This window comes from Mycobacterium yunnanensis, assembly GCF_025823185.1.
Classification (GTDB): domain Bacteria; phylum Actinomycetota; class Actinomycetes; order Mycobacteriales; family Mycobacteriaceae; genus Mycobacterium; species Mycobacterium yunnanensis.
The window spans coordinates 1127097-1184160 of sequence record NZ_JACKVK010000008.1 but is presented as its reverse complement, the minus strand read 5'-3'; the positions used below and the strand labels follow the sequence as shown (position 1 = coordinate 1184160).

Annotated in this window: 54 protein-coding genes (1 of these 54 running past the window's edge); 28 read left to right on the top strand and 26 right to left on the bottom strand. The window is 68.2% G+C overall.

Features of this window, described 5'->3' with window-relative positions:
* The 4 genes from H7K45_RS15645 to H7K45_RS15630 all read right to left on the bottom strand — a co-directional run.
* Positions 1-683, bottom strand: partial view of an O-antigen ligase family protein gene (locus H7K45_RS15645; protein ID WP_263996708.1) — the 5' portion only. Its footprint begins 613 nt before the window's first position; the window shows 683 of its 1296 coding nt (coding positions 1-683); the start codon lies at positions 681-683; the stop codon falls past the left edge of the window.
* Positions 680-1459 (bottom strand): hypothetical protein, encoded by a 780-nt coding sequence (locus H7K45_RS15640; protein WP_263996707.1) that lies wholly within the window; start codon positions 1457-1459, stop codon positions 680-682. Before H7K45_RS15640 ends, H7K45_RS15645 begins: the two co-directional genes overlap by 4 nt.
* Complete coding sequence (locus H7K45_RS15635) at positions 1456-2070, bottom strand: YveK family protein (RefSeq protein ID WP_263996706.1); 615 nt, start codon at positions 2068-2070, stop codon at positions 1456-1458. The genes H7K45_RS15640 and H7K45_RS15635 overlap by 4 nt, the downstream gene beginning before the upstream one ends.
* Before the next feature lie 118 nt (positions 2071-2188).
* The gene (locus tag H7K45_RS15630) at positions 2189-3523 is read right to left on the bottom strand and encodes a glycosyltransferase family 4 protein (protein WP_263996704.1); all 1335 of its coding nucleotides are present in this window, start codon (positions 3521-3523) and stop codon (positions 2189-2191) included.
* A gap of 582 nt (positions 3524-4105) precedes the next feature.
* Between H7K45_RS15630 and H7K45_RS15625 the strand changes: the two genes are divergently transcribed.
* From H7K45_RS15625 to H7K45_RS15580, 10 genes are all read left to right on the top strand, one after another.
* Positions 4106-5731 carry an acyl-CoA carboxylase subunit beta gene (locus H7K45_RS15625; RefSeq protein ID WP_263996703.1) on the top strand — a complete coding sequence of 542 codons (1626 nt, stop codon included), beginning with the start codon at positions 4106-4108 and terminating at the stop codon, positions 5729-5731.
* A gap of 32 nt (positions 5732-5763) precedes the next feature.
* Complete coding sequence (locus H7K45_RS15620) at positions 5764-6045, top strand: acyl-CoA carboxylase subunit epsilon (RefSeq protein ID WP_263996702.1); 282 nt, start codon at positions 5764-5766, stop codon at positions 6043-6045.
* A 7-nt stretch (positions 6046-6052) separates the two neighbouring features.
* Positions 6053-6697: a Maf family protein gene (locus H7K45_RS15615; RefSeq protein WP_263996701.1), complete on the top strand. Its 645-nt coding sequence runs from the start codon at positions 6053-6055 to the stop codon at positions 6695-6697.
* Between the two features lie 258 nt (positions 6698-6955).
* Entirely contained in the window at positions 6956-7987 is a 1032-nt protein-coding gene (gene gmd / locus H7K45_RS15610) for a GDP-mannose 4,6-dehydratase (RefSeq protein ID WP_263996700.1), read from the top strand.
* 2 nt (positions 7988-7989) lie between these two features.
* Positions 7990-8961, top strand: coding sequence for a GDP-L-fucose synthase family protein (locus tag H7K45_RS15605; protein WP_308206414.1), 972 nt, complete (start codon positions 7990-7992; stop codon positions 8959-8961).
* Positions 8962-8992: 31 nt separating this feature from the next.
* Positions 8993-9889, top strand: coding sequence for a sulfurtransferase (locus tag H7K45_RS15600; protein ID WP_263996699.1), 897 nt, complete (start codon positions 8993-8995; stop codon positions 9887-9889).
* A 5-nt stretch (positions 9890-9894) separates the two neighbouring features.
* A complete protein-coding gene (locus H7K45_RS15595) occupies positions 9895-10305 on the top strand; it encodes a SufE family protein (RefSeq protein WP_263996698.1) in 411 nt (136 codons plus the stop codon).
* Between the two features lie 147 nt (positions 10306-10452).
* On the top strand, positions 10453-12255 hold the full coding sequence (locus H7K45_RS15590) for an acetyl/propionyl/methylcrotonyl-CoA carboxylase subunit alpha (protein WP_263996697.1): 1803 nt from the start codon (positions 10453-10455) through the stop codon (positions 12253-12255).
* A gap of 79 nt (positions 12256-12334) precedes the next feature.
* Positions 12335-12667 carry a hypothetical protein gene (locus H7K45_RS15585; RefSeq protein ID WP_263996696.1) on the top strand — a complete coding sequence of 111 codons (333 nt, stop codon included), beginning with the start codon at positions 12335-12337 and terminating at the stop codon, positions 12665-12667.
* Complete coding sequence (locus H7K45_RS15580; protein ID WP_263996695.1) at positions 12664-13710, top strand: malate dehydrogenase; 1047 nt, start codon at positions 12664-12666, stop codon at positions 13708-13710. The genes H7K45_RS15585 and H7K45_RS15580 overlap by 4 nt, the downstream gene beginning before the upstream one ends.
* Here the strand turns inward: H7K45_RS15580 and H7K45_RS15575 are convergent.
* Both H7K45_RS15575 and H7K45_RS15570 read right to left on the bottom strand, forming a co-directional pair.
* Complete coding sequence (locus H7K45_RS15575) at positions 13707-14054, bottom strand: histone-like nucleoid-structuring protein Lsr2 (protein WP_263996694.1); 348 nt, start codon at positions 14052-14054, stop codon at positions 13707-13709. The genes H7K45_RS15580 and H7K45_RS15575 overlap by 4 nt on opposite strands.
* Before the next feature lie 114 nt (positions 14055-14168).
* Complete coding sequence (locus H7K45_RS15570) at positions 14169-14714, bottom strand: nucleotidyltransferase family protein (RefSeq protein WP_263996693.1); 546 nt, start codon at positions 14712-14714, stop codon at positions 14169-14171.
* A gap of 81 nt (positions 14715-14795) precedes the next feature.
* Here H7K45_RS15570 and H7K45_RS15565 point away from each other — a divergent pair, with 81 nt between their 5' ends.
* The 4 genes from H7K45_RS15565 to pucL are packed head-to-tail and all read left to right on the top strand — an operon-like array spanning position 14796 to position 18423.
* The gene (locus tag H7K45_RS15565; RefSeq protein ID WP_263997029.1) at positions 14796-16664 is read left to right on the top strand and encodes a solute carrier family 23 protein; all 1869 of its coding nucleotides are present in this window, start codon (positions 14796-14798) and stop codon (positions 16662-16664) included.
* Positions 16665-17195: a 2-oxo-4-hydroxy-4-carboxy-5-ureidoimidazoline decarboxylase gene (gene uraD / locus H7K45_RS15560; protein ID WP_263996692.1), complete on the top strand. Its 531-nt coding sequence runs from the start codon at positions 16665-16667 to the stop codon at positions 17193-17195.
* A 4-nt stretch (positions 17196-17199) separates the two neighbouring features.
* A complete protein-coding gene (gene uraH, locus H7K45_RS15555) occupies positions 17200-17520 on the top strand; it encodes a hydroxyisourate hydrolase (protein WP_263996691.1) in 321 nt (106 codons plus the stop codon).
* Between the two features lie 3 nt (positions 17521-17523).
* Positions 17524-18423, top strand: a complete 900-nt coding sequence (gene pucL, locus H7K45_RS15550) for a factor-independent urate hydroxylase (RefSeq protein ID WP_263996690.1) — start codon at positions 17524-17526, stop codon at positions 18421-18423.
* Between the two features lie 4 nt (positions 18424-18427).
* Here the strand turns inward: pucL and H7K45_RS15545 are convergent, their stop codons facing one another.
* Positions 18428-19216: an RNA polymerase sigma factor SigF gene (locus tag H7K45_RS15545; RefSeq protein WP_263996689.1), complete on the bottom strand. Its 789-nt coding sequence runs from the start codon at positions 19214-19216 to the stop codon at positions 18428-18430.
* Complete coding sequence (locus H7K45_RS15540; protein WP_263996688.1) at positions 19213-19647, bottom strand: ATP-binding protein; 435 nt, start codon at positions 19645-19647, stop codon at positions 19213-19215. The genes H7K45_RS15545 and H7K45_RS15540 overlap by 4 nt, the downstream gene beginning before the upstream one ends.
* A 479-nt stretch (positions 19648-20126) precedes the next feature.
* On the opposite strand from H7K45_RS15540, the gene H7K45_RS15535 reads away from it, so the two are divergent.
* Genes H7K45_RS15535 through H7K45_RS15525 form a run of 3 tightly spaced genes read left to right on the top strand, consistent with a single transcriptional unit; the run spans position 20127 to position 24225 of the window.
* The gene (locus tag H7K45_RS15535) at positions 20127-20951 is read left to right on the top strand and encodes an FAD binding domain-containing protein (protein ID WP_263996687.1); all 825 of its coding nucleotides are present in this window, start codon (positions 20127-20129) and stop codon (positions 20949-20951) included.
* Complete coding sequence (locus H7K45_RS15530) at positions 20948-23617, top strand: molybdopterin-dependent oxidoreductase (protein ID WP_263996686.1); 2670 nt, start codon at positions 20948-20950, stop codon at positions 23615-23617. Before H7K45_RS15535 ends, H7K45_RS15530 begins: the two co-directional genes overlap by 4 nt.
* Positions 23618-23667: 50 nt before the next feature.
* On the top strand, positions 23668-24225 hold the full coding sequence (locus H7K45_RS15525; RefSeq protein ID WP_263996685.1) for a restriction endonuclease: 558 nt from the start codon (positions 23668-23670) through the stop codon (positions 24223-24225).
* Positions 24226-24231: 6 nt separating this feature from the next.
* Here the strand turns inward: H7K45_RS15525 and lat are convergent, their stop codons facing one another.
* Positions 24232-25605 carry an L-lysine 6-transaminase gene (gene lat, locus H7K45_RS15520; protein ID WP_263996684.1) on the bottom strand — a complete coding sequence of 458 codons (1374 nt, stop codon included), beginning with the start codon at positions 25603-25605 and terminating at the stop codon, positions 24232-24234.
* Positions 25606-25657: 52 nt separating this feature from the next.
* Positions 25658-26116 carry an Lrp/AsnC family transcriptional regulator gene (locus tag H7K45_RS15515; RefSeq protein ID WP_263996683.1) on the bottom strand — a complete coding sequence of 153 codons (459 nt, stop codon included), beginning with the start codon at positions 26114-26116 and terminating at the stop codon, positions 25658-25660.
* Positions 26117-26203: 87 nt separating this feature from the next.
* Between H7K45_RS15515 and hglS the strand changes: the two genes are divergently transcribed.
* The 4 genes from hglS to H7K45_RS15495 all read left to right on the top strand — a co-directional run bounded on the left by hglS (position 26204) and on the right by H7K45_RS15495 (position 31783).
* A complete protein-coding gene (hglS, locus tag H7K45_RS15510) occupies positions 26204-27430 on the top strand; it encodes a 2-oxoadipate dioxygenase/decarboxylase (RefSeq protein ID WP_263996682.1) in 1227 nt (408 codons plus the stop codon).
* Positions 27427-28962: an L-piperidine-6-carboxylate dehydrogenase gene (gene amaB, locus H7K45_RS15505; RefSeq protein WP_372512552.1), complete on the top strand. Its 1536-nt coding sequence runs from the start codon at positions 27427-27429 to the stop codon at positions 28960-28962. Before hglS ends, amaB begins: the two co-directional genes overlap by 4 nt.
* An 89-nt stretch (positions 28963-29051) precedes the next feature.
* Entirely contained in the window at positions 29052-30965 is a 1914-nt protein-coding gene (gene htpG, locus H7K45_RS15500; RefSeq protein ID WP_263996681.1) for a molecular chaperone HtpG, read from the top strand.
* Between the two features lie 11 nt (positions 30966-30976).
* Positions 30977-31783, top strand: coding sequence for an SDR family oxidoreductase (locus H7K45_RS15495; protein WP_263996680.1), 807 nt, complete (start codon positions 30977-30979; stop codon positions 31781-31783).
* A 14-nt stretch (positions 31784-31797) separates the two neighbouring features.
* On the opposite strand, the gene H7K45_RS15490 is transcribed toward H7K45_RS15495, so the two are convergent.
* The gene (locus tag H7K45_RS15490) at positions 31798-32406 is read right to left on the bottom strand and encodes a CoA-transferase (RefSeq protein ID WP_372512566.1); all 609 of its coding nucleotides are present in this window, start codon (positions 32404-32406) and stop codon (positions 31798-31800) included.
* A gap of 68 nt (positions 32407-32474) precedes the next feature.
* Entirely contained in the window at positions 32475-33170 is a 696-nt protein-coding gene (locus tag H7K45_RS15485) for a 3-oxoacid CoA-transferase subunit A (RefSeq protein WP_263996678.1), read from the bottom strand.
* Positions 33171-33246: 76 nt separating this feature from the next.
* On the opposite strand from H7K45_RS15485, the gene H7K45_RS15480 reads away from it, so the two are divergent.
* Entirely contained in the window at positions 33247-34131 is an 885-nt protein-coding gene (locus tag H7K45_RS15480; protein ID WP_263996677.1) for a LysR substrate-binding domain-containing protein, read from the top strand.
* Positions 34132-34160: 29 nt separating this feature from the next.
* Here H7K45_RS15480 and H7K45_RS15475 read toward each other — a convergent pair whose 3' ends face one another.
* From H7K45_RS15475 to H7K45_RS15465, 3 genes are all read right to left on the bottom strand, one after another.
* Positions 34161-35198, bottom strand: a complete 1038-nt coding sequence (locus tag H7K45_RS15475; RefSeq protein WP_263996676.1) for an LLM class F420-dependent oxidoreductase — start codon at positions 35196-35198, stop codon at positions 34161-34163.
* A gap of 62 nt (positions 35199-35260) precedes the next feature.
* Positions 35261-36472, bottom strand: coding sequence for an acyl-CoA dehydrogenase family protein (locus H7K45_RS15470; RefSeq protein WP_263996675.1), 1212 nt, complete (start codon positions 36470-36472; stop codon positions 35261-35263).
* 9 nt (positions 36473-36481) lie between these two features.
* Entirely contained in the window at positions 36482-36895 is a 414-nt protein-coding gene (locus H7K45_RS15465; RefSeq protein ID WP_263996674.1) for a nuclear transport factor 2 family protein, read from the bottom strand.
* Positions 36896-37009: 114 nt separating this feature from the next.
* Between H7K45_RS15465 and H7K45_RS15460 the strand changes: the two genes are divergently transcribed.
* Together H7K45_RS15460 and H7K45_RS15455 are read left to right on the top strand one after the other, a co-directional pair.
* Positions 37010-37579, top strand: a complete 570-nt coding sequence (locus H7K45_RS15460) for a PadR family transcriptional regulator (RefSeq protein WP_263996673.1) — start codon at positions 37010-37012, stop codon at positions 37577-37579.
* Between the two features lie 114 nt (positions 37580-37693).
* The gene (locus H7K45_RS15455) at positions 37694-42238 is read left to right on the top strand and encodes an ATP-dependent helicase (protein WP_263996672.1); all 4545 of its coding nucleotides are present in this window, start codon (positions 37694-37696) and stop codon (positions 42236-42238) included.
* A gap of 20 nt (positions 42239-42258) precedes the next feature.
* Here the strand turns inward: H7K45_RS15455 and H7K45_RS15450 are convergent, their stop codons facing one another.
* Entirely contained in the window at positions 42259-43698 is a 1440-nt protein-coding gene (locus H7K45_RS15450) for a DHA2 family efflux MFS transporter permease subunit (RefSeq protein ID WP_263996671.1), read from the bottom strand.
* The gene (locus tag H7K45_RS15445) at positions 43695-45191 is read right to left on the bottom strand and encodes an FAD-dependent monooxygenase (protein WP_276069892.1); all 1497 of its coding nucleotides are present in this window, start codon (positions 45189-45191) and stop codon (positions 43695-43697) included. The genes H7K45_RS15450 and H7K45_RS15445 overlap by 4 nt, the downstream gene beginning before the upstream one ends.
* 44 nt (positions 45192-45235) lie before the next feature.
* Between H7K45_RS15445 and H7K45_RS15440 the strand changes: the two genes are divergently transcribed.
* The 3 genes from H7K45_RS15440 to H7K45_RS15430 all read left to right on the top strand — a co-directional run bounded on the left by H7K45_RS15440 (position 45236) and on the right by H7K45_RS15430 (position 47527).
* Positions 45236-45958, top strand: coding sequence for a TetR/AcrR family transcriptional regulator (locus H7K45_RS15440; protein ID WP_263996669.1), 723 nt, complete (start codon positions 45236-45238; stop codon positions 45956-45958).
* A 63-nt stretch (positions 45959-46021) separates the two neighbouring features.
* Positions 46022-46513 (top strand): DUF2834 domain-containing protein, encoded by a 492-nt coding sequence (locus H7K45_RS15435; protein WP_263996668.1) that lies wholly within the window; start codon positions 46022-46024, stop codon positions 46511-46513.
* A 72-nt stretch (positions 46514-46585) separates the two neighbouring features.
* A complete protein-coding gene (locus H7K45_RS15430) occupies positions 46586-47527 on the top strand; it encodes an SDR family NAD(P)-dependent oxidoreductase (RefSeq protein WP_263996667.1) in 942 nt (313 codons plus the stop codon).
* Here H7K45_RS15430 and H7K45_RS15425 read toward each other — a convergent pair.
* From H7K45_RS15425 to H7K45_RS15390, 8 genes are read right to left on the bottom strand one after another with little or no spacing between them, the layout of a single operon-like run.
* Positions 47524-48618: an MSMEG_0565 family glycosyltransferase gene (locus tag H7K45_RS15425; protein WP_263996666.1), complete on the bottom strand. Its 1095-nt coding sequence runs from the start codon at positions 48616-48618 to the stop codon at positions 47524-47526. The genes H7K45_RS15430 and H7K45_RS15425 overlap by 4 nt on opposite strands.
* A 5-nt stretch (positions 48619-48623) precedes the next feature.
* A complete protein-coding gene (locus tag H7K45_RS15420; RefSeq protein ID WP_263996665.1) occupies positions 48624-49463 on the bottom strand; it encodes a carbon-nitrogen hydrolase family protein in 840 nt (279 codons plus the stop codon).
* 1 nt (position 49464) lies between these two features.
* The gene (locus H7K45_RS15415) at positions 49465-50868 is read right to left on the bottom strand and encodes an MSMEG_0567/sll0787 family protein (RefSeq protein WP_263997027.1); all 1404 of its coding nucleotides are present in this window, start codon (positions 50866-50868) and stop codon (positions 49465-49467) included.
* A 5-nt stretch (positions 50869-50873) separates the two neighbouring features.
* A complete protein-coding gene (locus H7K45_RS15410) occupies positions 50874-51929 on the bottom strand; it encodes an MSMEG_0568 family radical SAM protein (RefSeq protein WP_263996664.1) in 1056 nt (351 codons plus the stop codon).
* 13 nt (positions 51930-51942) lie between these two features.
* Positions 51943-53229, bottom strand: coding sequence for an MSMEG_0569 family flavin-dependent oxidoreductase (locus H7K45_RS15405; RefSeq protein ID WP_263996663.1), 1287 nt, complete (start codon positions 53227-53229; stop codon positions 51943-51945).
* A complete protein-coding gene (locus tag H7K45_RS15400; protein ID WP_263996662.1) occupies positions 53226-53525 on the bottom strand; it encodes an MSMEG_0570 family nitrogen starvation response protein in 300 nt (99 codons plus the stop codon). The genes H7K45_RS15405 and H7K45_RS15400 overlap by 4 nt, the downstream gene beginning before the upstream one ends.
* A complete protein-coding gene (locus tag H7K45_RS15395) occupies positions 53518-54408 on the bottom strand; it encodes a carbon-nitrogen hydrolase family protein (protein ID WP_263996661.1) in 891 nt (296 codons plus the stop codon). Before H7K45_RS15395 ends, H7K45_RS15400 begins: the two co-directional genes overlap by 8 nt.
* Positions 54409-54418: 10 nt before the next feature.
* On the bottom strand, positions 54419-54940 hold the full coding sequence (locus H7K45_RS15390; RefSeq protein WP_263996660.1) for an MSMEG_0572/Sll0783 family nitrogen starvation response protein: 522 nt from the start codon (positions 54938-54940) through the stop codon (positions 54419-54421).
* A 193-nt stretch (positions 54941-55133) separates the two neighbouring features.
* On the opposite strand from H7K45_RS15390, the gene nei2 reads away from it, so the two are divergent.
* Positions 55134-55904 (top strand): endonuclease VIII Nei2, encoded by a 771-nt coding sequence (nei2, locus tag H7K45_RS15385; protein WP_263996658.1) that lies wholly within the window; start codon positions 55134-55136, stop codon positions 55902-55904.
* A 73-nt stretch (positions 55905-55977) separates the two neighbouring features.
* On the opposite strand, the gene H7K45_RS15380 is transcribed toward nei2, so the two are convergent.
* A complete protein-coding gene (locus H7K45_RS15380; protein ID WP_263997025.1) occupies positions 55978-57018 on the bottom strand; it encodes a fatty acid desaturase family protein in 1041 nt (346 codons plus the stop codon).
* Positions 57019-57064: the final 46 nt, after the last annotated feature.

The window sequence follows — 57064 nt, the reverse complement described above, 5'->3', positions numbered from 1 at the left end:
AGGGTCGCCATCGCACCGCGAAGGTCGAGTTGCGCAACCGCAAAGGGCACGATCATGACTACGGCCAAGCCCAGGATGTTGCCATTGCCCGCGAACGGAGACGTCAGTGTTTGCCCCGCCAGGCTGCACTTGTCGATTCGACAGGGCTCGAGAACTCGACCGGGGTTGAGAACCACTGCCGCCAAGACCGAACCGGTGATGAGCAGCAAGCTGGCCCGGCAGCCCAATCCGACGACGATCGAGCCCCGAATCTCGGATGGCTTCACGAGGGTCACGAGTAGGAGGCCCATGGGTATGGCCAATTTCGCTACGTCAGAACGAGACATCGGCCCCAGGGCAATGAAGACCAGTGCGATCAACAGCGTCGAGTATTGAACCATCGCGGGTATGTCGAATCGCGTGGCCCTGGTGAATACGTGTCGACCGAAGTAGACGACGGCAAAGACGAATCCAGGGAGATACCACAGGGTTGGATACAGGAACCCAGCGCCTTCGGCGGTCGACCACATCTCGGGACCGACGAAGAACGTCCACACCTGAGGCCAACCGACGATCAGGACCACGTAGACGGCGACGTGCCGTTCGTGCGCACTGAAGTCACTCCACCCTGCGTTTCGGCCGAAGGCGTAGGCCGCCAACCCCACGGCGAGAGTTGCCATCAAGACCGGCAGGGAGGGCGTCATTTCTCCCACCCAGCCCAAATCTGCGTCAGCACCGCCGGTTTGATACCGGGGCCTTTCTCGTAGAGCTCCCAGGTTGCCCATTCACTGGACCACGACGCGATTCGAGGATCGCGGAAGTTGACGGACTCGCCGTTGGGCAGCGCGATCGAGACCTCGTCGTCTCGACGAATGACTTCGACGCTTCTCTCTCCCAGCAGCGGTGTCGCGAAGCGCCCGACACCGAGCACGTCCTGACCGCCCTGGTGGCGCCAGACCGACATGAACCACGTCTCGCTGTCGAAGACGAAGTGAATTGCCATGTTTGGTACTTCGGCAAGGAACTTGCTTGCGTCAGTGGACAAGGGCGAAGCCGACACGAGCAGAGCCACCTGACCTGTGGCGCCAGGGAGAGCGGGCTCGAAGTACGCCGTCGCGCCGATGCGGTTGACCGTGCCGGGCATGCGCCGCTGAAGATACGTGGCGGAATTCGTCTCCGAGGCCGTTCCCAGCGTGAGGCCACGCGACGTCAACGCCAGCGGCGACTCGTTACCCCCGTGACGCAGCACGTCGAATCCGTCGAGTGCCATGGCGATTCGTAGTTCGCCCGATCCGAACGTCCATCTGTCGATCGACCCACCGCCCGGCGTTCCCACGTTCAATCTCAAGAGCGACAGTGATGCGCAGAGTGACAACAGCACGAAGAAGGATGCCAGCGCCGCCCGAGTCGACCGGTGGCGCTCGACAGGGGCGCTGGCGGCCTCGATGAACTGCTTGCGGTGGACGCCGACGTAGCTCATCGAACCAACCTCGCCGTCTTCGGTACGCCGATATTGGCCAGGCCGATGGCCCCTAGCCCGCCCGCGATGAGCCCGAGTAGACCGCTCTGCAGCACGATTCGACGCATCTGCGGCTCCGCCGGTGCACGCGGGACGATGGCCGTCTCAGCGACGGTCGCCCGCATCGGCAGCAGTACCTCACGTTCGGGTATCACCTCGGTGAGCACCGTCGCCGTCGCGTTCGCCATGTCCGCCGCGAGCACGGCTGACCCACACTTCACCGTGATGTTGAGAATCGCGCTCTGCTTGGGTGAAGTGATCGTCAGGTCTCGACGCAACTCGTCGGCCGTGACGGGTAGGCGATTCGTATCGACGACGCGCTGCAGGAAGGATTGTGTCGTCGCAAAACTGGCGTACTCCAGGATCCGCGAGTCGACGAAACTGCCTGCGGCCAGTCCCCCCGAGGGACGAGTGTCTCCAGGGGTGCTGCTTCCCTCCGCCAACACCGGCACGACCCTCGCCGTAGCGACGTATACGGGAGTCGTGAGGAGGGCGCTGGCGACGCCCGAACCAGTTCCAATCATCAACGCGAACAGGAAGACGAGCCAGTAGCGCCGTGCAAGGAGACCCATGTCGGCGACATTCATCCGCGAGCGACCTCCGCCCGTTCTCCGGACAGCGCTGCCTGATTCGACGAGGCCACGGGAAGACGTCCCAAAGGCCCCGAGTATTGGCGAATGCGAAGGCTGTTCATGACGACGGATGGTGGTGGGTGAAGGGCAGCAGTGCGATGAGGCCACCGACGACCACCGCACCGACGGCGCGGAGTGAACGATCCGCCGACGACGACGGCATCCGAATCAAGACGTCCTCTATGAGAGTCGCCCACCGCCCAATCGCTGCTCGCTCGCTGAGAACGGCTTGTCTGTACAGCTGCCCACTTGCCCCGAAGTGCGCCGCCGCTTCCGCGTCCGTCCCGATTTTCAGGAGCGCGTCTAGCAGTGCCTTGGGATCGCCGGCCGGTACGACCATGCCTGCGCCGGACAGCGCAATCTCTTCGGCAGTCACACCGTTCGGGTCGGTGGCGGCGACCACGGGTCGCCCGGCGTGGAAGTAGGACGTCAGCTTGCTGGGCACCGCCATTGCAGTCACGCCCGGCATCTCGTTGACCACCAAGACATCGGCGGCGCAGAGCGCTCTGGGGTACTCGGCGTCGCTGAGCGGGTCGACGAAGCTCAGACGTTCTACGCCCCGTGCGCGCGCCGTCAATTTGTCCCGCTCGCAGCCATCACCGACCAGGATGAAGTGCACGGGCGCGTCGAGTTCGTCGGCGAGGCGCGCGGCGTCCACGACATTCTCCAGACCTTGTTTCACTCCCAAGTTCCCGGTGTGAACCGCCAGCATGACGTCGCTTGGCCAGCCCAGCACCTCCTTCGCCAAAGCTGCGTCGACCAGGGCGCTTGCCGGAAGATGGGCCCAATTCCTCACTACCACGATTTTTTTCGGGTCGATGCCGAGTTCGTCTACCGCATGACGTTGAAATCGGGGGTGGATCACCGCGACGCGATCAGCCGCTCGCAGAGTGCGCGACTCCACCCATCTCGTAATGGCGCCTGCCATTCCGGCCCCCTCTCCCGTCTCTGCCATGCCAAGCGCATAGAGATCCTGGACCCAGACGATGAACGGCGTGTCCCGTCGGGCGACGCGCATCCGTAGAGCGACCAGCGCAGTCGCGAATAGGGCAGGCGAGACGGCGACGACGGCGTCGGAGTCCCGCCACTTCGACGACACCAGCCTCAAGCCGAAACTCACCTCGGACAACAAGCGCCGGATTCCGTGTGGGTGGCGCGGGACGTAGTGCCGGTGACGGTGGACGTCGATTCCGTCGAGGTTCTCGCTCAATGTCCACTGGCCATAGCCCTTGTAGTGCGCCCACTGTGGATAGTGCGGTTGGGCGACCCGTGCCGTCACACCAAAGCCAAGGCGCTTCAAACCCGCCGCCAGCGCGCCGGCATACGGAGCCACCCCGGTCGGCTCAGGGGGATAGTTCACGCTGAAGAGCGCGATTCGTGGATGCAGTGTCATGGCTGGTCGGGGCGAGGTCCGCCGTGCGGACCGACTTCCCTTTCTCCGTTTCACTCCGTGTGGATCGTGACGTGAGCTCAATGCGAACGCTCGTGCGTCCCGGATGCTCGGCCCGAGACGTCAGAAGTTTGCCGCCGTTGGCGAATGGGTTGGGCACCCCGCTCGAGGGCCTGAACTGCGTTTTTCGGATATATATCCAGAGAACGCAAAGACGCGTTGATGATGAGGTTGGATAGCTAACTTTCGCCGGTTTCCCCCAATGCACATGTATTGCCAGCTCACGCCTAGGATTGCCATCGTCACGTCCTCACTCGACCTCGAGGTTCCCACCGATCAGTGCAGGTGAAGCCCAGATCGCGCCTCATATGTTGACACTTCACGGGGCATCGCGGGTAGAAATTTTGAAAGCCGTCTCAGTTAATTTCTTCTCACATCAGCTAATGGCATCCTGGGGAGACGACGACCCGCCTTCGCACGCCCTGCCGATCCCGGATTGGCGTGGTCGGCACGATCCGAGCCCGCGCCAGCGTGTCTAAGGGCTGCTTAAGAGATCGCCCGCGTCAGCCGCTACCATCGACCCCCATGACGAGCGTTTCGGATCCCTCTGCACCCGAGATCGACATCCACACCTCCGCAGGCAAGTTGGCCGACCTCCGCAGGCGCACCGCGGAGACACTGCACCCGGTAGGCGAAGCGGCCGTCGACAAGGTGCACGCCAAGGGCAAGCTCACCGCTCGCGAGCGCATCTACGCGCTGCTCGACGAGGGCACCTTCGTCGAACTCGACGCCCTCGCCAAGCACCGCAGCACCAACTTCGGCCTCGAGGCCAACCGACCCGTCGGCGACGGCGTGGTGACGGGCTACGGCACCATCGACGGTCGCGAGGTCTGCATCTTCAGCCAGGACGCCACCGTCTTCGGCGGCAGCCTTGGCGAGGTCTACGGCGAGAAGATCGTCAAGGTTCAGGAACTCTCGCTCAAGACCGGCCGTCCGCTGATCGGTATCAACGACGGGGCCGGCGCGCGCATCCAAGAGGGCGTGGTCTCACTTGGCCTGTACAGCAAGATCTTTCGCAACAACATCCTGGCCTCAGGCGTCATCCCCCAGATCTCGTTGATCATGGGCGCCGCCGCTGGCGGGCACGTCTACTCCCCCGCGCTCACCGACTTCGTCGTGATGGTCGACCAGACCAGCCAGATGTTCATCACCGGTCCCGACGTCATCAAGACCGTCACCGGTGAGGAAGTCACCATGGAGGAGCTGGGCGGCGCCCACACCCACATGGCCAAGTCCGGTACCGCCCACTACGTGGCCTCCGGTGAGCAGGACGCCTTCGACTACGTCCGCGATCTTCTCAGCTATCTGCCGCCCAACAGCGCCTCCGAGCCGCCGCGTTACCCCGCGCCGCCGCATCCCGGGGCCATCGAGGACAACCTCAGCGAGGAAGACCTCGAACTCGACACGCTGATCCCGGATTCGCCCAACCAGCCGTACGACATGCACGAGGTCATCACGCGCATCCTCGACGACGACGAATTCCTCGAGGTGCAGGCCGGTTACGCGGGCAACATCGTCGTCGGCTTCGGGCGCATCGACGGACGCACTGTCGGCATCGTGGCCAATCAGCCCACCGTCTTCGCCGGCTGCTTGGACATCAACGCCTCCGAGAAGGCCGCCCGCTTCGTCCGCACCTGCGACTGCTTCAACATTCCGATCATCATGTTGGTCGACGTCCCCGGCTTCCTGCCAGGCACCGAGCAGGAGTACAACGGCATCATCCGGCGCGGCGCCAAGCTGCTGTACGCCTACGGTGAAGCCACCGTCGCCAAGATCACCGTCATCACTCGCAAGGCCTACGGCGGTGCCTACTGTGTCATGGGGTCCAAGGACATGGGTTGCGACGTCAACGTTGCGTGGCCGACCGCGCAAATCGCCGTGATGGGCGCCTCTGGCGCCGTCGGTTTCGTCTACCGGTCTCAGCTCAAGGAGGCGGCCAACGAGAATAAGGACGTCGATGCCTTGCGTCTGGAGCTCCAGCAGGACTACGAGGACACCCTCGTCAACCCGTACGTCGCCGCCGAGCGTGGGTACGTCGACGCGGTCATCCCGCCGTCGCACACCCGCGGGTACATCTCCGCGGCGTTGCGCCTGCTGGAACGCAAGATCGTGCAGTTGCCGCCCAAGAAGCACGGCAACATTCCGCTCTGATCCGCTCTCCTTCTCCGACGAACGGACCACTCATGTCACAAGACGTCGACATCACCGAAGTCTCCGACCCCGACAATCTGACGATCGACGCCCCCGTGGCGGCGGCGGTCCCCGAGATCAAGATCCTCAAGGGCAACCCCTCCGACGAAGAGTTGGCGGCGCTGGTGACGGTGTTCGCCGGCAGCGGCGGGGGTTCCGCGGCGCCCGGCCCTCAAGAACTCAACCGGTGGGGCCTGCCCGTGGACCATCTGCGCTATTCGCTCATCAGCTGGCAGCGGGTGACGGAGCTCGAACGCGCCCACATGCGGCGCTAGAACGCTCGTGACACGCGTCGTCCTGGCGTCGGCGTCGCCCGGTCGACGAAAGATCCTTCGGGGCGCAGGCATCGATCCGGTCGTCTTGGTCTCCGGGGTCGACGAAGACGCACTGACGGCGACCCTGCCCCCCGACGCCGGACCGGACCTGGTGACCACCGCGCTGGCGACTGCAAAGGCCGAGGCCGTCGCACGCGCGCTGGACGCCGTGGTGGGAGCGGATTGCGTTGTGATCGGCTGTGATTCGATGCTCTTTCGCGACGGCCGGCTATGGGGTAAGCCGGCGACGGAGGCCGACGCGATCCAAGGCTGGGAGGCCATGTCCGGCCGATCGAGCGATTTGGTCACCGGGCACTGTGTGCTGCGCGTGCTCGCCAACCGGGTCGAGGACCGGGCCGCGGCCCACGCGGTCACCACTGTTCGCTTCGGTAGGCCTTCCGCGGCAGACCTCGCCGCGTACGCGCGCAGCGGAGAACCGGTCCACGTCGCGGGTGGATTCACCCTCGACGGTCTCGGCGGCTGGTTCGTCGACGGGGTCGACGGCGATCCGTCCGCCGTCATCGGACTCGGGCTGCCGCTCACCCGAACCCTCCTGGAACGAGTCGGCGTGTCGGTACCGCACCTGTGGCTCGCCAACCCCGTGACCGACTGAGCCGTCGACCGCCGCCAACCCTCGAAGCAAACTATGCTCGGGACGACCGTGATGTTCTACGCAGTATCTGATGGCGGTCAACGGGTCGACGGATCGATCATGAAGCGCCTTCTTTACTGCTGAACAGCGCGAATCGATCTACGACGCGACAAGATTTCGTGCAAATGGAATGATTTGCCATAATCTCATGTACATGACCACTGGCAAACGAACGGAGCAGCTTGTGACCTCGAAGGCGACGCGGCAAGGGGTGAGCCCGTGAAGAGGGCGTTGATCACCGGTGTCACCGGTCAGGACGGATCGTATATGGCCGAGTTGCTGCTGGCCAAGGGCTACGAGGTGCACGGTCTCATCCGACGGTCCTCGACGTTCAACACCGCCCGCATCGAGCACCTCTACGTCGACCCCCACGAGTCCGGCGCGCGGTTCTTCCTGCACTACGGCGATCTCAGCGACGGCGCCCGCCTGGTCACCCTGATCGCCACCATCAATCCCGACGAGGTCTACAACCTCGCTGCTCAATCCCACGTCCGCGTCAGCTTCGACGAACCCGAACACACCGCCGACACCACCGGCTCGGGTTCCATCCGCCTGCTAGAGGCCATCCGCATCGCCAACGTCGACTGCCGCTTCTACCAAGCCTCCAGCTCGGAGATGTTCGGCGCGACACCGCCACCGCAGAGTGAAGACACCCCGTTCTACCCCCGCTCCCCCTACGGCGCAGCCAAGGTCTACTCCTACTGGGTGACCCGTAACTACCGGGAGGCCTACGGGATGTTCGCCGTCAACGGCATTCTGTTCAACCACGAATCCCCGCGTCGCGGTGAAACTTTCGTGACCCGCAAGATCACCCGCGCGGTCGCTCGCATCAAGGCCGGCATCGAACACAACCTCTACCTGGGCAACCTCGAGGCCATCCGCGACTGGGGCTACGCTCCCGAGTACGTCGAAGGCATGTGGCGCATGCTCCAAGCCGACACCCCCGAGGACTACGTGCTGGCCACTGGCGGTAATTACACCGTCCAGGACTTCCTCGAGGCTGCGTTCACCCACGCCGGCCTCGACTGGCGCGAGTACGTCCGCTTCGACGAAAGATACCTGCGTCCAACCGAAGTGGACGCACTCGTTGGAGATGCCTCCAAGGCCCACCGCCAGCTCGGTTGGAAGGCTGAGGTCGACACTCCCCACCTTGCCCGCATCATGGTCGACGCCGACATCGCCGCCCTGGAATGCCAAGGCAAACCGTGGATCGACACCCCGCTGGTTAGCACCTGGTCCCAACACTCGTGAGCATTGACGAGCCCGGTTACACACCAACCGCACTGGACCGCGCCGCTCCCACTTTCATCGCCGGGCACCGTGGCATGGTCGGATCGGCCATCCACCGCAAGCTTGGCGACGAGGGCTTCACCAATCTGCATGTGCGTACACGCAGCGAACTGGACCTGACCGACCGGCGGGCCACGTTCGACTTCTTCGAGGAGGCCCGCCCCGCGGTCGTCGTGCTCGCGGCGGCGCGGGTCGGCGGCATCCTGGCCAACAGCACCCGGCCCGTCGACTTCCTCTCGGAGAACTTGCAGATCCAGGTCAACGTGCTCGACGCCGCTTTGCACACCGGCGTGCATCGACTGTTGTTTCTTGGATCGTCATGCATCTACCCGAAGTTCGCCCCTCAGCCGATCGCCGAGGATGCCCTTCTGACCGGCACGCTCGAACCCACCAACGACGCGTACGCGATCGCCAAGATCGCCGGCATCATGCAGGTTCAGGCGGTGAGACGCCAGTACGGCCTGCCGTGGATCTCGGCGATGCCCACGAATCTGTACGGTCCCGGGGACAACTTCTCCGCGACGTCGTCGCACGTGCTGCCTGCGTTCATCCGGCGATACGACGAGGCCCGCGCCCAGGGCGCACCCGTGGTCACCAACTGGGGCAGCGGCAATCCTCGCCGAGAATTCCTCCACGTCGACGACCTAGCCGCCGCCTGCCTACACCTGTTGGAGCACTTCGACGGACCTCAACAGGTGAACGTCGGAACCGGCGAGGATCAGACCATTGCCGAGATCGCCCACATGGTCTCCGAGGCAACCGGTTTCACCGGAGACACCGAGTGGGACACCTCGAAGCCCGACGGCACGCCACGCAAACTCCTCGACGTCAGCACGTTGCGCGGGAGCGGCTGGCAGCCGACCATCTCGTTGCGCGACGGCCTCGCCGACACGGTGTCGTGGTACCGGTCCAATCAGCAAGCACTGAGGGTCTGACCCGCGTGTGACGAACAAGTAGGCTCTAGGGGTGTCGCTGCCTGCAGACCCGCATCCCTCCCTCGCCGCCTACGCCCATCCCGAACGACTGGTGACCGCCGACTGGTTGGCCGGCAATATCGGCCGGCCCGGGCTCGCCATCGTCGAATCCGACGAGGACGTCCTGCTGTACGACACCGGGCACATTCCCGGCGCCGTCAAGATCGACTGGCATACCGACCTCAACGACGAACGCGTGCGCGACTACATCGACGGCACCCAATTCGCCGCCCTGATGGACCGCAAGGGCATCAGCCGTGACGACACCGTCGTCATCTACGGCGACAAGAGCAACTGGTGGGCCGCGTACGCGCTGTGGGTGTTCACCCTGTTCGGCCATCCCGACGTGCGGTTGCTCGACGGCGGCCGCGACCTCTGGGTCTCCAACGGTCGCGACACCACGCTCGACGTCCCGGCCAAGACGGCATCGGGCTACCCCGTCGTGGAGCGCAACGACGCGGAGATCCGGGCCTTCAAGGAGGACGTGCTCACGACCCTGGGCCGCCAGCCGCTGATCGACGTCCGCTCACCCTTGGAGTACACCGGCGAGCGCACCCACATGCCGGACTATCCGGAGGAGGGCGCCCTACGTGGCGGCCACATTCCGACTGCGACGTCGATCCCGTGGGCCAAGGCGGCCAAGGACAACGGGCTGTTCCGCAGCCGCGCCGAACTCGACGAGCTGTACGGCTTCTTGCAGCCCGAGGACCAGACCATCGTGTACTGCCGCATCGGCGAACGGTCCAGTCACACCTGGTTCGTGCTGACCCACCTGCTTGGCAAGGAAGGCGTGCGCAACTACGACGGCTCGTGGACCGAGTGGGGCAACGCCGTGCGGGTGCCGGTGGCGGTCGGGACCGACCCGGGCGAGGCGCCCGGCAAGCAGTGAGCGCCATGCCGGACGCCCTGGCCGAGGTGGTGTCGGAATTCGCCGACATGCAGGGCCAGGACAAGCTGCAGCTGCTGCTCGAGTTCGCCAACGAGTTGCCGCCGATTCCCGCCGATCTCGAAGAGGCGGCCATGGAGCCGGTGCCGGAGTGCCAGTCCCCGTTGTTCCTCCACGTCGACGCCTCCGATCGGGCACGCGTCCGGCTGTACTTCAGTGCACCCGCCGAGGCGCCGACGACGCGAGGCTTCGCGGCGATCCTCGCCGCAGGCCTCGACGAGCACTCCGCCGACGAGATCCTGGCCGTGCCGGACGACTTCTACGCCGACCTCGGCCTCGCCAAGATGATCAGCCCGCTACGACTGCGTGGGATGTCGGCGATGCTGACGCGCATCAAACGACGACTCGCGACCCCGTAGTCAAAGGGCGACCGTGATCGCCTGGAGGCCCAACATTGCTACTCACCAGTAAGGGACCGGCGCGCCGACGGCCCTAACGCGCCCCTTAAACTGCCTCCGATACATTCTTAAAGAGGTTTCTTAGAGAACATGCCATCAGGAGGCGCAGTGCCAAGTCACGCCAGCTCGAAGATCTCCAAGGTGCTCGTCGCCAACCGGGGCGAGATCGCCGTCCGGGTGATCCGGGCGGCCAAGGACGCCGGGCTGGCCAGCGTCGCCGTGTACGCCGAGCCCGATGCCGACGCACCGCACGTCCGGCTCGCCGACGAGGCCTTCGGACTCGGCGGGCAGACCTCGGCGGAGTCCTACCTCGACTTCGGCAAGCTGCTCGACGCCGCGCAGAAGTCCGGCGCCAACGCCATTCACCCCGGCTACGGCTTCCTGTCGGAGAATGCCGACTTCGCCCAAGCCGTCCTCGACGCCGGGCTGATCTGGATCGGGCCCAGCCCGCAGTCGATCCGCGACCTCGGTGACAAGGTCACCGCGCGCCACATCGCCGCCAAGGCCAACGCGCCGCTCGTCCCCGGCACCCCGGAGCCCGTCAAGGACGCCGACGAAATCGTCGCCTTCGCAAAGGAATACGGCGTTCCGATCGCCATCAAGGCCGCCTTCGGCGGCGGCGGTCGAGGCATGAAGGTCGCACGCACCATCGAAGAGATTCCCGAACTGTTCGACTCCGCCACCCGTGAGGCCGTGGCCGCCTTCGGTCGCGGGGAATGTTTCGTCGAGCGCTACCTCGACAAGCCGCGCCACGTCGAGGCACAGGTCATCGCCGACACCCACGGCAACGTCGTCGTCGCGGGCACCCGTGACTGCTCCCTGCAGCGCCGGTTCCAGAAGCTGGTCGAAGAAGCCCCGGCCCCGTTCTTGACCGACGCCCAGCGCAAGGAGATTCACGAGTCCGCCAAGCGCATTTGCAAGGAAGCCGGGTACTACGGCGCAGGCACCGTCGAGTACCTGGTCGGCCAGGACGGGCTGATCTCGTTCCTCGAGGTCAACACGCGGCTGCAGGTCGAACACCCGGTCACCGAGGAGACCTCGGGCATCGACCTGGTGCGCCAGCAATTCAGGATCGCCAACGGCGAGGCCCTCGACATCACCGAGGACCCCACCCCCCGCGGCCACTCCTTCGAGTTCCGCATCAACGGCGAGGACGCCGGCCGCGGCTTCCTGCCCGCACCGGGACCCGTCACCCTCTTCGAGCCGCCGACGGGGCCGGGCGTCCGCCTGGACTCCGGTGTCGAGACCGGGTCGGTCATCGGCGGCCAATTCGACTCGATGCTGGCCAAGCTCATCGTCACCGGCGCCACTCGCCAGGAGGCCCTGGACCGCTCGCGCCGCGCGCTGGCCGAGTTCACCGTCGAGGGCCTGGCGACGGTCATCCCGTTCCACCGCGCCGTCGTGTCCGATCCCGCCTTCATCGGTGACGACGACGGCTTCAGCGTCCATACCCGCTGGATCGAGACCGAGTGGGACAACACGGTCGAACCGTTCACCGCGGGCGCGCCGCTCGACGAGGAGGACGCCCTGCCCCGCCAGAAGGTCGTGGTGGAGATCGGCGGTCGTCGCGTCGAGGTGTCGCTGCCCGGGGACCTCGCCATCGGCGGCAACGGTGGCGGTGCCGCGGGGGCCGGCGTGATCCGCAAGAAGCCCAAGCCGCGCAAGCGTGGCGCGTCCGGTGGTGCGGCCGCCTCCGGCGACTCGGTAACCGCACCCATGCAGGGCACCGTGGTCAAGGTCGCCGTCGAGGAGGGCCAGCAGGTCGCCGCCGGTGACCTCATCGCGGTGCTGGAGGCCATGAAGATGGAGAACCCCGTCACGGCCCACAAGGACGGCACGGTCACCGGGCTGTCCGTCGCGGCCGGCGCCGCGGTCACCCAGGGCACCGTGCTCGCCGAGATCAAGGACTGAGAACCGGCCGAGTGGCCAGTAGACACACGCTTCCTCGCGATTGGCGTGTCGTAAGTGGCCACTCGGTAGGTTGACCACCATGGAACCCGTCGAGATCAACAACGGCACGTGGTACCTGCGCGGACTGCGCTACGACGACCGCGTCGACGACCGGCCCGCACTGGCCGACCTTGGCGAGACCGACCTGGACTACGTCCACGACGCCGAGGACGGCTGGGCCGACGACAGCATGTACACGTGGGCGGTCTGCGAGCCGTCCACCGGTGAATTGCTCGCCGAGATCACCCTGAACCCGAAGACCGGGTTCATGCAGAGCCGGGCCCGGCCCGGGCAGGAGGACGCGGCGGCGATGTCGGAGGACACCGTGCGCCGCTATGCCTCGGAGATCCTCAACATCCGCGTGCACACGTGACCCGCCCGGCTGCTAGCCCACCCAGCTCCGCCCACCCGGTTCCTAGCCCACCCAGCTCCGCCCACCCGAAAGTCGTCACGGTCACCGGCGCCGCCGGTCAGATCGGCTACGCCGCACTCTTCCGCATCGGAGCGGGCGCGCTGCTGGGCCGCGGCGTCCCCGTGACGCTACGGCTGCTGGAGCTGCCGTCGGCGATCCGGGCGGCCGAGGGCGTGGTGATGGAACTCGTCGACAGCGCCTTCGACCTGCTGGCCGACGTCGAGATCCACGACGACCCGGTACGGGCGTTCGACGGGGTCGACGTCGCGCTGTTGGTGGGCGCCAAGCCCCGCAGCAAGGGCATGGAGCGCGCCGACCTGCTGGCCGCCAACGCCGCGATCTTCGCCGACGCGGGGAGGGCCATCAACGCCGGCGCGTCCTCCGACGTCCGCGTCGTGGTGGTTGGCAACCCCGCGAACACCAACGCCCTGGTGGCCTCCGCACACGCCCCAGACGTGCCCGCGCAGCGTTTCACCGCGCTCACGCGCCTCGACCACAACCGTGCCGTCGCGGCGCTGGCCGCCCACGCGGGCGTCCACGTCACCGACGTCTCCCGGGTGACGGTGTGGGGCAACCATTCGCCCACCATGTACCCAGACATCTTCCACGCGGTCGTCGGCGGTCGGCCAGGTGCCGAATTCGCCGCCGACACCGATTGGCTGACAAATCAATTCATTCCCACCGTCGCGACCCGCGGGTCCGCGATCATCGAGGCCCGCGGCACCTCGTCGGCGGCGTCGGCAGCCAATGCCGCCATCGACCACGTTCGCGACTGGGTGGACGGCACCGACGCCGACGACTGGACGTCGGTCGCGCTTCCGTCACCTGGCGCGTACGGCATCCCCGAGGGCGTCGTCGCGTCGCTCCCCGTGCGCGCGGTCGACGGTTCGTGGCAAGTCGTCGAGGGCCTCGAGATCAACGCGTTCTCTCGGCAGCGCATCGACGCCTCGGTGGCGGAGCTGCAATCCGAACGCGCGGCGGTCGCCGCGCTCGGTCTGCTCTAGCGCGCCGAGTTCGCGGTCCGGAAGGCGTCCACCGCCTCGAACGGCAGCGGGCCGCGGGTGCCGACGCTGTAGCCGTTGTCCTGGCACCACTCGCGGATCTGATCGCGTTCCTGACCGGTGACCTGCTTGCGCCAGGGGTCGATTCGCGCCAGGTGGCGTCGCTGCACCGGCCTCACCCGCCTCCCATACGCCGCCCACTCGCTCATGATGCGACGGAGCTCCTCGGCATGCTCCGACGACAGGTCGATCGAATAGAGCTGCCCGTCGAGGCCGAACTGGACGGTTTCCGCTGCCGCCGTCCCGTCCAGGGCGTCGACCGGCTCGTCGTTCTTTCTCTTTCCCACTACCCGTTGCCCCCTCGCACGTCACGCCCGTAGGCGCCACCCCCGGCGGCCGGTGTCGGCCGCCGCCGGCAGAAACTCCCCATCTCTGCGTATGAGGTGTATACCACCTCCACGTCAACGCCGGTCGACGTCGGCGCCCGTGGCGAGGTCGCCGCACTCGACGAACGCCACACCCGACATGCCCTTCAGGAAGGTTCGCGCCCCCTCGTCGCCGGCCAACGTGGCCGACAGCGCCGCTCGGTGCCGCCCCGCCATCGCCACGGGGTGACCCGGACGCCCGGCGAACGTCGCCCGCGCGAGCCCCGAATCGGAGGTCACCGCCGCGGCCAGCACCCTGGTGACCACGTCGGCACCGACGTCGGGGACGTCGACGAGGTGCACGACCACCAGATCTGCCGCGTTCGCCGCGGCCAGGCCGGTTCGCAGCGACGCGCCCATCCCGCTCGCCCAGTCCGGCGCCACCACCGCGCGGGCGGGTGGTGGCACGTCCACCACTGCGGCACCCAGCACCACGACGACGTCGTCACAACCACCGTCGGCCAGTGCGGCCACCGCGAGGCGAAGCCATTCTCCCTGTTGGGCAAGCACTTTGGGCATCCCGTAGCGCGTTCCCGCCCCGGCGGCCAGCAGCACGCCGGCCACGGAGGGAGCTTTCGACATGCGAACATCATCATCCTGACCGATTCTTGGACGGTGTCCACCCCACGGTCAGCCCCGCCACTGAGCACCGACAGGAAGCGCATGCACCCCGTCGACGAGATGCTGCCGCTCCCGAAACTCGCCACCTACGGGTTTCAGCACGTCGTCGCGTTCTACGCGGGCGCGGTGCTGGTGCCCATCATCATCGCGGGCGCCGTCGACCTGCCCCCCGACCAACTCGTCAAGCTCATCACCGCCGACCTGTTCACGTGCGGGATCGCCTCGATCATCCAGGCCGTCGGCTTCTGGAAGATCGGCGTACGTCTGCCGCTGCTGCAGGGCGTGACGTTCGCAGGAGTCTCGCCGATCATCGCGATCGGCCTGGCCAACGGCGGCGGCGCACCGAGCCTCCTGTACGTCTACGGCGCGGTGATCGTCGCAGGTGTCTTCACGTTCCTGATCGCTCCCGTCTTCATCAAGCTTCTCCGGTTCTTCCCGCCCGTGGTGACCGGCACCCTGATCACCATCATCGGCCTGTGCCTGGTGCCCGTCGGGGCTCTGGACGCCGTCACCAACCCCGCGACGCACGAACCCGATCCGGCCAACATCCGCTGGTTCCTCTACGCCTTGGGCACCATCGCCGTCATCGTGGGCATCCAGCGCCTGTTCCGTGGTTTCCTGGCGACCATCGCGGTACTGCTCGGGCTCGTCGTCGGCTGTGTGGTGGCCTTTGCCCTCGGCGACATGAACTTCGACAAGGTGGGCCAGGCGTCGGCATTCGGCTTCACGCCGCCGTTCCTGTTCGGCCTGCCCAAGTTCGACTTCGTCGCGTGTCTCACCATGATCATCGTGCTGCTGATCACCGCGGTCGAATCCACCGGCAGCACGATCGCGACCGGCGAGATCGTCGGCAAGCGCGTAAAGGCCTCCGACATCGGCAACGTGCTGCGAGCAGACGGAGTGGCGACCACGATCGGCGGCATCTTCAACTCGTTTCCGTACACCGCGTTCTCCGAGAACGTCGGCCTGGTGCGCCTCACCGGAGTCAAGAGCCGGTGGGTGGTCGCTGCGGCCGGCGTCATCATGATCATCCTGGGCTTCCTCCCCAAGGTCGCCGCGATCGTCGCATCGATCCCCAATCCGGTCCTGGGCGGCGCCGCGCTGACGTTGTTCGCCACCGTCGCCGTCGTCGGCATCCAGACCCTCGGCAAGGTCGACTTCACCGACCACCGCAACCTCATCATCGTCACCACCAGTCTTGCGCTGGCGCTGTGGGTTACGAGCTATCCCGACCTCGCCAAGGCCATGCCGACGGGCCTGAACCTGATCTTCGGCAGCGGCATCAGCATCGGCGCGGTCGCGGCGATCCTGCTCAACATCGTGTTCTTCCACACCGGCTCGCGCGGTCCGCGGGTCGCCGGCGGCGGTTCGATCACCCTCGACGAGGTCAACTCGATGACCAAGGACCGTTTCACGGAGGTGTTCGGTCACGTGGTGCAGGACGTGCCGTGGGCAGTGGACCGCGCCTTCGAGCAGCGACCGTTCGCCGGCACCACCGCGCTGCGGGAGGCCTTTCAGGATGCGGTGCTGACGGGCACGAAGGAGCAACAAGACGAGCTGCTCGGCGCCTTTCACGACCTCGGCGCCGAGGACGAGACGGGGCACGCGTTGGCCGTCGACCACGTCGCGTTGTCCAATCTCGACGAGGACGACCACAATGACGTCGTGGATCTGGCCGGCGCGTACCGCGAGCACTTCGGCTTTCCGCTGATCATCTGCGCCCGCGAGACCGAGCGATTCGACCGGGTCCTCAAGAACGGCTGGTCGCGAATCGACAACTCCCCTGCCGCCGAGCGTGCGTTCGCGCTCATCGAAATCGCCAAGATTGCAAACTACCGTTTCGACGACCTGGTGGCCGACGCCAATCCGATTGCCGCAGCGCGGTTCGGCCGGCTCAACGAACTGCAGTAGATGTCTGGGTTGCCCCGAGACAGACTGGGCCTGGACGGCTTCACCCGGCTGAGCGATCGACAGCAGATGAACGTGCTGTTCGGCGTGTGCTCGTCCACCATCTGGGCGCGACGGGTACTCGCGGGCGCGCCGTTTCGCGACGTCGACGCACTGCTCGACCGCGCCGACCGGGTGCTGGCCGAACTGCCCGACGCCGAGATCGACGCCGCCCTGGACGGTCATCCACGAATTGGCGCCAAGGTCGACAACGCATCCTCGGCGCGCGAACAAGCGGCGGTGACGACGGCCGGGGACTCCGTCAAGGCCGAATTGGCCGCCAAGAACGCCGAATACGACGACAAGTTCGGGTACGTCTACCTGGTGTGCGCCAGCGGACGCTCGGCCGAGGAACTGCTGGCCATTCTCACCGAGCGCCTCCACAACGATCCCGCGACCGAACGCCGCGTGATGCGCAGCGAGCTCGCCAAGATCAACCGGCTTCGACTCGAACGCCTCCTGAGCGAGCCGTCTGCCGACGCCGAGGCAAGATGACCACATGAGCCTGTCCACTCACGTCCTCGACGCAATGTCCGGCAGACCTGCCGTCGGCGTCGCCGTCACGCTCACCGGCTCCAACGGTGAACCCATGTCCACGGGGACCACCGATGACGACGGCCGCGTCGCGCAGTTGGGCGGCGACCTGCCCAGCGGGGTGTATCGACTGCACTTCGGCACCGGTGCCTACTTCGCCGCACTCGACGTCGCGACGTTCTACCCGGAGGTGATCGTCGCCTTCGAGATCACCGATGCGACAGGCAAATACCATGTTCCGGTACTGCTCTCGCCATTCGCCTATTCCACCTATAGAGGGAGCTGAACGGTGTCCGAGATCATCCTGGGTGGCAACCAGTACGGCAAGGCCGAGACCCGCGTGGTCAGAGTCTACCGCGACACCCCGCGTCACGAGATCCACGACGTCAACGTAACCACCTGTCTACGAGGCGATTTCAGCGCCGCGCACCTGACCGGCGATCAATCGTCGGTGCTGCCCACCGACACCCAGAAGCAGACCGCCTACGCCTACGCGAAGGAGAAGGGTCTGCTGTCGGTGGAAGACTACGGTCTGGCCCTGGCCCGGCACTTCGTCGCCGACGTCGGCCCGGTGGACGGCGCCCGGGTCGAACTCGAGGAGTACGCCTGGGAACGGGCGGTCGTCGACGGCGTCGAGCACGACCACACCTGGGTGCGCAAGGGTCAAGAGATCCGCACCGCCGCGATCACCGTCGACGCCGACGGCGAGACCGTCGTCAGCGGACTCAAGGACATGGTCATCCTGAAGTCGACCGGTTCCGAATTCGCCGGGTTCCTAACCGATCCGTACACCGTGCTGGAACCGACCCACGACCGCGTGATGGCGACCTCGCTGGTCGCCCAATGGCGGTTCACCACGACCGACGTCGACTGGGAACCCACCTATGTCGGCGTCAAGACTCAACTGGTCAAGCAATTCGCGGTGGTGCAGTCACGTGCCCTACAGCAGACCCTGTTCGAGATGGGCAAGGCGGTTCTGGAGACCTACCCGTTCATCGCGGAGATCCGGCTCTCGGCGCCGAACAAGCACCACTTCGTCTACGACCTCACACCGTTCGGACTCACCAACGACAACGAAGTGTTCAACGCCGACGACCGGCCCTACGGACTCATCCAGGCCACGGTCACCAGGGATGACGCTCCCCCTGCCGGCGCGGCATGGGACGCCTACCGGGGGTGGCTCCCCTAGCGGTCTACTCCAACTGATCGCGCAGGCGTGCCAGGGATTTCGCGAGCAGACGTGAGACGTGCATCTGCGATATCCCCACCCGCTCGGCAATCTGGGTCTGGGTCATCGATTCGAAGAAGCGCAGCAGCAGGACTTGGCGTTCCCGCTCGGGAAGGCTTGCGAGCAAGGGCCGCAACGACTCCCGGTTCTCGATCTGGTCGAGGTTGAGGTCGACGTCGCCGAGGGTGTCGGCAATCGCGGGCGCCTCCTCGGTGCCACCGCCGGCTCCGTCGATCGACAGTGTGTTGTACGAGCTGCCGGCTACCAGGCCCTCGACGATCTCGTCACGGTCCATCTCGAGCTCGGCGGCGAGCTCCGACGGAGTGGGCGCGCGTCCCAGTTTCTGCGACAGCTCAGCGGTCGCAGCGCCGAGCCGTAGGTGCAATTCCTTGAGCCGCCGCGGCACCTTCACCGACCAGCTGTTGTCGCGGAAGTGACGCCGGACCTCGCCCATGATCGTGGGCACGGCAAAGGACACGAAGTCCGATCCCGCGTCCACGTCGAACCGGATTACCGCGTTGACCAACCCGACGCGCGCCACCTGCACCAGGTCGTCGCGTGGCTCACCACGACCGTCGAAACGGCGGGCGATGTGGTCGGCCAGCGGGAGGCATCGCTCCACGATGGCGTCTCGCTGGCGAAGGAACTTCGCGGAGCCCTCGTCGAGCCCCTGCAGGGTGCGGAACATGTCGACCACGTCCGCATATTCGGAATTCGAGCGTGACGCCGAACCCCGGGAGGACGACGTCGTCACCTCAGCGAGCTCGCTCGCCTCGTCGTCAAGGAGATCCCGAAGATGTGCGAATCCTCGGGGCCATGACCGTCGTGGAAGGTGCTGACCTCGTCGGTCAGGGAGCTCAACACGTGCCAGCTGAAACTGCCGGGCACGACGATGTCCGGCGACGAGCACGCCGTGGAGACGTCGACGACGAGTTGCTCCTCGAGTGGATGCACCACGAGTACGAGGGTGGCGTCCGACGTGGCGGACCGGATGAGCCGGGTGCAGGCCTCGTCCACCGCCAAGCGAAGGTCTGCCACGCTGTCGAAGTCCAAGTCTTCGTAGGTGCCTACGGCACCGACCACCGTGCGAAGCACAGCCAAATTCTCCAACTTGGCTGCGACTCGAACCTCCACTGATCGCGAGCTTCTGTGCCCGCTGCCGTGGCCGTACTCACCGTCTGACACGCGCCCTCCATGTGATCTCCACGCGAGATTACCCCGAGGTGGCTCTTGGTTAACCACCAGCACTCCCGTCACCGGATACCGGCCGACGGGTGCCACGGGTACACGACTCGATCGGACTCGTGGTCATGACGTCGCCCCGCCTCCCGCTCGATTGATACGACTACTCGCGCTGTGAGTGCCCAAGGGAATTGTGGCTAAACCCTCGCCGCCTTCGGGGCGTCGTGCGCCGAGGTCCGAAAACGCGCGGAAACCAACGGTATTGGCGCCATCGTGTACCCCCACGGGGCCCGCTGTGCGACGCGCACACCGACAGTGTGCCCGTCCGGCAGTAGAGACCAGGAAGTCGCGGGCACCGTGACCGGCAATGACGCTCTCTCTCGCGATGGCGCGGCCGCTCGCGCCGACGCCGAAGCCGCCGAGGCGCCAAGAGTCCGGCCGCACGACGTGCGGGCATTGCATCAGATGGCTACCGTCGAAGAGTGGACCTGACCACCGTCGAGACGATCAGCGCGCCCCGCCGACGCGACGAGTTGTGGCCGATCGGGCCGTCGGACGCCGTCCTGGCCGGGGGCACCTGGCTGTTTTCCGAACCGCAGCTACAGACCCGACGGCTCGTCGACCTCTCCGCATTGGGGTGGGCGCCGATCACGGTGACCGACGACGGCGTCGAACTGGCCGCGACCTGCACCGTGGCCCAGGTGTCCGCCCTGTCCGCCGAATTGGGGCGGACCCACCCACACTGGTTGGCAGCCCCGCTGTTGCATCAGTGCTGCACCGCGTTGCTGGCGTCGTTCAAGATCTGGGGCGAGGCAACCGTCGGCGGCAACCTGTGCCTGTCCTTTCCGGCCGGGTCGATGATCTCGTTGGGCTCCGCCCTCGACGGCGAGGTCCTGGTGTGGCGCGCTACTGGTGACGACTACCGGCTACCCGTGGCCGAGTTCGTCACCGGCGATTCTCGCAACGTGCTGTCGGTCGGCGACGTGGTGCGTTCGATCCACGTGCCTGCCGCGGCATTGCACGGGCGGACCGCGTTCCGCAAGCTGGCTCCCTCGCCGCTGGGTCGGTCGGGCATCGTCGTCATCGGGCGCGTCGACGACGACGGCTCGTTCGTCCTGTCGATCACCGCGGCGACGGTGCGGCCCTACGTCTTCACCCTGGCTTCGGTCGACGCCGAGGCCGTGCGGCAGGCACATGCGGACATTCCCGACGACGCCTGGACCGACGATCCGCATGGTGATCCCGATTGGCGCCGCGGGGTGTCCTTGGTGCTGGCGGAGCAGATCTGCGCGGAGCTGTCCCGATGACCGAGCGAGAAGCGGAGCGGGATCGCGCATCGGTCGAGCGAGAAGCGGAGCGGGATCGCGCATCGGTCACCGTCAACGGCGAGGAATTGCAAGGGGATCCCCGGCCCGGCCAGTGCCTGCGCACCTACCTCCGCGACCACGGGCGTTTCGAGGTCAAGAAGGGCTGCGACGGGGGCGATTGCGGGGCATGCTCGGTGCTGGTCGACGGGGCGCCGGTGCATTCGTGCATCTATCCCGCGTTCCGGGCCGTCGGCCACAACGTGACGACGGTCGCGGGCCTCGGCACTCCTGAACGACCGCACGCCCTGCAACGCCAATTCGTCGAGGCGGCGGGTTTCCAATGCGGCTTCTGCACCGCGGGCATGATCACCACCGCGTCGGCGCTGACTGCCGAGCAACGCGACGACCTGCCTCAGAATCTGAAGGGCAACCTGTGCCGGTGCACGGGGTACCGCGCGATCACCGACGCGCTGGCGGGCACGGTCAACACCAAGAAGTCCGGCGCCACCGGGGAATCCGTCGCCGCCCCGGCGGGCTTGCGCGTCGTCACGGGGACCGAGCAGTACACGATGGATCACGACGTCGCCGGCTTGCTTCACCTCGCGGTGGTGCGCAGTCCCGTGGCCCACGCGCGGATCACGTCGCTCGACACGGCCGAGGCTCGACGGATGCCCGGCGTGCACCTCGTGCTGACCCACCATGACAGCCCCGCCGTGGCGTTCTCCACGGCACGCCACGACAGTCGACTCGACGATCCCGACGACACCGTCGTGCTCGACGACACCGTTCGCTTCGTCGGCCAGCGGGTGGCCGCCGTGGTCGCCGACACGCAGGCGATCGCCGAGAGTGCTTGTCGCGCCATCCGCGTCGAGTACGAGGAACTCCCGGCGGTGTTCGACCCGGAGTTCGCCAGGGCCGACGGCGCCCCGTTGCTGCACGCCGACAAGGACGTCGACGCGCGCATTGCCAACGCGACGCGCAACATCGTCGCCGAGGTGCACGGCGGCGTCGGCGACGTCGGGGCCGGGGTGGCCCAGGCCGAACGGTCCGGCGGCGCGGTCGTCCGCGGACGCTGGCACACCGGGCGCGTCCAGCACGTCCATCTGGAGACCCACGGGTGCACCGGATGGCGGGACGAGAACGGACGCTTGGTGATTCGCACCAGCTCTCAGGTGCCGTTCCTGGTCCGCGACGAGCTCTGTCACGTGTTCGGACTGGAACGTGACGCCGTCCACGTCTTCACCCGTCGCCTCGGAGGGGGTTTCGGCGGAAAGCAGGAGATGCTGGCCGAAGATCTCGTCACCCTGGCGGTGCTCCGACTCGACAAACCGGTGCGCTACGAATTCAGCCGCTCCGACGAGTTCACCTCGGCGCCATGCCGTCATCCCTTCCGCGTGGACGCCACCGTGGCGGCGGGCCCGGACGGGGTGTTGACCGCCTTGTCGGTCGACGTGCTGGTCGACGCGGGCGCCTACGGCAACCACAGCCCCGGCGTCATGTTCCACGGGTGCAGTGAATCGGTCTCGGTGTACCGCTGCGCGAACAAGCGGGTCGACGCACAGGCGGTGTACACCAACAACATTCCCTCCGGTGCGTTCCGCGGGTACGGACTCGGGCAGGTCATCTTCGCCGTCGAGTCGGCGCTGGATCAGCTCGCCGAGCGACTCGGCATCGACCCGTTCGACCTCCGGCGGCGCAACGTCGTCGTCCCTGGCGATCCCTTCACCGACGCCCACGTCGCCGACGACGACCTGACCTACGGCAGCTACGGGCTCGACCAGTGCCTCGACCTCGTCCAAGGCGCGTTGGCCGCGGGTGGGGGCACACCCCCGCCCAAGGGTGACCAGTGGAAGGTCGGCGAGGGCGTCGCCCTGGCGATGATCGCCACCATCCCACCGCGCGGTCACTTCGCAGACGCCTCCGTCACCCTCGACCGTGACGGCAACGTGACGCTGTCGGTGGGCACCGCCGAGTTTGGCAACGGCACGTCCACCGTGCACTGTCAGATCGTGGCCTCCGAGCTCGGCGTCGACGTCGGGCGCGTTCACCTCCGTCAATCCGACACGGACGCAACGACGTACGACACCGGCGCGTTCGGCTCGGCCGGCACGGTGGTCGCCGGACTGGCCGTCAAGGCAGCGTGCGAGGACTTGCGAGCGTCACTCGTCGCCACCCCGGACCTGCGGCCGCTGACGGGTCACGGGCGCCACGAGGGCACGCCTCGGTCGGTGGCGTTCAACGTGCAGGGGTTCCGCGTCGCGGTCGACGTCAGCACCGGGGAGGTGCGCATCCTGGCTTCGGTGCACGCGGCCGACGCGGGCGTGGTGATGAATCCCGAGCAGTGCCGCGGCCAGGTGGAGGGCGGTGTGGCCCAGGGCATCGGCGGCGCACTCTACGAAGAGATGCGCACCGGCCCTGACGGCGCCGTCACGACGAATGCCCTACGCAACTACCACATTCCGCAGCTCGCCGATGTCCCGGCAACCGAGGTGTACTTCGCCGACACCTACGACGCGCTGGGCCCGTTCGGGGCGAAGTCGATGAGCGAGTCGCCGTACAACCCGGTGGCTCCGGCGCTGGCCAACGCCATCGCGAGGGCCTGCGGTGCACGTCTGCACCGGTTGCCCATGACACCCGCGCGGGTGTGGCGGGCGTTGCAGGGCTGACGTCGGCTCGTGCCGTCGGACTGTCGGTCGGGCCGCTTAGCATTCCCAGCGTGTGGAGGGCCAACGCGTGGAAGACGTATGTCGTGGTGGCGGTCGCCGCGGGCATCGCCGCGCACGTGGCGGGGCTGGATCTGCGGTGGAGCATCGTCGCCGCCGTGCTGGTGCCTGCACTGCCGGCCTTCCTGGTGGGCGTGCTGCGCGGCGCCCGCACACCGGCGGCGCGGGAGGATCCGGCCGTCGCCAAGCAGGCCATGACCGGCACCGAGTTCGAGGACCACGTGGCGCGCATCGCCAGGTCCAGCGGCGCCTCGGTGATCATGACCGCGACGACGGGTGACTTCGGCGTCGACCTGGTCGTCGGGCGGCGACCCAACCGCCTTGCCATTCAATGCAAGCGGCAGTCCCGGCCGGTCGGCTCGGGCGCCGTGCAGGAGGTCGTGGCCGGCGCCGCGATGCACGACTGCGCGCACACCATGGTCGTCACCAACCACGACTTCACCCCCGCCGCCCGACGACTCGCCGAGCGGCACGGGTGCGTCCTCGTCGGCGGCGACGGGCTAGTGCGGCTCGGTTCTACGATCCGCAGGCTCACCGCACCGGACCGCTAGACGGCCTCAGAGTCGGGCCAGCACCGACCGCACCGCGTCGACCGCGGCGTCGAGCTCACCGCGGGTGACGGTGAGTGCGGGCCGGAAGCGCACGCTGTCTGGACCACTGGCGAGCATGATGACCCGACGATCCCACAGCGCCGCGATCAGCGCGTCGCGCTGTCCGGCGGTGGGCATGCTGAACGCGCACATCAGCCCGCGTCCGCGGGGGTCGACGACGAGGCCCGGGAACTCCGCGGCCAGATCCGTCAGTCGGCCCAGCAAGTGCCGGCCCAGCTCTGCCGCCCGCGGCACGAGTGCCTCGTCCTCGATGGTCTCGAGGATGCGCCGCGCCCGAACCATGTCGGTCAGGTTGCCGCCCCAGGTGGAGTTGATGCGCGAGCTGACGGCGAAGACGTTGTCGGCCACGTCGTCGACCCGGGTCCTGCTGTGCCCCTCGCGAGCGCGACCGCCCGCCATCACACCGCATACCTGCGTCTTCTTGCCGAAGGCGACGACGTCGGGCGTGACGCCCAATTGCTGGTAGGCCCAGGCGGTTCCGGTCATGCCGCACCCCGTCTGCACCTCGTCGAAGATGAACAGGGCGTCGAACTCGTCGCACAGGTCACGCATGGCGGCGAAGAATTCGGGCCGGATGTGACGGTCGCCGCCCTCCCCCTGGATCGGCTCGGCGATGAAGCACGCCACGTCGTGCGGGTTGGCCTCGAACGCCGCGCGGGCCTGCCGCAGCGACTCGGCCTCGAGCTGCTCGACGTCTGCACCGGGTCGCACGTACGGCGAAGCGATGCGCGGCCAGTCGAACTTGGGGAACCGGGCCACCTTGTTGGGGTCGGTGTTGGTCAGCGACAGCGTGTAGCCGCTGCGTCCGTGGAAGGCGCCCTCCAGGTGGAGCACCTTGGTGCCCAGCGCCGGGCTGACACCCTTGGCCTCGTTGAGCCGGCTCTTCCAGTCGAAGGCGACCTTGAGGGCGTTCTCCACGGCGAGCGCGCCGCCGTCGACGAAGAACAGATGCGGCAGCGCCGGGTCGCCAAGCACCCGGTCGAAGGTCTCGACGAATCGGGCCATCGGGACGCTGTAGACGTCGGAGTTGCTCGGCTTGTTGACCGCCGCGGCGGCGAGTTCGGCGCGGAACGCCGGGTCGTCGGCGAGCGACGGGTGGTTCATGCCCAGCGCCGACGAGGCGAAGAACGTGAACATGTCCAGGTAGCTCTCGCCGGTGCGGGCGTCGACGAGGTGCGACCCGGCCGAACGGTCGACGTCGAGCACGAAGTCGAGGCCGTCGGCCAGGATGCTGCGGCTGAGCACCTCGCGGACGTCGTCGGGCGCCACGGCTCGAGAGGCGACGGCGGATGTGGCGCGGGAAGGCAGGACAGCGGTCATGCCGGCATCTTAACGGAACTTTTACGGCTTCCGCGAGCCTAGGCAGGATTTTCTACGGCAGGACGTCGCGACCTTCGTAAAAAGTCTGTAAGATGATGGTGCTTCGGGTGCGGACGTTGGCTGCCGTACGGATCTGTTGCAGCAAGTCTTCGAGCGCCCGCGCCGACCGGACACGCACCAGGAGGACGTAGCTTTCGTCCCCGGCCACCGAGTGACACGACTCGACGGCCGCGATGTGTTCGAGTCGCGCGGGAGCGTCATCGGGTTGAGAGGGGTCGATAGGGGTGATGGACACGAACGCCGACAGCATGTTTCCGACGGCCTCGGGGTCGATCCGGGCGTGGTACCCCGTCACCACGCCGCGCGTCTCGAGCCGCCGCACGCGGGACTGCACCGCCGACACCGACAGGCCTGCACTCGCGGCGAGGTGGGCCAGCGTGGCCCGTCCGTCGGCCAGCAGCTCCCGAACCAAGGTGCGGTCGATGTCGTCTAGGTCGTCGGACGCATCCATGGCCGGAGACTATCCCAGGGGTTCGGCGCCGGGGGTCCCCCCGCTTGCGGAGGAGAGCGTGGCGACCCGGGGAGTGGGTAGCGCCAGATGAACGTGACGACCACCGACCTGAGGAGCCGCTTCGCCGCGGCGCTCTCGGCCATGTACGGCGCCGAGGTGCCTGCCTACACCACGCTGGTCGAGGTGAGCACGGAGGTCAACCGCGACCACCGACGCGACGACGCACTGGGCTCGATCGAGCGCGTGACCGCCGAACGCCACGGTGCCATCCGGGTGGGCAGCCCACGCGAACTCGCCGACGTCGCAGCTCTGTTCGCCGCCTTCGGAATGCACCCCGTCGGCTTCTACGACCTGCGCGAGGCTGCGCACCCGGTCCCCGTGGTCTCCACCGCGTTTCGCCCGATCGACACCGACGAGTTGGCGCACAACCCCTTTCGCGTGTTCACCTCGATGCTCGCCACCGCCGACAGCAGCTTCTTCGAGCCAGAACTCAGGGCGCGCGTCGACCGGTTCCTCGATGCGCGTGAGCTCTTCGACCCCGCGTTGATCGCCATGGCGCGGAACATCACCGCCGACGGAGGGTGCCGACCCGAGGTCGCCGACCAGTTCGTCGGACGGGCGGTGGATGCGTTCGCCCTGTCTCGCGATCCCATTGACGCCGGGTGGTACGACGAATTGGCGCAGGTGTCCGCCGTGGCAGCCGACATCGCCGGGGTGCGGAGTACCCACGTCAACCATCTGACGCCCCGCGTCCTCGACATCGACGAGCTGTACCGCCGCATGGTCGCCAGGGGTGTCGCCATGACGCGGGCCATCCAGGGTCCACCCCGCACCGGCGGGCCCGCGGTCCTGCTGCGCCAGACGTCGTTTCGCGCGCTCGCCGAGCCGCGCCGATTCCGCGATGCTGGCGGTGCCGTGACCGAGGGCACCCTGCGGGTCCGCTTCGGCGAGGTGGAGGCTCGCGGCGTCGCGCTGACCCGCGCCGGCCGCGAGCGCTACGACCTCGCGATGAGTGAGGACGATCCCGCGTCGGCGTGGACCGAGCACTTCCCGTCCTCGCATGCCGAACTGGCCGCCGCGGGTCTGGCCTACTACCGGGGCGGCGATCCCACCAAACCCGTTGTCTACGAAGACTTCCTGCCGGTTTCGGCCGCGGGCATCTTTCGATCCAACCTCGACGCCGAGCCCACGCCGGGCCGGCGTCCGTCCGACGTCACCGGTGACGTCGCCTACGACCTGACCTGGTTGGCCGGTGCCATCGGCCAGCACGTCCACGACCCTTACGACCTCTACGAGAAAGCAGCCACAGAGTGACTTCCACCCCCGCCCTTCCCACCGCCGACGTGCTCCGTGACCGGGCCCGCGCCGCGCTGAAGGCCGTCGGCTCCACCGTCGAGCTCGGCGAGCCGGGCGGCCCGGGCCTGCAGGCCAGCACCCCCGTGACCGGTGACGTGTTGTTCACCGTCACCGAGACCACCCAGGAGCAGGCGGGCGCCGCCATCGCCGACGCGGCGGTGGCGTTCGCGGCGTGGCGGGTGACGCCCGCCCCCGTGCGCGGGGCCCTGGTCGCCAGGCTCGGCGAACTGCTCGTCGAGCACGAGGCCGACGTCGGCGCCCTGGTCACCATCGAAGCGGGCAAGATCACCTCCGAAGCCCTGGGCGAGGTGCAGGAGATGATCGACATCTGCCAGTTCGCGGTCGGCCTGTCGCGGCAGCTGTACGGGCGCACCATCGCCTCGGAGCGGCCGGGCCACCGCCTGATGGAGACCTGGCATCCGCTCGGCGTCGTCGGCGTCATCACCGCCTTCAACTTCCCGGTCGCGGTATGGGCGTGGAACACCGCGGTCGCCCTGGTGTGCGGTGACACGGTGGTGTGGAAGCCCTCGGAACTCACCCCGTTGACGGCCGTCGCCTGCCAGGCGCTGATCGAGCGGGCCGCCGCCGATGTCGGCGCGCCGACGAACGTGGCGCGACTGATCCAGGGTGGCAGGGAGATCGGCGAGCAACTCGTCGACGATCCCCGGGTCGCGCTTGTCAGTGCGACCGGGTCGGTGCGGATGGGCCAGCAGGTCGGGCCCCGCGTCGCCCAGCGCTTCGGCAAGTCGCTGCTGGAACTCGGCGGCAACAACGCGGCCGTCGTCACGCCGTCGGCCGACCTCGACCTCGCCGTGCGGGGCATCGTGTTCTCGGCAGCCGGTACCGCGGGTCAGCGCTGCACGACGCTGCGCCGCGTGATCGCCCACACGTCGGTCGTCGACGCCCTGGTCGACCGCATCACCGCGGCGTACCGCAGCCTCCCTATCGGCGACCCGTCCTCCGACGGCACGCTCGTCGGACCGCTCATCCACGAACGCTCCTACCGCGACATGGTGGGCGCGCTGGAGAAGGCCTCCGCCGACGGTGGCGTGGTCACCGGTGGCGCCCGCCGCGAGCTGGGTGAGGGGTCGTTCTACGTGGAACCCGCGGTCGTGCGGATGCCGTCGCAGACCGCAGTGGTCCACGACGAGACGTTCGCACCAATCCTCTACGTGCTGACCTACGACACCCTCGACGAGGCCATCGAACTCAACAACGCCGTTCCCCAGGGCCTTTCGTCGGCGATCTTCACCACCGACATGCGCGAAGCCGAGCGCTTCATGGCTGCCGACGGGTCCGACTGCGGTATCGCCAACGTCAACATCGGCACCTCGGGGGCCGAGATCGGCGGTGCGTTCGGCGGTGAGAAGCAGACCGGCGGGGGCCGCGAATCGGGGTCGGATTCCTGGAAGGCCTACATGCGGCGGGCCACCAACACCGTCAACTACAGCTCCGAGCTGCCGCTGGCCCAGGGCGTGCACTTCGGCTAGGCACGTCGTCGTCGAACGTCGAGTTTCGGTCGCCGCGGACCCCCGATGGCGACGGAAACTCGACGTTCGCGGCTAGGTATCATCGCGGCGTGACCGAGCACGTCGAACAGAGGGAATTCCAGGCCGAGGCCCGTCAGCTGCTGCAGCTGATGGTGCACTCCATCTACTCCAACAAGGACTCCTTCCTGCGGGAGCTGATATCCAACGCCTCCGACGCACTCGACAAGCTGCGCCTGGAGGCGTTCCGCGACAAGGACCTCGACGTCGACGTCTCGGATCTGCACGTCGAGCTCGAGGCCAACGCGGACGCGCGCACGCTGACCGTCCGCGACAACGGCATCGGCATGACGCGCGACGAAGTGGTCGACCTGATCGGCACCCTGGCCAAGTCCGGAACGGGCGAGCTGCGCAAGAAGCTCGGGGAGGCCGACAAGGCCACCGACGCCGAGCAGCTGATCGGACAGTTCGGCATCGGCTTCTACTCCACGTTCATGGTGGCCGATTCCGTCGTGTTGTTGACCCGCAAGGCCGGCGAGACGTCGGCCACGCGTTGGGAATCCAGCGGTGACGGCACCTACACCATCTCCGAGATCGACGACGCGCCGCAGGGCACCTCGGTGACGCTGCACCTCAAGCCCGCCGACGCCGACGACGAGCTGCACGACTACACCTCTCCGTGGAAGATCCGGGAACTGGTCAAGAAGTACTCCGACTTCATCTCGTGGCCGATCCGGATGGACGTCGAGAAGACCGCGCCGGCCGAGGACGGCGGGGAGCCCACCGTCACGGTCGAGACCGAGACGATCAACTCGCGAACGGCGCTGTGGGCCAAGCCCAAGAGCGAGGTCTCCGACGAGGAGTACGCCCAGTTCTACAAGCACATCGCCCACGCGTGGGACGAACCACTCGAAGTCATCGCGATGAAGGCCGAGGGCACCTTCGAATACCAGGCGCTGCTGTTCATTCCGTCGATGGCGCCCTTCGACGTGTTCAACCGCGACGGGCAGACCGGCGTCCAGCTCTACGTCAAGCGCGTGTTCATCATGGGCGACTGCGACGAGTTGGTACCGGAGTACTTGCGCTTCCTCAAGGGCGTCGTCGACGCACAGGACATGTCGCTCAACGTGTCTCGGGAAATCCTGCAGCAGGACCGCCAGATCAAGGTGATCCGTCGCAGCCTCACCCGCAAGGTGCTCTCGACCATCAAGGAGATGCAGGCCAACCGTCCCGAGGACTACCAGACCTTCTGGACGCAGTTCGGCCGGGTGGTCAAGGAGGGCTTGATCTCCGATGCCGACAACCGCGACGCCCTGCTGCGGCTGTCGTCGTTCGCGTCGACCTTCAGCGCAGATCTGCCCACCACGCTCGCCGACTACGTCTCCCGGATGAAGGAAGGCCAAGACCAGATCTACTACGCCACCGGCGAATCGCGCCATCTCCTCGAGCGCTCACCGCACCTGGAGGCGTTCAAGGCCAAGGGCTACGAGGTGCTGCTGCTGACTGATCCCGTCGACGAGGTGTGGGTGGGATCGGTGCCGGAGTTCGACGGCAAGGCGCTGCAGTCGGTGGCCAAGGGCGAGGTGGATCTCGGCGCCTCCGACGACGACTCCGACGACGCCCAGCGTGGCGACTTCGCCGCGCTGTTGACCTGGTTGCAGGAGACGCTGACCGAGCATGTCAAGGAGGTGCGGCTCTCGACGCGGTTGACGTCGTCACCGGCCTGCCTCATCACCGACGCGTTCGGCATCACTCCCCAGTTGGCGCGGATGTACCGCGCCTCGGGTCAGGAGGTGCCGGTCGGCAAGCGCATCCTCGAACTCAACCCGGATCACCCCCTGGTGACCGGCCTACGCGACGCCCTGGCCGCCTCGGAGGAGTCCGAGGGCTTGGCCGAGACCGCCGAATTGCTGTACGGGACGGCACTTCTCGCCGAGGGCGGGGTGCTCGACGATCCGGCCCGGTTCGCGGCACTGCTGGCCGACCGGCTCGCGCGCACGGTCTGAGCGGCCGCGTCATGCAGATCGAGGGCACGGTCGCCGTCGTCACCGGTGCCGGTTCGGGCATCGGTCGCGAACTCTCGGTCGCGTTCGCCGCGGCCGGCGCCTCCGTTGTGGCCGGCGACCTCGCCGCCGACGGCGTCCGCGACACGGTCGACCAGATCACCGCAGCCGGCGGTTCGGCGGTCGGCGTGGTCGGCGACGCGGCGTCGGTCGACGGCGTCGCCGCGCTCATCGACCGCGCGGCGGACGCATTCGGACCGGTCGACGTCTTCGTCGCCAACGCGGGCATCATGGGTCCGCCTGGCCTCGGTGACGACGAGTCGGCCTGGGACACCGTTCTCGACGTGAACCTGCGCGCCCACGTGCGGGCGGCCAAGGCGCTGATGCCCGGCTGGGTGGCGCGCGGCGAGGGCCATTTCGTCAGTGTGGCGTCGGCGGCAGGGCTGCTGACCCAACTGGGGGCCGCGGGCTACTCGGTGACCAAGCACGCCGCGGTGGGCTTCGCCGAATGGCTCTCGGTCACTTACGGCGACAGCGGAATTGGCGTGTCGTGCGTGTGCCCGATGGGCGTGGACACGCCGCTGTTGGGCGGCATCCGAGACTCCCCCGACCCGGTGGCCAGGATGGCGGGGGCCGCGGTCGCCACTGCTGGCGAGGTCATCGGCCCGGATCGAGTGGCGGCCATGACGGTCGACGCCGTCCGCGACGGCCGATTCCTGGTGCTGCCGCACCCCGCCGTGTTGGACATGTACCGGCGCAAGGGCGACGACTACGAGCGCTGGCTGGCGGGCATGCGGCGCTACCAGGGCACGCTGAGCTAACCGGCGACGGCGGGTTACCGCGACGTCAGTTCGATTTCGACGCGTTCGGACAACGCCGAGACGGAGATGCCGAAGGTCTGCAGGACATGGACTTCGCCTGCGGCCGAGTCGATGTCGAAGGTGGCGACCTCCGTGTACACCCGGCTGACGCAGCGCAGCCCGGTCAGCGGGTAGGTGCACTGCGGAACGAGCTTGGCGGTGCCGTCCTTGGCGAAGAGGTTCATCATGACGTAGACGCGCTTGGCGCCGATCGCCAGGTCCATCGCACCTCCGACGGCGGGAATGGCGTCCGGCGCCCCGGTGTGCCAGTTCGCGAGATCGCCATGGCGGCTGACCTGGAACGCCCCGAGCACGCAGACGTCGAGGTGGCCTCCGCGCATCATCGCGAAGGAGTCGGCATGGTGGAAGTACGATGCGCCAGGCGTTTCGGTGACGGGGATCTTCCCGGCGTTGGTCAGGTCGGCGTCGACGTCGTCGCCGAAGGCCCGACCGCCCATGCCGAGCATGCCGTTCTCGGTGTGCAATACGATGCCGGCGTCGGGGTCGAGGTGATCGGCCACGGTGGTCGGTTGCCCGATGCCCAGGTTGACGTAGGAGCCGGGGGGAATGCCGCTGGCCACCATGGCCGCGAGTTCGTCGCGGTCCAGTGGGCCGCGGTCGAGGTGTTCGACGGTGACGTCGAATGCAGTGGTCACGAGGCCTCCTTCGTGGCGTCCGACATGGCGGAGAGGTTCAGTACCCGGTCGACGTAGATGCCCGGCGTCACCACCGTCTCGGGATCGATCGCACCGGCGTCGACGACGCAGGCGACCTGAACGATCGTCAGCGCGGCGGCGGTGGCCATCACGGGTCCGAAGTTGCGAGCGGTCTTGCGGTACAGAAGGTTTCCGACGGTGTCGGCCTTCCATGCGCCGATCAGGGCGACGTCACCGCGGATCGGGTACTCCAGCACGTAGTCCCGGCCGTCGATGGTCCGGGTCTCCTTGCCCTGGGCCAGTGGAGTGCCCACGGCGGTCGGGCAGAAGAAGGCTCCGATGCCGGCCCCCGCGGCGCGCATGCGCTCGGCGAGGTTGCCCTGCGGCACCACTTCGAGGTCGACCTTGCCTGCGCGGTACAGCTCGTCGAAGACGTAGGAGTCCGCCTGGCGGGGAAACGAGCAGATGACCTTGGCGACCCGCCCGGCGGCGAGGAGGGCGGCCAGCCCGGTGTCGCCGTTGCCGGCGTTGTTGCTGACGATGGTGAGGCCGGTGGCTCCCTGCTGGATCAGCGCGTCGACCAGGGTCGTGGGCATCCCCGCCATGCCGAATCCGCCCACCAGGATCGTGGCACCGTCGGCGATGCCTGCGACGGCCTCGGCGGGCTCGGAGTGGATCGTCGTGCGGCTCATACCTCGACCATAGGTCCCTGGATAAGTATTCTGAAATACTCGTATCTGGTCCATTGATAGTCAGGGTGTTTCAATCGTGGAGCTGCGGCACCTTCGTTACTTCCGGGCGGTCGCCGAGGAACTGCACTTCGGACGCGCCGCCGAGCGGCTGCACATTGCGCAACCCCCGCTGTCGCAACAGGTTCGACAGCTCGAGCGCGAGCTTGGCGTCAGCCTGCTCACCCGGAGCACGCGTCGGGTCGAGCTGACCCGAGCCGGCGAGGCGTACCTGCGCCGGACGATCGCGATACTCGACGCCGTCGACGACGCAGGCCACCAGGCGAGGCGTGTGGCGCAGGGATTGGAGGGTCACCTCTGGATCGGATGCGTGGGTTCGGCGACGTATTCGGTTCTGCCCCGCCTGGTCCGGGCGCTGCGCGAACAGCTGCCGCAGGTGGAGATCAGCATTCGCGGCGAGATGCTCGCTCCCGCCCAGCTCGACGCGCTGCGCAACCGCGACGTCGACATCGCCCTGTTGCGACCACCCGTGGACGACCCCGCCATCCGGACCGAGCACGTTCGCCGAGACCGCCTCATGGTCGCCGTGCCGTCGGCCCACCGGCTGGCCTCACGGGACACCCTGCGGGTCGACGACCTGCGCGCCGAGGACGTCATCGCCCACGCCGGTCAGGACAGATCGGTGATGGGCCGCCTGCTGACGGCGATGTGCGCCGACGCCGGGTTCGTTCCCCAGATCCGACAAGAGGTCTCGGAGACGTCGACCTTGGTCACGCTGGTCGCCGCGGGCCTCGGCATTGCGGTGGTGCCCGCGCCAACGGCCGATCTCGACGTCGCCGGGGTCACCTATCGACCGCTGGAGCCGGCAACGCTCGGCGTGGACCTGGTGGCCGCTCATCTTGGAGACGCGGCGCCGCCCGCGGTGGAGCGTGCGCTCGAGGTGCTCCGCGGCCTGGCGCTGTGAGCGGAAGGCACCGGCGGCGGCGACCAGGCTCAGCAGAGTGAGCGCAGCTGCTCGATCAGCTTCACGCGTTCGTCGGCGGTGCCAGCCAGAGGGACGACGTTCAAGACGGTGACACCGGCCTCGCGGAATGCCGCGACACGCTCCTTCACGAAGCCCGCCGAACCGATCAGGGACACGTCGCGCACCAGCGCATCCGGTACGGCCTTGGCGGCCAGCTCCTTCTCACCGGCCAGGTACAGCTCCTGGATGCGGTCGGCCTCTGCGGCGTAGCCGTATTTGACGGCCAGCGTGTGATAGAAGTTCTTGCCCTTGGCGCCCATCCCGCCGATGTAGAGCGCGAGGTGGGGCTTGACCCACTCCCGCAGGCCGTCGACGTCGTCTCCGATGGCCAGTGGCGGCCCGGCGAACACCTCCAGGTCGCCCAGCGCGCCATCGCGCTTGGCCTTGCCCGCGGCCAACGGCTCGCCCCACACCTGTTCCGCCTTCTCCGGCAAGAAGAAGATGGGCTGCCACCCTTCGGCGATCTCGGCGGCCAGTTCGACGTTCTTGGGTCCCAGCGCCGCGAGGAGTACCGGAATGCGTTCGCGGACCGGGTGATTGATGAGCTTGAGCGACTTGCCCAGCCCAGTGCCCCGCTCGGCGGGCAACGGAATTTGGTAGTACTTGCCGTCGTACTGCAGCCGCTCGCGGCGCCACACCGCCCGGCAGATCTCGACGACCTCCCTGGTGCGTCCGATCGGGGCGTCGTAGGGCACCCCGTGAAAACCTTCGATCACCTGAGGTCCCGACGCACCCAGGCCGAGGATGTAGCGGCCGTCGGAGACGTAGTCCAGCCCGGCGGCGGTCATGGCCGTCAGGGTGGGAGTGCGGGTGTAGAGCTGCAGGATGCCCGACGCCAGTTGGATGCGATCGGTCTTGGCCGCAAGGTAACCCAGCGCGCTCACCGCGTCGAAGGAGTAGGCCTCCGGAACGAAGACGATGTCCAGCCCGGCGCGTTCGAGATCCGCGACTTCCGCGGCGACTTCCTTGAAACCGCCGGCGTAGTTGATACCCAAGCCTATGCGCATTCCGCATCCTTCCGATCGGACCCCGCGGTCATCGTAGCTTCGTGCCGAATGACGTCGCCCATTCAGCGGATCTTCGTTCCGGAGATGGCCCGGGAGATGACGAGGCGCTGAATCTCGGACGTGCCTTCGAAGATCGTGTAGATCTTGGCGTCTCGGAACCACCGCTCGACGGGGTGTTCGCGGCTGTAGCCGGCTCCGCCGAGGATCTGCACGGCCCGTTCGGTCGCCCAGACGGCCACCTCGCTGGCCTTCAGCTTCGACATCGACCCCTCGCCGGCCTCGAATGTCTTGCCGCTGGCCGCCATCCAGGCCGCGCGCCACACCAGCAGACGTGCCGCGTCGATCTCGGTGCGCATGTCGGCCAAAGCGAAGGCGATGGCCTGGTTGTCGACGATGGGCCGCCCGAAGGCGTGCCGCCCCTTGGCGTAGTCCAGCGCGTACTCGTAGGCCGCGCGGGCGATGCCCAGCGCTTGGGCCCCCACGATGGGCCGGGTGAGTTCGAAGGTGGCCATCGCGTTTTGGGTCCCGGTGCGGCTGCCCTCCCGCGCGCGAGCCAGCCGCTCGTCGAGCCGGTCCTTGCCGCCCAGCAGGCACCGGCCGGGCACCCGCACCTCGTCGAGGAAGACGTCGGCGGTGTGCGAGGAGCGCAGCCCCAGCTTGAGGATCTTGCGATTGGCGACCAAGCCTGGGGTGCCCTCGGGGATCACGAAGGTGGCCTGGCCGCGCGACTTGAGTTCGGGGTCGACCGAAGCGACCACCACGTGCACCGCGGCCACTCCCCCGTTGGTGATCCACGCCTTCTGCCCGTTGAGCACCCACTCGTCGGTGGCTTCGTCGTAGCGGGCCCGCGTACGCAGATTGGAGACGTCGGATCCGGCGTCGGGCTCGGACACGCAGAACGCCCCGAGCTTCGGGTTGGCCGCATCACCGATGCACTGCGGGCCCCACTCGGCGAACTGCTCGGGGGTCGCCGCCGACAGCAGGCCGCCAAGGGCGAGGTTGGTCCCGAAGATCACCATGGCCGCACCGGCATCACCCCAGAACAGCTCCTCGGCGACCAGACACATCAGCAGCCCGGTGGGATCGGCGAAGAACTGGTTGAGGGCCTCCCAGCCGTACAGGCCAATCTTGGCGGCTTCCTCGAGCACCGGCCACGGCAGCTCTTCGCGCTCATCCCATTCGGCCGCGGCCGGACGCAGCACGTCGGCGGCGAAGCCGTGCACCCACTTCTGCAGGTCGAGTTGTTCCTCGGTCAGATCCAAGCTGAATGCCATTGCGAGTCCTCAGTTCTCGGACAGATGGGTGGGCGCCGCCGCGGCTTCGTGCTGGATGCGGTCGAATTGCTTGGCCATCGCCTCCGACACGGCGACCGCGGCCGACAGCGGGCGGACCATGACGGTGAACTCGTCGATCAAGCCCTCGTCGTCGACGTGGAGGAAGTCGCAGCCGGTGACCTGCTTGCCAGACACGACGGCCTGAAAGATCAGCGCCGAATCCCGGCCGTTGACGTCGGTGATGTCGCGGACATAGTTGAAGTCCTCGAACACCCGCAGCACTGCACGCAGAATCGCCGCGGTGACTGCCTTGCCCGGATACGGCGTGAAGGCCACCGGGCTGGTGAACACCACGTCCTCGGCGAGAAGCGCGGCGATCGCCTCCTCGTCGCGCGCCTCGACTGCCTGGCGAAACTTCTGCATGCGACCCACCTAGTCATAAAATTGAATAGTCGTCATGAACACTAACCTCTACATCAGCGTGGTGTCCAGATGCGACTAATCACTTCGTTGACTATGGGCGGGTAGTGTCGTGACATGGCGCTTCGTGAGGCGGTGTTGGCGGCCCTCCTCGAGGGCGAGGCCTCCGGCTACGACTTGGCCAAGCGCTTCGACCGTTCGGTCGCCAACTTCTGGACCGCAACCCCCCAGCAGCTCTACCGGGAGCTCGACCGCCTGGCCGCCGACGGCCTCATCGAAGCCCGCGTCGTCCCTCAGGAACGGCGCCCCACCAAGAGGCTCTACACCCTGACCGTCGCCGGGCACGACACCATCCGCGACTTCACCCGCCAGCCGCCGAAGCCCACCGCCATCCGCGACGACTTGCTCGTCATGGTGCAAGCGATCGACGCCGGCGACTCGACGGCAGTCCGCGATGCCGTGGCCGACCAAATACGCAGGGCCAACGACAAATTGGTGCTTCTCGAGCGCATCAGAACCCGGATGCTCGGTGACGAATCGGAAGATGACCACCTGACGACGACGAACGCCGTCGGCCCCTATCTCACCCTGCTGCGGGGCATCGCGTTCGAGCAGGACAACATTCGCTGGGCCGAGCGCGCCCTGTCGATCATCGATCGTCGGTTCCCTCGCTCCGCCGACTCGTAGACGACCAGCAGGCGCGGTGGCGGTGGCGGGCCGGACGGCCCCGTAACGGCGCCGCCGGGGACCACGACACGCCGCGGCGGGTTACATGTCGGTGGGTGCGGGCAGTATGGCGGGATGGCCCGCACGTCCGCCGCACCGGCACCTCCGCTGGCCCGCTTCAGCGACCTGACGCGGGAGTGGTTCACCGGCACCTTCGCGGCGCCGACGGCTGCGCAAACCGAGGCGTGGGAGGCGATCGCCAACGGCGACAACACCCTGGTCATCGCCCCGACGGGGTCGGGCAAGACGCTGGCCGCGTTCCTGTGGGCCATCGACCGGCTGGCGTCGACCCCCAAGGACCCGGCGGCCAAGACGGGCACCCGGGTGCTGTACGTGTCGCCACTCAAGGCCCTCGCGGTCGACGTCGAACGCAACCTCAGCACACCTCTCACCGGCATCGGGCGCGTCGCCGAACGCCGCGGCGAGGTCGCCCCAAGCATCAGCGTCGGCGTTCGTTCGGGTGACACGCCACCCAACCGTCGCCGCGAGATGATCGCCCGGCCGCCGGACATCCTCATCACCACGCCCGAGTCCCTCTTCCTGATGCTGACCTCGGCCGCCCGCGAGACGCTCACTGACGTGGAGACCGTGATCGTCGACGAGGTCCACGCCGTCGCGGCGACCAAGCGCGGCGCCCACCTCGCGTTGTCCCTCGAGCGTCTCGACCAGCTGATGGACCGGCCCGCCCAGCGCATCGGACTGTCGGCCACAGTCCGGCCACCGGAAGAGGTGGCGCGGTTCCTCTCCGGTCACGCCCCCACGACCATCGTGGCGCCGATGGCCGCCAAGACCTTCGACCTGTCGGTCCAGGTGCCGGTGCCCGACATGGCCAACCTCGAGAACAACAGCATCTGGCCCGACGTCGAAGAGCGGATCGTCGACCTCATCGAGTCGCATCGCTCGTCGATCGTGTTCGCCAACTCCCGGCGACTCGCCGAACGGCTGACCGCGCGCCTGAACGAGATTCACGCCGAACGGTTGGGCGGCGAGGTGGTCGAGACCCGCAACCCGAAGGTCGGCGGTGGTGCGCCGGCGCAGGTGATGGGCAGCGGCGTCGCCCTGGGTGCCGAACCACTGCTGGCCAAGGCCCACCACGGCTCGATCAGCAAGGAGCAGCGCGCGATCGTCGAGGACGACCTGAAGACCGGACGCCTCAAGGCCGTGGTGGCCACCTCCAGCCTCGAGCTCGGCATCGACATGGGCGCCGTCGACTTGGTCGTGCAGGTCGAGTCGCCGCCCTCGGTGGCCAGCGGACTGCAGCGCATCGGCCGCGCGGGCCACCAGGTGGGCGAGATCTCCCAGGGCGTGCTGCTGCCCAAGCATCGCACCGACCTGATCGACTGCGCCGTCACCGTGCAGCGCATGCTCGGCGGTCAGATCGAGACCATGCGGGTCCCCACCAATCCGCTGGACATCCTCGCCCAGCACACCGTCGCGGCGGCGGCTCTCGAACCGCTGGACGCCGACCGCTGGTTCGACGCCGTGCGGCGCAGCGCCCCGTTCGCCACGTTGCCGCGCAGCGCCTTCGAGGCGACGGTGGACCTGCTGAGCGGCAAGTACCCCTCCACGGAGTTCGCGGAGCTTCGCCCCCGGTTGGTCTACGACCGCGACGCCGGCACCCTCACCGCACGACCGGGCGCCCAGCGGCTGGCGGTGACCTCCGGCGGCGCCATCCCCGACCGAGGCATGTTCACCGTGTACCTGGCGTCCTCGGCCGACACCGACAAGCCCTCCCGGGTGGGCGAACTCGACGAAGAGATGGTCTACGAGTCGCGGCCCGGCGACGTCATCTCGTTAGGTGCCACCAGCTGGCGGATCACGGAGATCACCCACGACCGCGTGCTGGTGCTGCCCGCGCCGGGGCAACCCGCGCGGCTGCCCTTCTGGCGTGGCGACGGGGTGGGCAGACCCGCCGAGCTGGGCGCCGCCATCGGCGCGTTCACCGGCGAGCTGGCGGGCCTGAACCGCGAGAAGTTCGACGCCCGCTGCGCGACAATGGGTTTCAACGACTTCGCCACGGACAACCTCTGGCAGCTGATCTTCGACCAGAAGGAGGCCACCGGCACCGTCCCCACCGACACCACGTTCGTCGTCGAGCGCTTCCGCGACGAACTCGGCGACTGGCGCGTCATTCTGCACTCGCCCTACGGCTTGCGCGTCCACGGGCCGCTCGCGCTGGCAGTGGCCCGACGGTTGCGCGAACGGTACGGCATCGACGAGAAGCCGACCGCCTCCGACGACGGCATCATCGTGCGCCTACCCGACACCGAGGACACCCCGCCCGGTGCCGAACTGTTCGTCTTCGACGCCGACGAGATCGACCCCATCGTCACCGACGAGGTGGGCGGCTCGGCACTGTTCGCGTCGCGGTTCCGGGAATGCGCCGCCCGCGCATTGCTACTGCCGCGGCGCCACCCCGGCAAGCGCTCACCGTTGTGGCATCAACGACAACGCGCCGCGCAGCTGCTCGACATCGCCCGCAAGTACCCCGACTTCCCCATCGTCCTGGAGACGGTGCGCGAGTGTTTGCAGGACGTCTACGACGTCCCGATGCTGCGGGAGCTGATGGATCGCGTGGCGCAACGCCGCATCCGGATCCTGGAGGTCGAGACCGTCACCCCGTCGCCGTTCGCGGCGTCGCTGCTGTTCGGTTACGTCGGCGCCTTCATGTACGAAGGCGACAGCCCGCTGGCGGAGCGGCGCGCGGCTGCCCTGTCGCTGGACAGCACGCTGCTGGCCGAACTGCTCGGGCGCGTCGAACTCCGAGAGTTGCTCGACCAGAAGGTGATCGAGTCCACCGTCGCGCAGCTGCAGCACCTCGCCGAGGACCGACGCATTCGCGACGCGGAGGGTGCGGCCGATCTGCTGCGCCTGCTCGGACCCCTCACCGAGGCCGAGGTGGCGGAACGCTCGACCGTCGACGACGTCGGCGGATGGCTGGAGGGGCTGCGGTCGAGCCGGCGGGCCCTGACGGTGTCGTTCGCCGGTCGAACGTGGTGGGTCGCCATCGAGGACATCGGGCTGCTGCGCGACGGTGTCGGCATCGCGGTGCCGGTCGGCATTCCCGCCAGTTTCACCGAATCGGTCGCCGATCCCCTCGGTGAGCTCCTCGGCCGCTATGCGCGCACGCGGGGACCGTTCACCACCGCCGACGCCGCCCAGCGGTTCGGGCTTGGCGTGCGGGTGACCGCCGACGTGCTGGGGCGCATGTCGGCCGACCGGCGGCTGGTGCGCGGCGAGTTCACCACCGCAGCCCCCGCCGACACCGAACAGTGGTGTGAAGCCGACGTTCTCAAGATCCTTCGGCGACGGTCGCTGGCCGCGTTGCGCGCGCAGGTCGAGCCGGTGAGCACTGCGGCGTACGCCCGATTCCTGCCCGCCTGGCAGCAAGTCGGCGTCGAGAAGAGCCTTGGCGTCGACGGTTTGGCATCGGTCATCGAGCAGTTGTCGGGGGTGCCCATCCCCGCGTCGGCCATCGAGCCGTTGGTGTTCGGCCAACGGATACGCAACTATCAGCCCGCGATGCTCGACGAGTTGCTCGCCGCCGGCGAGGTGACGTGGTCCGGCGCCGGAGCGATCGGCAGCGGCGACGGCTGGATCGCCTTTCACAGCGCCGACACCGCGCCGCTGACGCTGAACGCTCCCGCCGAGTTCGAGCTGACCGACGTGCACCGGGAGATCCTCGACACGCTCGAACACGGGGGTGCCTACTTCTTCCGTCAGCTCACCAGCGGGGCGTCCGCGGGCGATCCCGCATCGGCAGTCAAAGATGCTCTGTGGGAACTGATTTGGGCCGGTCGCATCACCGGTGACACGTTCGCTCCCGTACGCGCCATGCTGGCGGGGACGGGCAAGCGAGGCGGCGCCCATCGGCAACGTCAACGACCGCCCCGGCTGAGTCGCTACAGCGTGGCGCACGCGCAGACGCGCACCACGGACGCCACCGTTGCCGGGCGCTGGTCGGCTCTCCCGCAGCCGGAACCCGACTCGACCATCCGCACGCACTTCACCGCCGAACTCCTCCTCAACCGGTACGGCGTCGTCACCAAGGGTGCGTCGGAGGGCGCCCCCGGTGGTTTCGCCATGTTGTACAAGGTGTTGACCGCACTGGAGGACGTGGGCCGGTGCCAGCGCGGTTACTTCGTGGAGTCCCTTGGCGGAGCCCAGTTCGCCGTGGCGTCCACGGTCGACCGACTGCGCACCTACCTCGACGACCTGGACCGTCAACGGCGCGAGTACCACGCCGTCGTCCTCGCGGCCGCCGATCCCGCGAATCCCTACGGGGCGGCGCTGCCGTGGCCCACCGAGGCCGACGTCGGACATCGCCCGGGGCGCAAGGCGGGGGCGCTGGTGATCCTCGTCGACGGGGAGCTGACGTGGTTCCTCGAACGCGGCGGCCGGTCGCTGCTGGCCTTCACTCCCGACCCCGAGGCCCATGCCGCGGCCGCGACGGCGCTCGTGGAGTTGGTCGGTGCGGGCCGGCTGCGGTCGCTCCTGGTCGAGCGCATCAACGGCGTGCCCGTCCTGGAACCGGGGACGGGCCCGGAACACGCCGCCGTACAGGACGCCCTGACCGCGAGCGGGTTTTCGCGGACGCCGCGGGGGCTTCGCCTGCGCTGAACGCCGCATCCGGGTGGGCATCACCTGGATGTGGAGCCCGCGGTCTGCTCGGCTGTCCCAATGTGCTTGGGCAGCAATCCGACCAGCAGCAGGGTGATCACGTAGAGCACCGCGGCGACGAGGACGACGAGTCGGGTCGCGGCGACGACGTCCGCCGGCCCGCCCGTGCCGGCGCGGGCGAAGAACACCGTGCCGAGCGCGGCGACGCCGATGGCGTTGGCGAACTGCTGAACGGCGTTGAGCATCCCCGAGCCCGCGCCCGCCTCGTCGACGGTCGCGTCGCCGAGGATGTAGTCGAAGGACGGCACGAACACCAGGCCCGAGCCGAAGCCGACCACCAGCAGGGCGGGGGCGATCGTCCACGCTCCGAGGTGTTCGCCGGCGTGGTCGAGGATCCACCACAGGCCCAGCAGGCCGGCCGCCGCGATGCCCAGGCCGGCCCGCATGGAGCCGCGGCCGAATCGCTCGGCGAGCACGGCGCCACTGAGACCGATGGCCGCCGCCGTGCCCACGGCCCATGGGATCAGGGCGATTCCGGTGTTCAGCGGGGTCCATCCCAGCCCGAGTTGAAGCAGCAGGTTGACCGCGAGCTGGAAGCCGGTGAAGGAGGCGAAGAAGCAGCCGGTGATGACCAGCCCGGCGACGAAACTGCGGCGCGCGAACAACGACGGCGGCAGCACCGGATTCACGCTGCGGCGCTCCCACCTCGCGAATAGCACCACCACGAGTACCGCGGCAACGATCATCGCGAACGACCATGCGGGCCAACCATGTTCGCGGCCCTCCACCAGCGGCACGATGAGCAGCGACGAGGCCAGGATCAGCATCGCGACGCCGACCAGGTCGACGCGAAGGCCTGAATCCTCGCCCGCCCGCTTCGGCAGCAGGAACAACCCGAGGACGACGGTGAGGACGCCGATCGGCACGTTGACCAGGAAGATGGCCCGCCATTGGCTGCCGAACAGGTCGAGGTGCAGCAGCCAGCCGGCCAGGATCGGACCGGCCACGGTGCCCAGCCCCATGATCGGTCCGAAGGGAATCAGCGCCGTCCGCAACCGATCTGGCGGGAACACCACTTTTATGAGGGCGAAACCCTGTGGGATCATCACGGCCCCGGCCAGTCCCTGCACCGCGCGAGCGGTGATCAGCCAGGCCACCCCGGGCGCCAGCCCGCACGCCAGCGACGCAAGGGTGAAGCCGGCCATCCCGGCGAGGAACAGTCGTCGCCGGCCGAGGATGTCCCCAAGGCGGCCGGAGGTCACCAATCCGATGGCGAGCGTGGTGGTGTAGGCGGCGAGCACCCACTGCAGGGTGGTCTCGTCGCCGCCGAGGTCGGCGCGGATCGACGGGCCGGCGAGGTTGGCGATCGTGGCGTCCAGCAGATCCATCAGGTCGGCGATCAGCACCACGACGAGTACGGGCACCGCCCTGCGCAGCGGCAGTGTGGTCGGAGCGGTCATCGCGCACCCGCCCAACGTCGCAGCGCGTCGACGAGACCCGCCGAGTCGCCGGTGTCGGTGGCCCAGGCCATCACGCCGTCTGGGCGGACGAGGGCGCCCATGAGCGCGGCCTCGTCGTCAGCGACGACGGTGATGACGGTGTCGTCAGCGACGACGGTGACGACGTCGCCCCAGGCTGCGGCGAGCCGGGTGAAGGCTGCCTCGGGCGTGCGGTCGAGCAACACGAAACCCCCGCCATGGCCGTGATCTACCAGTCGGGACCCGTCGCGCAGCCACAGGTCGGGCACCAGGGCCCCGACCAACTCGTGGTCACCCGGGGGGCCCACGCGCTGGGTGACCCCGGAGATCTTCTTGACGGCGTAGGTCGTGCCCGCGGACGTGCCCAGCAGGTCGGCGACGACCCCGCGGAGGGCGGCGGACTTGTCGTCGCCCCGCATGAGGCCGGTTTGCGCCCGGGTCCAATCCAGCACCCACGCGCCGGCCGGGCGGCGCTCGGTGTCGTAGGTGTCGAGGAGATCGTCCGCGGCCAGTCCCGTCACCACGGCGCCCAGCTTCCAGCCGAGGTTGACCGCATCGCCGATTCCGAGGTTGAGGCCCTGGCCGCCAAACGGCGGGTGCACGTGGGCGGCGTCGCCGGCCAGCAGCACGTGGCCACGACGGTAGCTCGGGGCTTGGCGGGTGTTGTCGGTCCAGCGGGTCGGCGTCGCGCGCAGGGCCGTCAGGGTGACGTCGGTGGCCGAGACCCGGCGCAGGCTCGCCTGAACCTCGTCGAGGGTGACCGGCGCCGAGCGGTCACCACGCGCCAATCGCGCACGGGCGGCATCGAACTCGAGGGTGGCCACGCGTCCGGGCTGCGGGCCGCTGCGGTACGCGCCGCGCTGGGACCACACCCAACCCGTGCCGAGCTTCTCGGGGTCGGCCACCTCGGCGATCGCCTGATATCCCACGAATTCGGGTTCGGCACCGGGGAATTCGATGCCGGCCAGTCGGCGCACCGTGCTGTGCCCGCCGTCGCACCCCACCAGCCACGCGGTGCGCATCGGGCCGGCCGAGGTACCCACCTGCACATCGGCCACGGTCTCGTCGACGGCGACGACGTCGACTCCGCGGTTCACCGCTACGCCCAGGCGTGCGACGTGCTCGGCCAGCAGCGCCTCCAGATGCCGTTGCGTCATCATGCGGCACCGGTTGGCGGCGCTGTGGGCGACGAGGTCGGCGTCGGCCCAGTCGACGAGATCGGGGTCGAGGGCCAGTCCGGCGAAGTGGCCGGTGAACCGCTGGCCGGGATCCGCGGCGGCGGGCAGCAGCCCGCGACGATCGAGCGCCTCGGCGGTCGGCACGTTGATCGACTGAGCCTTTGAGTCCGGATCCGGCTCGGTCCGTCGTTCGACGATCTGGACGTCGGCACCGGCGAGAGCCAGCTCGGCGGCGAGCATCAGCCCGACGGGTCCGGCTCCCACCACGAGCACTTCACATTCGCGTTTCACGAACATCGTTCTAGTAACGAACGCTGTTCGTGTCAAGTTATGGTGGACGGGTGAATCCGAAGGAGCGCCGCGCGGCGCGCCACCAGCCGTCGAACTCAGGCGCGCCCGACGGCGCGCGCCCGCGACGGCGCAGGACTCCCCTCACGCCAGATCACATCGTCGATGTCGCGCTGAAAGTCGTTGCGGCAGAAGGCTACGAAGCGCTCACGATGCGCCGGTTGGCGGACGCGCTCGACACCGGCCCCGCGTCGCTCTACGCCCACGTGGTCAACAAGGCCGATCTCGACGAACTTCTGATGGGCCGGCTGTGCGGGAAGCTCGCACTTCCCGTCCCCGACGCGGCCACGTGGCGGGATCAGATCCGCGGCGTCTGCACCGACATGCGCGATCAGTACCTCAAGTACCCCGGCATCTCGCGCGCCGCGCTGGCGATGGCACCCACCGACCTCGAAGTCCTGCGGGTCAACGAGGGCATGCTGGCCATCCTGCTGGCCGGTGGCGTCGAACCGCAGACCGCCGCCTGGACGATCGACGCCCTGTTCCTCTACGTGGCGGCGTACTGCTTGGAAGCGGCGATCGCGCGTCAGCGTGCCGTCGACGGCGACGCCGAGTGGGTGCACGACCGTGCCGAGTTGCACCGCCGATTCAGCGCCCTGCCCGAGGCGACGTTTCCCCTGACCCGCCGCTACGCCACCGAACTCACCTCCGGCGAGGGGCACGAGAGGTTCGACTTCACGCTGTCGCTGATGGTCGACGGGTTCGCTCGACGCTAACCCGCGTGGCCCGTAAACGGCAAAAGTGACGAAACTTCTGCGGCTGGGTTCCATACTCGGGGCATGGTCTCCCTGATCGTCCACGCCATCGTGGGCGTCCTCGTCGTCGTGTGGATCGTCCGCGCCAACGACCGCCTCTTCGCCCGCCCCGCGGGCGGACCCGCGCTCTCCGCGCTCGAGGTGGCGTTCTACGTCGTCGGCGTCGCGTCCATCGCGCTCGGCTACTACTTCAACCACCAGTTCGTCGACCAGTACGCCGTCCCGGGCGGCAATCCGTTCTGGGGCGCAGGCAGCTGGCAGCAGTTCATCGCGCTGGGTTACGTGAACCCTGCCGCCGCCTCGGCCAGCCAGGACTACACGATCGTCAACGTTGTCCTGCTTCCGCTGTTCACGATCGTCGACGGACGCCGGCGAGGCATCCGGCGACCCTGGCTGTTCTTCGTCGCCAGCCTGTTCACCAGTTGCGCCTTCGCCTACGCCTTCTACTTCGCGGTGATCGAGCGTCAGCACCGCCACCGGAGGTCCGCGGCGGCCGTCGCCCCCGTGCCTGCCTGAGCCAGCAGGCGTGGGCGGGTGAGGCCGTCGCACCCGGGAACATCGACGCCCCGAGACGGGTTGGGCTCAGGCGTGACCGACACACTGCTGCGCACACCCTTTGGCTTCGAGTCGACCGCGGCCGAGGTGATCGCCGGAGTGGACCTCACGGGGCGCCGCGCGATCGTCACCGGCGGCGCCTCGGGCATCGGGGTGGAGACCGCGCGCGCCCTGGCCGGCGCGGGCGCTCACGTGACACTGGCCGTCCGCGACGTCGCCGCGGGCCACCGCGCCGCCGCGGACATCGGCGGCACCGTCGACGTGGCCGCCCTCGACCTCGGCAACCTCGACAGCGTCGCCGCCTTCGCCGCGTCGTGGACCGGTCCCCTACACATCCTGGTCAACAACGCCGGGGTGATGGCCGTTCAGGAGCTGACCATGTCGGCCAGCGGCCACGAACTCCAGTTCGCCACCAACCACCTCGGGCACTTTGCGCTCGCCGTCGGCCTGCACGACGCGCTCGCCTCGTCCGGCGGTGCCAGGATCGTCTCGGTGAGCTCGTCCGGCCACTTGCGCTCACCGGTGGTGTTCGACGACGTCGACTTCGCGTTCCGCGACTACGACCCCTTCGGGGCATACGGCCAATCCAAGACCGCCAACGTGCTCTTCGCGGTCGAGGCCAGCCGGCGTTGGGGCGCCGACGGGATCCACGCCAACGCGTTGATGCCCGGCGGCATCGCCACCCCGCTGCAGCGTCACCTTCCCGCCGACTACGCCGAACAGGCGCTGACCGCGTTCCGGGCTGCGGGTACCGACTTCAAGACCGTGGAGCAGGGTGCCGCCACCTCGACGCTGCTGGCCGCCTCGCCACTGCTCGACGGTGTCGGCGGCCGCTACTTCGAGGACTGCAACGAGGCGGAGGTCGTCCATCGGCGCACCGGACCTGGCCGCGGCGGCGTCGCCCCGTATGCCCTGGATCCCGCCAATGCCGAACGGCTGTGGGAAGTCTCGCTGGATCTGGTGGGCCGCGGCTAGTCGGGCATCGGATGGGCGGTGTAGAAGTCGACGTGGCTCACGGCAGCCGCCGTCCACGTCAGCGACGCCGCCAGATCCCGTCCCGGTCCGGGGTCCCTGCCGCCGTCGACGGCCTCGGCCATCAGCCGCGCGAAGTCGGCGGGGGTGGCGCCGTAGCCGACCGTGTCGCCGAAGACCTCGCGCAGCACCGGTAGATCCCGGGCCACGACGGGGCGTCCGGCGGCGAGCGCCTCCATCGCGGCCAAACCGAAGCCCTCCTTGGTCGACGGAAACGCGAACACCGACGAGGCGGCGACCAAGCTGGGCAGCTCGTCGTCGGTGACCGCGCCGAGAATGACCGGCTCGACGTCCAATTCGGCGCACATGCGATCGAATTCGGCACGGTAGCCGCGGTAGTCGAACAACGTCTCACCCCCGGCGATCACCAAGCCGACGTCCGGGACGTCCCGGCGCAGCAGGTCATACGCCTCGACGAGGTCGGCCGTCCCCTTGCGCGGTTCGATGCCGCCGACCGCCAGCACGTACCGCCCGAGCCTATCTCGCCACCGTGTGCGCCGAGCCTCGGCGTCCGGATCGTCGGAGGCAGCGGCGATGAACCGAAGTGCCGCAACCCCGTTGGGGATCACCGTCGGCGCCAATCCCCATCCGGCCCGCACTTCGGCGGCCACTGCCTCGGAGACGCAGATGCGGGCGTAGGGTTCGACGACGGCCTTCTCGTGACATTCCGCCAGCACGGGCGTGGTGAACTCGTCGAGGTGGTGGATGGTCCGGATGCACCGACCCACCGCGTTGGCGCTGATGCAGTCCTGTGCATGCACGACGTCGTAGTCCTCGGGGGTGAAGGCCTTGCGCAGCAGCGCAATCGAGCGCACGATACGCGAGGTCACGGTCTCCTCGCCGCCGTCGGGAAAGTTCACCAGCTCGACCCGTACCCGCGGGTCGACGTCGCGGAAGAAACCGCGGTCACCCTGGCGGGCGAGCGACCACACGGTGACCTCCACGCCGAGTTCGGCCAGCGCCTCGGCGAGGTGCAGGGTGTGCACCACGCCGCCGCGCGGTTTGGTGGAATACGTCAGCAGTGCCACGCGCATCGACGTCAGCCCTCGGCGCCTGCGGCGTAGGCGTCCAGCCGGCGCTCGGCGAGGTGGTTCAACACCTTTCGGGCACGGGTGATCTCGGCCTCGACGTCCACGGTGACCTTGGCCAGACCACCCTTGGACCCGGTGTTGGCCAGCACGTCGCCACCAGGGCCGACGACCTTCGCCTGTCCGAGGAAGCGCAGGGCTCCCATCACACCGGTCTGATTGGACGAGACGACGACGACCTGGTTCTCCGCCGCACGGGCGCAGTCGTAGAGGTCGAACAGCCGGCTCTGCCGGTCGGCGGGCAGCCGGGACGCCCGGTCGGTGACGCTGGCCGGCCATGCCGACAGCGCGGCGATGACGTGGGCGCCGTCGAGTGCCAACGCCCGGGCCGACTCGGGAAAGGTCTTGTCGTAGTCGATCAGCATCCCCAGGCGGCCGACCGGGGTGTCGAAGGCCGCGAACGAGTCACCGGCCAAGTACGCCAACGACTCCCCCGCCGGTTGATGCACCTTGCGGTGGTGGCCGAGCACCCCGTCACCCGAGACGCAGATCGCCGCGTTGAACCGCCCACCCAACGCCTGCTCGGCGTATCCGACACACACCGTCATCGGACCCGCCGCCGCGATCACCGCCGCGATCTCCGGGCCGTCGGGGTCCAGCGCAGGCGGCTGATCGTTCGGATCGGGCGCGCGCAGATCGCCGATGTAGCCGCCGAGGCACGCGTCGGGGAACACCAGCAGCTCGACTCCGTCCCGCGCGGCCGCGTCGACGATGCCGACCACCTTGCTGACGCCGCGATCCACGTCGCGGCCGAAATGGGCCGCGACCGCACCGATCGTCACCAGTCCCAAGTCAGGCCCTTCCCAGCCCGGTGACGTCCGCGGCCACCGCGGTCGTGGTGACGCCGTCGGGCCACCTCAGTCGTACCCCACGCTGCGCCGTCAGCACGCCGCATTCCCCGCTGACCACGCCGGATGGGACTCTCGGCGCCGGCGTACCGGTCCGATCGGCGGTGAGCATGGCGTAGCCCGGGAAGCACGTCAGCCAGGCGCCCATGTCCGCGACGGCCGGCCGAGGAATGCGGACCACGTCGAGTTCGGCGCCCGTTCCGCTGGCCTCGGCCAGCATTCCCATCGTTCCGACGACACCGGCCATGCTGACGTCCTTCGCAGCCCGCGGCGCCATCCGGGCGACGAGGGTGGAGAGCTCGGTGAGATCGACGGCGCTACGGGTGCTGCTCGAATCCCATTGCCTATCATGGTGTCCCGGCCGCCAATCACCTGCGAGATCGGCGGTCAGACGGACGACGTCCCCGGCCGAACCGCCGCCGGCGCGGATCGGAGACGACGTCCGGCCAAAGGCGGTGACGGCCAACGACGCGGGGACCCCGAGCTGGGTGTGACCGCCGAGCACCGGAACCTGCCACGCCTGCGACGCCCGTGCGATGCCGCGCACGATGCGGGTCAGCAACGACGTCGTGGGCGCGCCGACGGCGTCGAGCAACCCGGTCGGCGCGGCGCCCATCGCCGTCAGGTCGTTGACGTTGACCAGCACCGAGCACCACCCCGCCCACTCCGGATCGCGTTCGACCATGGAGGGGATGATTGCATCACACGCCGCCACCAGATCGCTTCCGGGCAGCGGCACGCCGTCGTCGCCGACGAAGCCGGCCGGCCCAAGTGCGCCGGGTACCGACCGCAGTGGCGCCAGGGCGTCACCCAGGAACGACTTCGTCGCTTCGGCCAACCGCTGCATCCGATCCAGCTGCCACCGCATTCGCGCGTGAGGTTGGCCGCCCACCAGGCAATCCCCGTGGTCCTCCCAGCCAAGGGCGGTGAACATCGCCGCATGGCGCCGCTGAACCGTCGCGTCGAAGCGCAACACGCCCGCCGATTCGGCGTGGGCGCAGGCCGCTCTGATGAGAGCCGGGCCCGCCCCCGACGTCCGCGCGGTCGGGCTGACGACGAGCCTGCTGCCGGCCCACCACCCGATGTCGGGCTCGTGGCGCGGGCTGAGCCGCACTCCGCCCACGATCGTCGCGTCGGGGGCCACCGCCACCAGGACCACCGTGCGTGGGTCGTCGTCGACGTCGTCCGCATCGCTGCCGCTGAAGAGATGCTGGTCGACGACGAAGGCGTCGTGACGCAGCCTGCGGTACGCCGTCAGGTCGGCGTCGCCCTCCGCCCGGCGGATGAGGAAGCCCGCCGCGGGAATCGCGTGGGAGCGGGTACCGGCCAGAATGGACAGCGTCTCCACGCCCCTCACCCGCCCACGCTCTGCAGCACGCCGCAGGCGCCGCACGCGGCGCAACCGGCCTTCTGGTCGGCCCCCGCCATTCCCGCCAACCGAAGCACGTTGGCGACCTCCCGGGACACCTTCTCGACGATCGCGGCGGGGGGTGCCGCTGCCCGGTCGACGTCCACCGCCAGGGTGCCCGCGTGCGGACGGAAGGGCACCACGAAGGGGTAGACCCCCATTTCGACGAGTTCTGCTGCGCCGGCGACCAATTCGTCGGGGTCTTCACCCAGTCCGACGAGTAGGTACGTCGACACCTGGTTGCGACCGAACACGCGGACGGCTTCCCGCCAGGCCTCGCGATAGCGCGCCAGGGGCACCGTCGCCTTGCCCGGCATCCACCGGCGTCGCACCTCGTCGTCCAGAGATTCGACGTGGATGCCGATCGCGTCGGCACCCGCCTCGTGCAACTCGCTCAGTACCGCCAAGTCGGCCGGTGGCTCGCACTGGACCTGGATCGGCAGCCCCGGCACCGCGGCCTTGACAGCCCGCACGCACCGGGCCAGGTGCCGGGCGCCCCGGTCGGCACCGGCGGACGTTCCCGTCGTCATGACCATGTGACGCACGCCGTCCAGACGCACTGCCGCCTCGGCGACCTCGGCGAGTTCGTGCGGACGCTTCACCGCGGTCGTGGCACCCGAGCGCAACGACTCCTCGATCGAGCAGAACCGGCACCGGTCATCGACGCCGTAGCGGATGCACGTCTGAACGACGGTGGTGGCCAGCACGTCTCGCCCGTGCAGGCGCGCGATCTGGTCGTACGAGATGCCCTCGGCGGTCCGCAGATCGTAGAACGCCGGCCGGTCGATCACGTCGATCTCGAGGCCAGCGTCCTCGCCGTCGCGCAGCACGCGGCTTCCGTCGAACACGAAGGGGCTGTTGGGGTTCAGCGGTATCGCGGCCGCGCTGCCGTCGATCATCAGGTGGCCGTCGGCGCTGGGGCCGGCACCGGCCGTGCGGTTGACGGGTGGGCGACCCCGGATGCCCAGGAGGGTGAGGTCGACGCGAGTGGAGACGGACATGGCTTCCTCGTTCTCAGCGGGCCACGGCGAGGCGGCGGGCACGTGGCGCGGACTGGCTTCGAAGATCGTCGACGATCGTCTCGGCGAGGTGCTTGGCATCGCGGTCGACGCCGAGGAACCGGCCGGATCCCCACGTGTGCATCCAGGGCAGGCCGACGAACGACAGACCCTCGACCTCGGTGACACCCCGGTTCTGCATCGGCCGCCCGCCGCCGTCGAAGGCGCTGGCCTCGATCCACCGGTAGTCGGGCCGGTAGCCGATGGCCCACACGATGCTGGTGACGCCGGCGGCGGTCAGATCGAGCTCGGTGACCTCGGCCTCGGGCTCCCACACCGGGGTGTAGCGCGTGGCCGGGGGCGCCTCGATCCCTTCGCGTTCGATGAAGGCGTCGATGTCGGCGCAAATCGAGTTGTACGTCGCGTCGGCCTTGTTCAGCGCGTCGCCCAGCGACGGCTCGAACGTCAACCGGGTGTCCTTGCCGCCCCCTAGGGTGCCGTAGAGCCGCATGCCCTCGGCCGCGAACCGGCGCAGGTCGATGTCGCGGCCGCCGTCGCGGCCCGTGACGTAGTGGTTGGTCTTCTCGATGGCGGCCTTGCCGCCGGGATACTCCGGGGCGGGCTTGTCGTAGAGGCCCATGTCGGCGAGCCACGTCATGCAATCGCGGCCGCGGTAGACCCGCGCCACCCGAGGTGCACTGCCCACGGCGAGGTGCACCTGACGGCCCTCAAGATGCAGGTCCTCGGCGATCTGCGCGCCGGACTGGCCGGTGCCGACCACCAGCACCGCGCCCTCGGGCAGCTGATCTGCGTTGCGGTACTGCTCCGAGTGAATTTGGGTGATCGACCCGTCCAGCGACGGCGCGAAGGGAGGTAGGACGGGGATGGGATAGCCGCCGGTGGCGACGACGGCGTGATCACACGTCAACGTCTCCTGATCTCCCTCGGTGGACAGCGTCAATTCGAAACCGCCTGGCGCGCGGCGACGCAACGTCGTCACCCGGGTGTGCGTGCGCAGCGGCGGCTCGAAGGTCTGCAACCACCCGGCCAGCCACTGCACCACTTCGTCGCGGGTCATGAAGCCGTCGGGGTCGGGCCCGTCGTAGGCGTAGCCCGGCAGCTTGCAGTGCCAGTTCGGCGTCACCAGGGTGAAGTTGTCCCAACGAGTGTCCGCCCAGGCGTGCACCGGGGTCTTGGCCTCCAGCACGACGTGGTCGACACCCGCCTGCAGCAGATACCAACTGACCGAAAGGCCGGCTTGTCCACCGCCGACGACGGCGACGGAGACGTGTCGAGCGGTCATGACACCGTCTCCAATCCGGGGTGCATGGCGAGCACCCGGATTGACGCATCCTGAGGATATCTGGTTGCGGCGCTGGTGATTTGCTCCGTGGTCGCGGCAGCCGAAGTGCACGCGAAGCCGAACTTGGCGCGCACCCGGTCGCTGGCCTCCTGCAGGGCGGCGGCGGATCGGTCGACGAAGTCGGCAACGGTGTAGTCCGAGCCGGAGGTCAGGTAGTCGTGCATCACCAGGCTCGGCGAGTAACAGCGCTGCACCCGGCCGTCGGGCCACTGCACGTCGAAGGTCATCTCAGGCATGCGCCAGTTCCTGCCACTGGCCAGCACCCTCTGACACCACGGGCCCGTACACGTCCGGCCTGCGGTCCCGCAGATGGAACATACCGGCACGCATGGCGCGGAACGTGCCGTCGACGTCGACGTCCGCAACGGCCATTCCATTGCCGAGAAGCGTTGTCGCGAGGACGTTTCCACCGGGGTCGACCACCTTGGCGTTCCCCACGTAGCGCAGCGAGCCGAACGTGCCGCTCTGGTTGGAGGCAATCCAGAACACCTGGTTGTCCAGGGCGCGGGCCGCGTCGAACAGGTTGAACCGGTACGTCCACCGGTCGTCCTGCAGGTTCTCCGCGGTCGCAGTCCGAGCAGCCGGCCACGCCGACAGGCTGGCGATGATGTGGGCACCCTTCAGCGCCATGATGCGGGCGGCCTCCGGAAAGGCCTTGTCGTAGCAGATCTGCAGCCCCACTCGGCCGACGGGCGTGTCGAACACGTCGTAGTCTGACCCCGCCGAATACGACATGCCCTCCCCGAGGGGCTGGTGGACCTTGCGGTAGGTGCCGTACACCCGGGTGCTGTCGAGCACCGCCGCTGCGTTGTAACGGGTTTCGCCGTCGTCGTCCAGTTCGCAGAACCCGATGGCGACCACCAGATCACCGACGATCTGCTGCACCCGGGCGATCTCGGGACCGTCGAGGCGAATGGCCGGCGGCAGGGACCGCGTCGTGGTCTTCACCGTGTCACCGTGGTTGCCGAGCGAGGAGAGATACCCGCCGATCGCGGCCTCGGGTAACACCATGAACTCGACGCCGGCGTCCCGGGCCTCCCGGGCCAGGGAGTCGATCAACGCGTAGTTCTGTTCGAGGTCGCGGGTGAAGTTCGCCGCCACCGCTGCGAGTTTGGTCATGTCGAGCCGCCTAGACCATGTAGGTGGAGTTGATGATCGCGCCTTTGCGCGCGTAGTAGATGAGCGCGTCCTGCACGTCGAGCGGGTGGGCCGGGATGACGCCCTCGATCAGGTCTTCCTCGCGTCCGCCGTGCAGCGCGAGGCCGAAACGGCAGCAGAACACCGTGCCGCCCTCGCCGATGAACGTGGCCAGGGAGTCGTTGATGTTCTGCTCGCCGGGGAACCCGGAGTCGCCGGTCTTGGGGAAGCCACGGGTGGCCAGGCAGTTGATCGAGCCGGGCCCGTAGAAGTAGAGGGCGGACTCGAAGCCCTTGCGCAGCGCACGGGTGGCCTGCAGCACCGCCACGAAGCTGACCGAGGACTCGTGGGCAATGCCGTGCACCAGCGTGAAGTAGCTCTCGCCCTCCTCGGCCTGGTAGTCGGGGAAGATCTTGGTGCCGCCGTAGATGTTGGATCCCTTCGGCAGCGACGGGTGGGGAATCTCGGCCAGTGAGGTCTTGATCTTCTCGGCGATCGACTCGTCGAACGACATGGTGGTCTCCAGGATTCTCGTGGTGGGGTTCGGGCACTCGGCGACATTGCCGGGACGGCCAAGGGATTCGGCGTGGTTCCCATTAGAGGAGCCGCCTGTTTCCGAATGGTCATCGCGGGAATACGTTTCGGTTGCCCGGAGCTCACAGTCGACACGCGCGTGTAACAAACAGCCGTGCGGGTAGGTTCACCACATGCCCGAAGGTGACACCGTCTTCCGTACCGCGGACAAGCTGCGGACGGCCCTGCTGGGCAAGGTCCTGACACGATGTGACGTGCGGGTGCCGAAGTTCGCGACCGTCGACCTGACCGGGGAGGTCGTCGACGAGGTACTCAGTCGTGGCAAGCACCTGTTCATTCGCGTCGGCGATGCCAGCATCCACTCTCACCTGAAGATGGACGGCGCCTGGCTGATCGGTGGCCAGATTCGGCGTGTGCCGGAATACAAGGTGCGCATCATCCTCGAGACCGCAGACTCTCGCGCGGCAGGCGTCGACCTCGGAGTCTTGGAGATACTGCGCCGCGACTCCGACATGGACGTCGTCGCGCACTTGGGCCCGGATCTGCTGGGCGACGACTGGGAACCGAGGATTGCGGCGACGAACTTCAGGGCCGATCCCGACCGGCCGCTGGCCGAGACGCTGCTCGACCAACGGGTGATGGCGGGCGTCGGAAACGTCTACGCCAACGAATTGTGCTTCGTGTCCGGTCGGCTGCCCAGTTCGCCGGTCAGCGCGGTCAAGGATCCGTTGCGAATCGTGCAGCGCGCGCGAGACATGTTGTGGCTCAACCGGCTACGAGTCAACCGGACCACGACGGGAAACACGCGCTCGGGTGCCGACCTGTGGGTGTACGGCCGCGTCGGGCGTCCGTGCCGCCGGTGCGGCACCACCATCGAATCCGACCGCGCGCAGGTCGTCGGCACCGAGCGCATCTCGTTCTGGTGCCCGTCCTGCCAGACCTAGAACGCGCCGAGACTACGGTCGTTGCGCGATTCCGTGCGAAATCCCGCATCAACCGTAGTCTCGGCGATGAACATCAGTTCCAGGGCAGCGCCAGCTTGCAGATCTTGCGCACGACGGTCGCGAACTGCTGCGGCAGCGGGCCCTTGTTGTAGGGGATGCCGTACCGCTCGCAGATGTCCTGCACCTCCTGCGAGATCTCCGCGTGCCGGAAGGCAGGGATGTCGGGGAACAGGTGGTGCTCGATCTGGAAGGACAGGTTGCCGCTCATCACGTGGAACAGCTTGCCGCCGGTGAGGTTGGCCGAGCCGAGGATCTGGCGGAAGTACCACATGCCGCGAGTTTCGTTTGCGGTCTCTTCCTTCGTGAATTCCTGTGTGCCGTCGGGGAAGTGACCGCAGAAGATGATCGCGTAGGACCAGATGTTGCGGATCAGATTGGCGGTCAGGTTGCCGGTGAACACCCACGGGGCGAATGGTCCGGCGAGCAGCGGGAAGGCCACGTAGTCCTTCAGCGTCTGGCGCTTGACCTTGCCCCAGATGCCCTTCAGCGTCTCGCGCTTGTCGGAGATGCTGATCTCACCGGCGCGGATGCGCTCGGTCTCCAACTCGTGCAGCGCGACGCCGTACTGGAACAGGATCATCAGCAGGAACGCGTAGACGGGGTTGCCGTAGTAGTACGGCGTCCACCGCTGGTCCTCGCTCATCCGCAGGATGCCGTAGCCGATGTCGCGGTCCATGTCCACGATGTTGGTGTAGGTGTGGTGCATGAAGTTGTGCGAGTGACGCCACTGGTCACTGGGGCAGGCGGAGTCCCACTCGAAGTTACGGCTGGCGAGCGCGGGATCGCCCATCCAGTCGTACTGGCCGTGCATGATGTTGTGGCCGATCTCCATGTTGTCGAGGATCTTCGACGCGGCCAGCATCGCGGTGCCCGCGATCCAGGCCGGGGGGAGAATGCCCGCGAACAGCATGGCACGGCCGCCGACCTCGAGGGCGCGCTGCGCCTTGATGACTCGGCGAATGTAGGTGGCGTCGCGCTCGCCGAGATCGGCGACGACGCGCTCACGAAGAGCGTCGAGCTCGGCGCCGAAGGCGTCGGCCATCTCGGGGGTCATGGTGACGGGCTTGCCGCCGACGACCTTGGTGATCGCCTGGCGAATG

What these genes read in the sequence shown, in the direction of transcription:
- H7K45_RS15460 (WP_263996673.1), top strand. Translation starts at nt 37,010, where the DNA reads ATGGCGCTTCGTGAGGCGGTGTTGGCGGCCCTCCTCGAGGGCGAGGCC.
- H7K45_RS15455 (WP_263996672.1), top strand. Translation starts at nt 37,694, where the DNA reads ATGGCCCGCACGTCCGCCGCACCGGCACCTCCGCTGGCCCGCTTCAGC.
- H7K45_RS15620 (WP_263996702.1), top strand. Translation starts at nt 5,764, where the DNA reads ATGTCACAAGACGTCGACATCACCGAAGTCTCCGACCCCGACAATCTG.
- H7K45_RS15495 (WP_263996680.1), top strand. Translation starts at nt 30,977, where the DNA reads ATGCAGATCGAGGGCACGGTCGCCGTCGTCACCGGTGCCGGTTCGGGC.
- H7K45_RS15625 (WP_263996703.1), top strand. Translation starts at nt 4,106, where the DNA reads ATGACGAGCGTTTCGGATCCCTCTGCACCCGAGATCGACATCCACACC.
- H7K45_RS15425 (WP_263996666.1), bottom strand. Translation starts at nt 48,618, where the DNA reads ATGCGCGTGGCACTGCTGACGTATTCCACCAAACCGCGCGGCGGCGTG.
- H7K45_RS15490 (WP_372512566.1), bottom strand. Translation starts at nt 32,406, where the DNA reads ATGGTGGCCAGCGGCATTCCCCCCGGCTCCTACGTCAACCTGGGCATC.
- H7K45_RS15395 (WP_263996661.1), bottom strand. Translation starts at nt 54,408, where the DNA reads ATGACCAAACTCGCAGCGGTGGCGGCGAACTTCACCCGCGACCTCGAA.
- H7K45_RS15450 (WP_263996671.1), bottom strand. Translation starts at nt 43,698, where the DNA reads ATGACCGCTCCGACCACACTGCCGCTGCGCAGGGCGGTGCCCGTACTC.
- H7K45_RS15565 (WP_263997029.1), top strand. Translation starts at nt 14,796, where the DNA reads ATGCACCCCGTCGACGAGATGCTGCCGCTCCCGAAACTCGCCACCTAC.
- H7K45_RS15515 (WP_263996683.1), bottom strand. Translation starts at nt 26,116, where the DNA reads ATGGATGCGTCCGACGACCTAGACGACATCGACCGCACCTTGGTTCGG.
- H7K45_RS15390 (WP_263996660.1), bottom strand. Translation starts at nt 54,940, where the DNA reads ATGTCGTTCGACGAGTCGATCGCCGAGAAGATCAAGACCTCACTGGCC.
- H7K45_RS15465 (WP_263996674.1), bottom strand. Translation starts at nt 36,895, where the DNA reads ATGCAGAAGTTTCGCCAGGCAGTCGAGGCGCGCGACGAGGAGGCGATC.
- H7K45_RS15400 (WP_263996662.1), bottom strand. Translation starts at nt 53,525, where the DNA reads ATGCCTGAGATGACCTTCGACGTGCAGTGGCCCGACGGCCGGGTGCAG.
- H7K45_RS15595 (WP_263996698.1), top strand. Translation starts at nt 9,895, where the DNA reads ATGCCGGACGCCCTGGCCGAGGTGGTGTCGGAATTCGCCGACATGCAG.
- H7K45_RS15485 (WP_263996678.1), bottom strand. Translation starts at nt 33,170, where the DNA reads ATGAGCCGCACGACGATCCACTCCGAGCCCGCCGAGGCCGTCGCAGGC.
- H7K45_RS15530 (WP_263996686.1), top strand. Translation starts at nt 20,948, where the DNA reads ATGACCGAGCGAGAAGCGGAGCGGGATCGCGCATCGGTCGAGCGAGAA.
- lat (WP_263996684.1), bottom strand. Translation starts at nt 25,605, where the DNA reads ATGACCGCTGTCCTGCCTTCCCGCGCCACATCCGCCGTCGCCTCTCGA.
- H7K45_RS15570 (WP_263996693.1), bottom strand. Translation starts at nt 14,714, where the DNA reads ATGTCGAAAGCTCCCTCCGTGGCCGGCGTGCTGCTGGCCGCCGGGGCG.
- H7K45_RS15640 (WP_263996707.1), bottom strand. Translation starts at nt 1,459, where the DNA reads ATGAGCTACGTCGGCGTCCACCGCAAGCAGTTCATCGAGGCCGCCAGC.
- H7K45_RS15475 (WP_263996676.1), bottom strand. Translation starts at nt 35,198, where the DNA reads ATGCGCATAGGCTTGGGTATCAACTACGCCGGCGGTTTCAAGGAAGTC.
- H7K45_RS15635 (WP_263996706.1), bottom strand. Translation starts at nt 2,070, where the DNA reads ATGGGTCTCCTTGCACGGCGCTACTGGCTCGTCTTCCTGTTCGCGTTG.
- nei2 (WP_263996658.1), top strand. Translation starts at nt 55,134, where the DNA reads ATGCCCGAAGGTGACACCGTCTTCCGTACCGCGGACAAGCTGCGGACG.
- H7K45_RS15410 (WP_263996664.1), bottom strand. Translation starts at nt 51,929, where the DNA reads ATGTCCGTCTCCACTCGCGTCGACCTCACCCTCCTGGGCATCCGGGGT.
- H7K45_RS15380 (WP_263997025.1), bottom strand. Translation starts at nt 57,018, where the DNA reads ATGACCCCCGAGATGGCCGACGCCTTCGGCGCCGAGCTCGACGCTCTT.
- uraD (WP_263996692.1), top strand. Translation starts at nt 16,665, where the DNA reads ATGTCTGGGTTGCCCCGAGACAGACTGGGCCTGGACGGCTTCACCCGG.
- H7K45_RS15585 (WP_263996696.1), top strand. Translation starts at nt 12,335, where the DNA reads ATGGAACCCGTCGAGATCAACAACGGCACGTGGTACCTGCGCGGACTG.
- uraH (WP_263996691.1), top strand. Translation starts at nt 17,200, where the DNA reads ATGAGCCTGTCCACTCACGTCCTCGACGCAATGTCCGGCAGACCTGCC.
- H7K45_RS15435 (WP_263996668.1), top strand. Translation starts at nt 46,022, where the DNA reads ATGGTCTCCCTGATCGTCCACGCCATCGTGGGCGTCCTCGTCGTCGTG.
- hglS (WP_263996682.1), top strand. Translation starts at nt 26,204, where the DNA reads ATGAACGTGACGACCACCGACCTGAGGAGCCGCTTCGCCGCGGCGCTC.
- H7K45_RS15470 (WP_263996675.1), bottom strand. Translation starts at nt 36,472, where the DNA reads ATGGCATTCAGCTTGGATCTGACCGAGGAACAACTCGACCTGCAGAAG.
- H7K45_RS15405 (WP_263996663.1), bottom strand. Translation starts at nt 53,229, where the DNA reads ATGACCGCTCGACACGTCTCCGTCGCCGTCGTCGGCGGTGGACAAGCC.
- H7K45_RS15445 (WP_276069892.1), bottom strand. Translation starts at nt 45,191, where the DNA reads ATGTTCGTGAAACGCGAATGTGAAGTGCTCGTGGTGGGAGCCGGACCC.
- H7K45_RS15630 (WP_263996704.1), bottom strand. Translation starts at nt 3,523, where the DNA reads ATGACACTGCATCCACGAATCGCGCTCTTCAGCGTGAACTATCCCCCT.